This is a genomic window from Nonomuraea rubra, from assembly GCF_014207985.1.
GTDB classification, from domain to species: domain Bacteria; phylum Actinomycetota; class Actinomycetes; order Streptosporangiales; family Streptosporangiaceae; genus Nonomuraea; species Nonomuraea rubra.
This window is the reverse complement of sequence record NZ_JACHMI010000001.1, coordinates 4900258-4957197: the sequence shown is the minus strand read 5'-3', so window position 1 is coordinate 4957197 and position 56940 is coordinate 4900258. Positions and strand designations below refer to the sequence as shown.

The following is a 56940-nucleotide window of genomic DNA, read 5'->3' as shown; positions in this document are numbered from 1 at the left end:
GACGTGGTTGAGCACCATGGTCCTGGACGTGCCCGACGACACGAAGTCGGCGACGAACCGGGCGTCCGTCGCGTCGAGGTGCGTGTTGCCCGGCACGATGAGGTTCGCCCGCAGCACGTGGCGGTGGCCCGCCCTGGCCCGGACGATGATCCGCCCCTGCTCGTCGCGTCCGGCCAGCCCGGCGATGCCGTTGGCGGCGTCGTCCAGCGCGTGGCGCAGGGCGACGACGGTGCCGTCCTCACCGGCCGGGTAGGGATTGACCGGCCCCGCCGCCCGCCTCGTGACGGCGGCGGCCTCCCTGGTGATCCCCCCGCCCAGCAGGGCGGCGCCCGCGGCGATCCCGAGCCTGACGGCGTCTCGACGACCACATTCCACGACGATGTCTCCGATCCCCTTGACGGGTGCGCGGAACTCCCCGAGCGGCATGCGGAACCCGCGGCCGAAGGCGCGCCGTAATCTCGCCACCCCGTAATTCGAACGAACGGCCGCCGGACCGAATTCGGATTACAGCACACGTGCGATCGCCGGTCAAGGCACCGCCGGCGGGGCCTTTTTCTCCGCCTGACTTACGAGTACGATCTCCCGGGATCCGCGATGCCGGTCTTCGGATTCGATGGGATGGCGCACATGTTCCGCTCGTTCATTGCCTCGTTGACGGCCGCCGCAGTCGCCGCTCTCACGCCCCTGCCCAGCATGCCCGCGCTGGGCGCTGCTGAGCGCACCGTGGCGCGGGAACCGACCGCCAATCCCGCACCCGGCTACTATCGCATCCGCAATTACGGGAGCAACAAATACCTCGCCATCGGCGCGAGCAGCACCGCGAACGGCGCGCACGCCATTCAATGGGAATACACCGGCAGCGAGGGCCAGCTCTGGTACCTCGACTCGGACCGCAAAATCATCAACGCGAACAGCCGTAAGTGCCTGGCGATCGGGAACGGCAGCACGGAGAACGGCGCGCACGCCATCCAATGGGACTGCCTCGATTCCGATTCCCAGCGCTGGGACATCGGCGAGGCCGGCCACATCCGTAACGTCGGCACCGGGAAATACCTGGCGATCGGCGCGAGCAGCACAGAGAACGGCGCCCACGCCATCCAGTGGGACTACACCGGCAGCGCCGGGCAGCGCTGGGTCTGAGAACCACCGTCCCGGACGGCCGGGCTCTGACCATCAGCCCGTCTGGCCGCTCATCGGCATGAGCGGTATGCCCCCTCAGCGGCACGGGCGGTATGCCCGCGTGACGCGAGATATGATCCAACCGCCGCGTGGCGCGGGCCGGCGAACGGGTAGGTCCCGGAGAAGAGGCGGCGGAGGACATGAACCGGGCACCAGGCATGGTGGATGTGGCACGCGAAGCGGGCGTGTCGCACGTCACCGTGTCCCGCGTGCTCAACAACCACCCCTCCGTACGGCCGGAGACGCGGGCCCGCGTCGAGGCCGCCATCGAGAAGCTCGGCTACCGCCGCAACAGCGTCGCCCGCGCGCTCAAGAGCCGCAGGTCCTCGACGATCGGCGTGGTGCTCGCCGGCACCGAGCTGTACGAGCTGCCCCGCATCCTGCGTGGCGTGCAGACCGCGGCGCAGCGGGCCGGATACTGGGTCAACCTGGCGAGCTGGCAGGGCGGCACCACCGTCGACCTGACCGAGACGCTGCAGCGGCTGACCGACCAGGCGGTCGAGGCCGTCGCCGTCATCGCCGACCGGCCCATGGCCGTGGACGCCCTGACCGGCGTCGTCACCGGCGTGCCGATGACCGTGATCATGTCGGGCAACGTGCCCAACCCGGACCTCGGCTTCGTCGAGCTGGACCAGGAGCTCGGCGCGCGGCTGGCCGTGCGGCACCTGACCGGGCTGGGTCATCGGCACATCGTCCACCTGACCGGGTCCCTGCGGACGTTCGACGCGCGGGCCCGGGTGGAGGGCTGGCGGGCCGGGATGAGGGAGACGCCCGGGGCGCGCGGCGAGCTGCTCGAAGGCGACTTCACCGGCAACAGCGGCTACCGGCTCGCCCACTACCTGGTCACGCGTGAGGGCCACGAGCGGCCGACCGCGATCTTCGCCGGGAACGACCAGATGGCCATGGGCGTGCTGGCGGCCTTCGCCGAGCTCGGTGTGAAGGTGCCGGGTGACGTCTCGCTCGTCGGGTTCGACGACATCGCCGGGGCGGCGTACCTGGTGCCCGCGCTCACCACGGTGCGGCAGGACTTCGTGACGCTGGGGGCGCGCTCGATCGAGCAGTTGCTGCGGATGATGCAGGGCGAGCCGGCCTCCTCCGAGCGGATCGCGCCCGAGCTGATCGTACGGCGCAGCACCGCCCCACCCCGGCCATCCGCCTGAGCCCGCACCGCCCCGCCCCGGGCCATCCGCCTGAGCCCGCACCGCCCCGCCCCGGGCCATCCGCCTGAGCCCGCACCGGAGCGCACCTGCCGCGCGCCTGAGCCCGGCACCCGCCCAGCGCCCCGCCCGCTAGCCCGGCTGGTAGTCGAACCAGCGCACGATCGCCCGGCCGGTGCCGGTCCGGCCGTTGCCGGTGGCGTAGAGGCCGAGGTGGACCCCGACGAATCCGCCCGCGCGCTCGGTGCTGAAGAAGGCCCGCTCGACGGTGCCGAGGTCGGTCCAGCCGCCGGTGCCCGGGTGCCGGGCGCGGAAGGTGTAGCCGGCCTCGTCCGCCTCGACGGCCAGCTGTACCTCCCCCGGCGGGAGCGGGACGGCGGCCAGGCGGGTGCTCGTGCCCGCCTCCCTGACGGTCAGCACCGCCTGCGGCGTTCCCGCCCCGTCCACGGTGAGGGCGAGGGTGGCGTGCTGGTCCTGGCTCTGGAAGACGGCCAGGCCGGCCTCCTCGGACGGGTGCGCCGCCGCGAAGCCGATCTCGGCCCTGGCCTGGAAGCGGACGTGCTGCTGGCGCCGTCCGACGAAGGCGGGGACGCCGGTGGAGCCGAGCGGCTCGGGCGCCACGGTGATCTCCAGGCCGCCGGCGGCGGGTTCGACGAGGCCGGTGACCGGTCCGCGCAGGCTGTTCCACTCCAGCCCGAGCGGCGTCCCGGCGAAGCGGGTGCGGACCGCGGGTACGGCCTCCTCGGGCCGGGCGGAGGCGAGGCGGGGCAGGCGTTCCGTCAGGCGGACGCCGCCGGTCTCCGGGGCGAAGACCGGCCCGTGGGCGGTCCAGTCGACGGGCACGAGGAAGACCTCGCGGCCCAGCGTGTGGGTGCCCTCGATGGGGCGCACGCCGAGGGTCACCGCCCAGGTCTCGCCGTCGGGGGTGTCCACCAGGTCGACGTGGCCGACGTTGTGCACGGGCTCGTCCGGGCCGCGGTGCCGGTGGGTGAGCAGCGGGCTGCGCGGGTCGGTGACGTAGGGGCCGGTCACGGCATCCGAACGGGCGGCGGTGACGCTGTGGTTGCGTTCGGTGCCGCCCTCGGCGGCGATCAGGTGGTAGACGCCGTCGCGCTTGTACAGGTGCGGCGCCTCCACCCAGGCCCCGCGTACGGCACCGTGCCAGAGCACGTGGGTGGGGCCGACGAGCCGCAGCCGGTCCAGGTCGAGCTCGCGCATCCACAACTCGCCGGGGCCGCCGTCGCCGGGGGCGTCGCGGCAGGCGGTGAACCAGCAGCGGCCGTCGTCGTCGAAGAACAGCGACGGATCGATGCCCTCGGCCTCCAGCGGTACGGGGTCCGACCACGGCCCGGCGGGGTCGGTGGCGGTGACGACGAAGGTGAGGCTGCCCCGCCGGTCCACCGCCAGGGTGGAGACCACGTAGAAGGTGCCGTCGTGGTGGCGGATGGTCGGCGCCCACACGCCGTCGGAGACGTCCAGCCCGTGCAGCGGGAGCTGTCCCGGCCGGTTCAGCACGTGCGTGAGCTGCCGCCAGCGCACCAGGTCACGGCTGTGGAACAGGGGTAGGCCGGGATAGTACGCGAACGACGAGGTGACCAGGTAGAAGTCCGCGCCGACCCGGCAGATCGACGGGTCCGGATGGCAGCCGGGCAGGACGGGGTTGCGGAAGGTGGGCACGGGGGCAGGCTCCGGGAGGCTTGTTACAAGAGGGGGCTTGACAGCATGACAACGTTAACATCAGGTTAGATCCCAACGCACGAACCCGGCGTCCCGCCGCGGAACGCACCACCTTGCCGAGGAGCCCGTCCATGACCGCACCGACTCCCACCCAGCCCCGACCGGGGGGACACCGCCGCCGCACGCTGCTGGGCGCCGCCCTGGCGATCGCCCTGTCGGCGTCGCTGGCCGCCTGCTCCTCCGGCGACACCCCGTCGGAGAACGCGAGCGCGAGCGGGCCTGTCACGCTGGAGTTCTGGACCTGGAGCCTGAAGGGCAGCGACCCGGCGGCCAAGGCGATCGCCGACAAGTACCACCAGCTCAACCCGAACGTCACCGTCAAGCTGTCGGAGGTCGGCGGCACCACGGAGACCGCCTCCAAGCTGCTGGCGGCCGACCAGGCCGGCGACACCCCGGACGTGGTGCAGATCGAGTACCGCGGCCTGCCCGCCCTGGTGGTGGCCGGAGCCGTCAAGGACATCACCGCCGACGTGGCCGGCGCCAAGGCGAACGTCGAGCCCAACATCTGGGCCCAGACCACCTTCGGCGGCCAGGTCTACGGCGTGCCCCAGGACATCGGCCCGATGGTCCTCACCTACCGCAAGGACCTGTTCGACAAGTTCGGCGTCAAGGTCCCGGCCACCTGGGACGAGTACGCCGAGGCCGCCGCGCAGATCCGGAAGAAGGACCCCGAGGCCTACATCGCCAGCTTCGCCGCCAACCAGCTCGAGTTCTTCGCCGCGCACGCCGCGCAGGCGGGCGCGCAGTGGTGGAGCACCGACGGCAACGCCTGGAAGGTCGGCATCGACGGCGAGGCCTCGCTGAAGACCGCCGACTTCTGGCAGGACCTGGTGGAGCGGGACCTGGTCAAGGTCGAGCCGCTGCTCACGCCCGAGTGGAACGCCCAGGTCAACAACGGCAAGATCCTGAGCTGGGCGGCCGCGGCGTGGGCGCCGAGCGTGATCTACTCGGTGGCGCCGGACACCGCCGGCAAGTGGGAGTCCGCGCCGCTGCCGCAGTGGACGAAGGGCCAGGCCGCCGTGCCGTTCCTGGGGGGTTCCGCGTACCTGGTGCCGGCCAAGTCGCAGCACGCCCAGGAGGCCGCGAAGTTCGCCGCCTGGCTGGGCGCCTCCGAGGAGGGCTCCAAGCTGCTGCTCGGCCTCGACCTCTTCCCCGGCGGCAACGCCGGGCGGCAGGCGACCCTGACGCACGAGCCGCCGAAGCTGATGCCGCAGCAGAAGGACTTCTACCAGGTCACCGACCAGGTGATCAAGAACACCACGATCCCGGTGACGTGGGGCCCGAACGTGAACGTGGCGCAGACCGCCTTCGGTGACGTGCTCAACAAGGCCGCGCTCGACAAGACCTCCTTCCGCGCGGTCTACCAGGCCACGCAGCAGGCCGTCGTCGCCGACCTGCAGAAGTCCGGCTACACCGTCACCAAGTAGCCCGATCCCACTCTGGACGCCATCATGCCCGCCACCTCCGCCGGCCGTCGCCCGCGCCTGCGCGCCGCCGCCACCCCGTGGTTGTTCGCCACGCCCGCGATCGTGTTCTTCGTCCTGTTCCTGGTCATCCCGATCGGCTACGCCGTCTACCTGAGCTTCCGCGGCTTCCGCGTCGAGGGCGGCGGCGCGTTCGGGCGGCGGACGCAGGCGTTCGTCGGCCTCGAGAACTACCTCGCCGCGCTCACGGACCCCGAGTTCGTGGCCGGGCTCGGCCGGGTGCTGCTGTACGGGGTGATCGCCATCCCCAGCGTGCTCGGCCTGGCCCTGCTGTTCGCGCTGCTGCTCGACACCCCGAGGGTGCGGGCGCGCGGCTTCTCCCGGACGGCGATCTTCCTGCCGTACGCGGTGCCGGGCGTGATCGCCAGCCTGCTGTGGGGGTTCCTGTACCTGCCCAGCACCAGCCCCGTCTCCTACCTCGCCAGGCAGCTGGACGCCGGCCCGCTGGACTTCTTCGGCTTTCCCGCCCTGTACTTCTCGCTGGCCAACATCGCGCTGTGGTCCGGCGTCGGCTTCAACATGATCATCATCTTCACGTCGCTGCGCGCCATCCCCACCTCCATCTACGAGGCGGCCCGCATCGACGGGGCGAGCGAGCTGCAGATCGCCTGGCGCATCAAGATCCCGCTGGTGGCGCCCGCGCTCGTGCTCACCGGCCTGTTCTCGGTGATCGGCACCCTGCAGCTCTACAGCGAACCGGCCACGTTGCGGCCGATGACGACCACCATCAGCTCCACCTGGGTGCCGCTGATGAAGATCTACCAAGAGGCATTCGTGAACGACAACCTCGGCGGGGCCGCGGCCGCCTCCGTCGTGCTCGCGGCCGGCATCCTCGTCCTGTCACTCCTGCTGCTGCGCTTCTTCCAGCGCCGTACGTTCGGGGACAACGCATGACCGCCGTCACCTCCACCGGAGACCGCCAGTTCCGCCGCCGCCGCCGCCGTCCGCGCGCCGGGCGCCGGCCGCGGCTGCCGCTCGTGGTGCTGCTGCTCGGCGCGCTGTACTGCCTGACCCCCGTGGTCTGGGTGGTGATCGCCGCCTCCAAGTCGCCGCGCGAGCTGTTCACCACCTTCTCGTTCGCGCCCGGCAGCGGCCTGCTGGACAACCTGGCGAACCTGAGCGCCTACGGCGACGGCCAGTTCTGGCGGTGGGGGCTCAACTCGCTGCTCTACGCCGGCCTCGGCGCGGTGCTGTCCACGCTGGTGTCGGCCATGGCCGGGTACGCCCTGGCCAAGTTCCGCTTCCGCGGGCGCGAGGTGCTGTTCTCGGTGATCCTGGCCGGGGTGCTCGTGCCGGGCATCGTGCTGGCCGTCCCGCAGTACCTGCTGCTGGCGAGCGTCGGCCTGGCGGGGACCCACTGGTCGGTGCTGCTGCCGGTGATCATCAACCCGTTCGGCATCTTCCTGTGCCGGGTGTTCGCCAACGCCGCGGTGCCGGAGAGCACCCTGGAGGCGGCCCGCCTGGACGGGGCCGGTGAGCTGCGCATCTTCTGCACCATCGTGCTGCCCATGATGGTGCAGGGGCTGGTGACGGTGTTCCTGCTGCAGTTCGTCGGCATCTGGAACAACTTCCTGCTGCCCTTCATCATGCTCTCCGACCAGGAGAAGTATCCGATCACCCTGGGCCTGTACACGTTCCTGTCCAAGGGCGCGGGAGACAGCGACCTCTACCCGCTGGTGATCATGGGCTCGGCCGTGTCGGTCATCCCGCTGATCGCGCTCGTGCTGGTGCTGCAGCGGTTCTGGCGCGCCGACCTGCTGGCCGGCGGGCTGAAGGGATGAGCGGCCGATGAAGTTCACCGACGGGCTCTGGCAGCTCCGCCCCGGCGTCACCGCGCTGTACGCGGCCGAGGCGTACGACATCCAGGCCGAGCAGAACGCGGTCACCGTCACCGCGCCCACCACCGTCATCCACCGCCGGGGCGACACGCTCAACCGGCCGGTGCTCTCGCTGCGGCTGGACTCCCCGCTGGAGAACGTGATCCGCGTCCGGATCGACCACCACGTCAGCGACGGGCGCGGCTTCGACCTCGACGGCGCCGAGCCCGGCCACGGCCTGGTCAAGGCCGGCGAGAACGGCGCGACGCTCACCAGCGGCGCGCTCGGCGCGACCATCGCGCCGGGCGCCCCCTGGGACCTGACGTTCCACGCGGACGGCCGCCCGCTCACCTCCAGCGGCCACAAGTCCATCGGCTGCTTCCGCCTCGCCGCGGACGCGCAGACCGACCCGGGCCCGGTCGGCAAGCCCAGGACCGGCCCGTCGGCCCACCTCGCGCAGCAGCTCTCGCTGGGCGTCGGCGAGGTGGTCTACGGGCTCGGCGAGCGGTTCGGCCCGCTGGTCAAGAACGGCCAGACGGTGGAGATCTGGAACGCCGACGGCGGCACCTCCTCCGAGCAGGCCTACAAGAACGTGCCGTTCTACCTCACCAACCGGGGTTACGGCGTCTTCGTCAACCATCCGGGGCACGTGTCGTTCGAGGTGGGGTCGGAGGCTGTGCAGCGCGTCCAGTTCTCCGTCGAGGGCGAGAGCCTGGAGTACCTCGTGATCCACGGGCCGGACCCCAAGCGGATCCTGGAACGTTACACCGCGCTCACCGGCCGCCCCGCCCGGCTGCCCGCCTGGTCGTACGGCCTGTGGCTGTCCACCTCGTTCACCACCGACTACGACGAGCGGACGGTGACCTCGTTCATCGACGGCATGGCCGGACGCGACCTGCCGCTGTCGGTCTTCCACTTCGACTGCTTCTGGATGCGCGAGTTCAACTGGTGCGACTTCCAGTGGGATCCGCGCGTCTTCCCCGACCCCGAGGGCATGCTCGCCCGCCTGCACGCCAGGGACCTGCGCGTCTGCGTGTGGATCAACCCGTACATCGCCCAGCGCTCGCCGCTGTTCGCCGAGGCCGCCGCGCAGGGCTTCCTGCTGAGGCGGCCCGACGGGCCGGTCTGGCAGTGGGACCTGTGGCAGGCCGGCATGGGCCTGGTCGACTTCACCCACCCGGGCGCGCGGCGGTGGTTCCAGTCGAAGCTGCGCGGGCTGCTGGACCAGGGCGTGGACGCGTTCAAGACGGATTTCGGCGAGCGGATCCCGCTCGACGTCGCCTACTTCGACGGCTCCGCGCCCGAGCGGATGCACAACCTCTACACGCAGCTCTACAACGAGGCCGTGTTCGAGGTGCTGGAGGAGCGGCGCGGCAGGGGCGAGGCGGTGCTGTTCGCCCGGTCGGCGACGGCCGGCGGCCAGCGCATGCCGGTGCACTGGGGCGGTGACACGGGATCGACGTACGAGTCCATGGCGGAGACCCTGCGCGGCGGCCTGTCGCTGGCGTTCTCCGGCTTCTCGTTCTGGAGCCACGACATCGGCGGCTTCGAGGGCACCCCGGATCCCGGCGTGTTCAAGCGCTGGGTGGCCTTCGGGCTGATGTCCTCCCACTCCCGGCTGCACGGCTCGTCGTCCTACCGCGTTCCGTGGGCCTTCGACGAGGAGGCCGTCGAGGTGACCCGGCTGTTCACCAGGCTCAAGCTGCGCCTGATGCCGTACCTGTTCCAGGCGGGCGTCCAGGCGCACGAGACGGGGACGCCGGTGATGCGGCCGATGGCGATGGAGTTCCCCGGCGACCGTAACGCCGCCCACCTCGACACCCAGTACATGCTCGGCCCCGACCTGCTCGTCGCGCCCGTGTTCACCGCCGACGGCACCGTGGAGTTCTACCTGCCGGACGGCACGTGGACGAACTACCTGACGGGCGAGCGCGTGGAGGGCGGGCGCTGGTGCACGGAGAGGCACCCGTTCACCTCGATGCCGATCTACGTGCGCGAGGGCGCCGTGCTGCCCGTCGGCGCCAGGGACGACCGGCCGGACTACGACTACCTCGACGGCCTGACCTTGCGCGTCTACCCGGGCCCGGACGGCGAGACCACCGTCACCGTGACCGACCAGGCCACCGGCGCGCCGGCGCGGTTCACGGTCACCCGGTCCGGCGGCAAGGTCACGGTCTCCTCGTCCCGCGCCACAGGGTGGACCTACGACTGCGTATGAGGCTTTCGCCCTATATGATCACCTATCGTCACCGATATCCCCCTTAGCCTGCCGGGCACCGAACGATCACGGAGCTGCATGGACCCCGCCACGCGACGGCGCCGGCAGGCGCTGTTCCTGTTCTTCCTCCTCCCGGGAATCGCGATGTCGTCGTGGGTGACCCGCACCCCGGACCTCCGTGACCGCCTGGAGGCGTCCACCGCCCAGATGGGCCTGATCCTGTTCGGCCTGTCGCTCGGCTCCATGATCGGGGTCCTGTGCTCGGGACGGCTCGTCTCGCGGTTCGGGACCAGGCCCGTCATGGGCGTGGGCACCGCGCTGATCGTCGCCGGCCTGGCCGTCATCAGCGCCGGCAGCCTCCTGTCGTCCGCTCCCCTGGTGATGGCGGGCCTGTTCGCGTTCGGCGCGGGCATGGGCGGGGGCGAGGTCGCGATCAACGTGGACGCCGCCGACGTCGAGCGCATCACCGGCAGGACGACCATGCCCATCCTGCACGGCTGCTTCAGCCTGGGCACGGTCGTCGGCTCCGGCGCGGGCATCGCGGCCACCGCCGCCCGCCTGCCCGTGCACTGGCACCTGGCCGCCGTCACGCTGATGGCGGCCGCGCTGCTCCTGTACGCCATCCGCGCCATCCCGGCGGGCACCGGCGCCGGCTCCCCGGAGGAGGCAGGCTCCGGCCGGCCGCGGCAGCAGCTCTGGAAGGACACCCAGCTCGTCCTGATCGGCGCGATCGTCCTGGCGATGGCGCTGGCCGAGGGAGCCGCCAACGACTGGCTGCCGCTGCTCATGGTGGACGGGCACGGCGTGGACGCCACCGCCGGATCCCTCGTCTACACCGGCTTCGCCGCCGCCATGACCATCGGCCGCTTCGGCGGCGCCTACTTCCTCGACCGCTTCGGCCGCACCGCCGTCGTGCGCGCCAGCGCGGTGTCCGGAGCGATCGGGCTGCTCCTGGTGATCTTCTCGGACAGCGCCGTGCTGGCCGGCGCCGCCGTCCTGTTCTGGGGGCTCGGCGCCTCGCTGGGCTTCCCCGTCGCGCTGTCGGCCGCGGGCGAGACCGGGCCGGACGAGACCGCCCGCGTCAGCCTGGTGGCCACCATCGGCTACGTCGCCTTCCTCGTCGGGCCGCCCGGCCTCGGCTTCCTCGGCGACCACTGGGGCCTGCGCACCGCCATGCTCGTGGTGCTCGCCTTCATGATCTCCGCCGCCTTCCTCGCCCCCGCCGTCGACACCCGCGACCGCGTCGCCGCGATGCGGGATCAGCGCAGGTAGACGTCGGGCTGCGGCGGGCTGCCCATCCCGGCGTCGCGCCCGCCCGCAGCGGCGCCGGCCAGGTCCGGATCAGGGTAGCCCCGGCGGGAACTTGCTGGAGATCCACTGGATGGGATCACAATGGGCCATGGCCGACTTCACCCCGCTGCTGCCCGGTGACCCGGAGAGACTGGGCGGACTCGAACTCCTCGGCAGGCTCGGCGAAGGCGGGCAGGGCGTCGTCTACCTCGCCAGGACCCCCATGGACGTGCGCGTGGCCGTCAAGTGGCTGCTGCCGTCCGGGGAGGAGGGCTTCGAGCGGTTCCTGCGGGAGGCGGAGGCCGCCCAGCGGGTGGCGCCGTTCTGCACGGCGGCCGTGCTGAGCACGGGCGTCGAGCAGGGCAGGCCGTACATCGTCAGCGAGTACGCCGAGGGCCGCACGCTGGAGCGGATCGTCAGGGAGGACGGCCCGCTCGGGGGCGGCGACCTGGAACGGCTGGCCATCGGCACCGCCACCGCGCTCGCCGCGGTGCACGAGGCCGGCGTGGTGCACCGGGACTTCAAGCCCGGCAACGTCATCATGGGCGCCACCGGCCCGCGCGTGATCGACTTCGGCATCGCCCGCACGCTCGGCCCGGCCACCCTGACCAGCAGCACGCGGATCGGGACGCCCGCGTACATGGCTCCCGAGCAGGTCATGGGCCGTGGGGTGGGGCCCGCGGCCGACATGTTCGCCTGGGCGGGGACGATGGTCTTCGCGTCCTGCGGGCGGGTGCCGTTCGGCGGCGACGGCCCGCACACCGTGATGAGCCGGGTGCTCAACGCGCGGCCCGACCTGGGCTCGCTCGACGGGCTGCTGGGCGACCTGGTGCTGCGGTGCCTGGCCAAGGATCCGCGCAGCCGGCCGGCGGCCACGGAGGTGATCGCCTGCCTGCTGCGGAATCCGGAGCCGGGCACCGACCCGCTCGCGGCGGGCGCCAGGCAGGCCGCCGCCGGCGGCGCACCGGCCACCGGTCGTTCCAGGCCGCCACTCGCCGCGATCCTCGCCGCCGCGGGGGCCCTGATCGTCACGGCCGTCCTGGTGACGGCGCTGGCCCTGCCCGACCGGCCACGCCCACCGGCGCCCTCTGCGGCGGTGGCCACCACGCCGCCCGTCACGCCGCCCGTCACGCCGGCCGTCACGCCGGCCGAGCGAACGCTGCCCGGCGGCGCGATCACCCTGTACGAGCGCCCGTCCGAGCCGATCACCCTGACGGCGTACGAGGTCTACGACAAGAAGCGGGACGAGGACGTGGACTACGCCAGGCAGTCGCTGCGCGGCCCGTTCGAGACGTATCCCGGCAACCTGGAGTCGCTGGTCTCCCCCGACGGCCGCTTCCTCGCGGGCAGGCCGGACGACTACACCTCCGACGGCTACGACTCGCTCCTCATCACCGACAGGAGCGACGGCTCCAGCTTCCGGATCAAGACCGTGCGCAAGCCGCTGGACACCAGCCTCCGCGCCTGGTCCAAGGACAGCTCTAAGATCCTCCTCAACCTCGACAGGAAGACCGAGGACGAGCAGGGCGAGGACGTCTGGACCACCCTGGGCTTCGCCATCGTCGACGTGTCCCGGCGCGAGGCCGACGTGGTGCACGTGGCCGACGACTCCATCCGCGGCGGCAACTTCGGCTGGGACGGCGCCGAGCAGGGCGTGGTCGCCGTCTACGGGAAGAACGAGGGGCTGCGCTTCTTCGACGCCGACGGCAAGCGGGTGCGGGACGTCCCGGACGTCGGGTCGCCGGCGTCCGGCACCGTCGACCTCTTCTCCCCCTCGGGCAGGACGTTCGTGACGGACTGCCCGGGCGGCGACGACCACTGCCTGTGGGACGCGGCCACCGGCGAGCAGGTACGCAGGTTCTCCTCCGACTGCGACAAGGTGCTCGGCTGGTACGACGAGTCGCACCTGTACTGCTGGGAGAACGACAACGGCGGCCAGGATGAGATCCGCGTCGTGGCGTTCGACGGCAGGCTCACGCACAAGCTGCTGGAGGCCGCGGACGAGCTCGAGGTCTCGCCCTACTTCACGGTCACGCCCACGACCTCCTGAGACCCTGCCGTACGGGCCCGGTCAGCTCCGCTTCAGCACGCCGACCAGGCTGGTGAGGCTGTCCTGGCCGTGGCCGGCGCTGACGCCCCTGCGGAAGATCTCCAGGGCGGCGGCGGGCAGCGAGTCGTCGACGCCGGACGCCCGCGTGGTGCGCAGGACGTGCTCCAGGCTGGCCACGCCCATGGAGATCCGGTCGACGTCCCCCTCGTGGTGGCCGGCGGCGATGCGCGGCGCGTAGAACTCCAGGAAGTAGCGCAGGTCCATGGTCTTCACCGCCCGCGGCAGGAAGTCCGCCGCCGAGATGCCGTTGGCCTCCGCCACCGCCTGGCCGTGCAGGTAGCCGAGCAGCGCCGTCCAGAACATGTCGATCCCGATCTGGTAGTACAGCGCCGCCAGCCCGTGGTCCGCGCCGAGGTAGTCGATCCCGGTCAGCACCTCCAGGGCGGCCCGGTGCGCCTCGACGGCGTCCTCGGGGCCGCTGTAGTACGTCATGGCGTCCGGCGTGCCGATGGCCGGCGGCGGCACCTGGACGCCGCCGGTGATCTGCACGGCCCCGCGCCCGGCCAGCCACGCGGCCGCCCGGCGTGCCCTGTCGGGGGTGTCGGAGGTGAGGTTGGCCAGGGTGCGCCCGGCCAGCGCGGACTCGGGCGCCTGCGCGAGGATGGCGTCCATCGCGTCGTAGTCGGTCAGGCTCAGCACCACCAGCTCGTTCGCGGTGAGCGCCGCCTCCACCGACTCCGCCCGCCGCGCGCCCCGCGCCACCAGCTCGTCCGCCCTGGCGGGCGTGCGGTTCCACACGGTCACGTCGTACCCGTCGCGGAGGTAGGCGCCTGCCATGGCGCTGCCCATGGGGCCCAGCCCGATCACGGTCACCGACTTCATCAAGGTTCTCCCTACTAGAATGAACGCTCTATCTAGAAAGCAGACCGTAGCACAGCACTAGAACGAATGCTCTATCCAGTAGGATGCCCGTCATGAACGAGATCGGCACCCGCGAGCGGATCGTCCGGACGACCTCGCTGCTGATGCAGCGCCAGGGGTACGAGGCGACGGGCCTCAAGCAGATCTCCCAGGAGGCCAGGGCCACCCTGGGCTCGGTCTACCACTTCTTCCCCGGCGGAAAGCGGGAGCTCGCGGTCGAGGCGGTCCACCACGGCGGCGCGGAGTTCGCCGAGTTCCTGGCCGCGGCCTTCGACCGGGAGGACGACCCGGCCGCGGCGATCCTCGCCTGCACCCGCGACCTGGCGCGGGATCTGCGCGAATCCGGCTGGCTGGACGGCTGCCCGGTCACCACCACGGCGCTGGAGAGCGCCGGCCGGGTGCCGGAGCTCCAGCAGGCCGCCGAGGAGGCCTACGAGCGGTGGCGCTCGCTGGTCCGCGACAAGCTCACGCGCTCCGGCTTCGCCGCGGACGTGGCGCACGACCTCGCCCACACCGTGATCAACCTGCTGGAGGGGGCGGAGTTGTCGGCGCAGGTGTCGCAGAGCGAGGCGCCGCTGGAGATCGCGGGCGGTCATCTCGCCCGGCTCATCGACTCCTATCGATGAGCCCATCGACTCCTATCGGTGAGCCCTGAGCACCTCGGTGAGGGCCGAGATGCTGTGGTCACCGTGACCCGCCTCGGCCGCCCGCCGCACCAGGTCGTGCAGCGGGGCGAGCCAGGCCGTGTCGACGCCCGTCTCCCCGGTCAGCTCCAGGTCGTGGGCCGCGCCGGCGAGGAAGAGGTTCACGGAGGAGGCGGCGTCGGTGTAGTCACCGGCGTCGATCTCCCGGGCGTAGACCGGCAGCAGGGACTTGATCATGTCCAGCCACTTGCCGGCGAACCGCACCATCGAGCCGACCTCCAGCCCGCGCGCCTGGACGGCGGCGGCGCCCTGGAAGAATCCGGCCAGGGCGGGCAGCAGCATGGCGCCCACCGCCATCTCGTACAGGGCCGCGAGGTCGCTCTCGCCGCCGAGGTGGACGGTGTCGCCGCCCAGCACCTTCAGCGTCGCCTCGAACTCCTCGAAGACGGACCTGTCGCCGCTGTAGTAGAGCAGCGTGTCCGGCGCGCCCACGGCCGAGGGCACGTTCTTGACCGCTCCGGCCAGGAACCGGGCGCCGAGGCCGCCGGCCCATGCGGCCGTCTCGCGGGCTCCGGCCGGGGAACCGCTGTTGAGGGTGACCAGGGCCCGTCCGCGTAGCCGCGCGGCGGCCGGCTCCAGGGCCAGCCGGGTGTCGTCGAACGTGGTCAGGCAGGTGACGATCAGCGGGCCGGCCGCCACCGCGTCCTCGACGGCCGGCGCATGCCTGGCGCCCATGGCGACGAGGGGCGCGGCCCTGCTCGCGGTCCTGTTCCAGACGGTGGTCGGGTGGCCGGCCTCGGCGAAGGCGGCCGCCAGTGCCGTGCCCATCGAGCCCAGGCCGATCACGGTGACAGGTGTCATCTGCGTACTCCAGTCGGAGAAGTAGGGGGAGAGATGGATCCATGCTGGCCGGAGCACATGCATGACCTCAAGTACCTACTATTTCCCCGGGTACCGACCAGAATGTAAGTATGAAACGGACGTTCACGTGTGGGCTCGACGCCGCCATCGCCGTCATGGGAGGCAAGTGGAAGGGGCTGATCCTCTTCGCGCTGCAGGACGGCCCCCTGCGTTTCGGCGAGCTACGGCGCGCGGTCCCCGGCATCAGCGAGCGGGTGCTGATCTCTCAACTGCGCGAGATGGAGACCACCGGGCTGCTGCACCGCGAGGTGTACCACCAGGTCCCGCCGAAGGTGGAGTACTCGCTCACCGCCTTCGGCCGTTCGCTCAACGCGGCGATGGCGCCGCTGGGCGAGTGGGGCGAGGAGCACCTCGAACGCATCGAGGGCCTGCCCTGGGACGAGGTCAGGTGACAGGCGCGGCTCAGCGCGCCTCCTGGATGCGGACCAGGTTGCCCGCGGGGTCGCGGAAGGCGCAGTCGCGCACCCCGTACGGCTGGTCCGTCGGCTCCTGCACGACCTCCGCGCCGGCGGCCAGGACCTGCTGGTAGGTGCTCTGGAGGTCCGGCGTGGCCAGCATGATCCAGCCGAAGGTGCCCTTGGCCATCATCTCGGCGATGACGCGGCGCTCGTCGTCGGTGACGCCGGGATCGGCGGCGGGCGGCGCCAGCAGGATGGACGTGCCGGGCTGGCCGGCGGGGCCGACCGTGATCCAGCGCATCTTCCCGCGGCCGACGTCGCTGCGGACCTCGAAGCCGAGGGCGTCGCGGTAGAAGGCCAGGGAGGCGTCCGGGTCGTCGTGCGGAAGGGACGTGGTGTGAATGGTGATGTCCATGACGTCACGTTAGCCGGGGGGCCGCGACCTGCGCCGCCCGGCGCCTGATCGGCCTCGTCACCTGCTTGGCGACGCAGGACGGCAGGCCCGCGGTCGCCCGGGCGGCCTCACGCCGGTAGACGGTGGGCGGCACGCCGACCAGCTCGGTGAAGCGGGTGCTGAAGGTGCCCAGCGACGAGCAGCCGACCGCGAAGCAGACCTCGGTGACGGTGAGGTCGGCCCGGCGCAGCAGCGCCATCGCGCGTTCGATGCGGCGCGTCATCAGATACGCGTACGGCGACTCGCCGTACGCGCGCCGGAACTCGCGGCTGAGGTGGCCGGCCGACAGGTGCACGCCGCGGGCCAGCGCCTCGACGTCCAGCGGCCGGGCGTACTCCCGGTCGATCCGGTCCCGTACGCGCCGCAGCCGCGCGAGGTCGTTCAGGTGCTGCGCCGCCGCCAGGGCGCGGCTCCACGAGGGGTGGCACATGGGCTCTCCTTCCGGCCAGGTTCGCCAACCGTACGTCCGGGCGCGTGACCTGCGCTTCTCGATTCCTGATCAGCCGGGAGGGGCCGCCGGGCGGGAAGTGGGGGAAGCTCGACCCATGGACGACCCCCCAGTCGATCGTGTCGGCGCGCAGCTGCATTTCACCGAGGGCACGGTGGCCTACGCCGGGCACTTCCTGCACGAGCGGCGGCACCCGGTGCACACGCACAGCTTCATCGAGGTGGTCATGGTGACCGGCGGCGAGGGCGTGCACGTCTCGCTGGCCGGGCGCCGGCCCCTGGCCGTCGGCGACGTCATCCTGCTGCGGCCGGGCGTCTGGCACGGCTACGAGGACTGCCGGCGGCTCGACGTGTACAACTGCTGCTTCTCCAGCGAGCTGCTGCGGCACGAGCTGGCGTGGGCGCGCGAGGATCCGCTGCTCGACCACCTGCTGTGGATCGGGCCCTACTCGCTGCAGCGCCGCGGGATGCTGACGGCCCGGCTGGGCGCGGCGGCCGTCGCCGAGTGCGCCGAGCCCCTGGACGCGCTGGACCGGTTGCGGTTCCGGCCGCCCGGCCCGTACCGGAGCGAGATCATCGGGCGGCTCATCCAGTTCCTCGCCTGCCTGGCCAGGCTCGTGGACGGCGGCGGGACGGGCCCGGCCGCCGGGCACCGCCATCCGATGGTGGTGCGCGCCATGCGGCTGCTGGAGGCGGAGCCGACGCGGCCGTGGACGCTCGCCGAGCTGGCCGAGCGGCTGCACCTGAGCCGCGGCTACCTGGTGCGCCGGTTCAAGGCGGAGACGGGGCTGCCGCCGATGGCGTACCTGTCGAGGTTCCGCGTCGAGCGGGCGGCGGTCCTGCTGCTGCACAGCGACCAGTCGATCACGCGGATCGCCGAGGCGGTCGGCTGGCCGGACGCCAACCACTTCGCCCGGCGTTTCCGGGCGCACTACGGGATGAGCGCGTCGGCGTACCGGGCGAAGTTCAGCCGCACCGCGGTGCGGCTGAACTCGCTGATCGCGGAGGAGGCCGGCTGAGGTCAGCGCAGCACGAAGCGGTCCCGGAGGGTGGTGTCGAACGACGTGCCGACGCTGACGTGGTAGGCGCCCCTGGCGGTGGCCCACCTGCCGGTGGCGGCGTTCCAGTACTGCAGCAGGTGCAGGTCCTCGAGGTCGGCCGCGCTGACGTCGAGCCGCACGGTACGCGACTCGCCCGGCCGCAGGGTGACCTTCTGCCAGCCCAGCAGCCGCTTGGACGGCTCCTCCGCGGCGGCCGGCAGCTCGACGTAGGCCTGCGCCGTCTCGGTGCCGGTCCGGCGGCCGGTGTTCGTGAGGCGGAAGCTCACCCGCAGCCCGCCTCTCGCGGCCGTCACGTCCAGCCTGTCGTAGGCGAAGGTGGTGTAGGTGAGGCCGTGCCCGAACGGGAACAGCGGCTCGATGCCCTGGGCCGCGTACCAGCGGTAGCCGACCTGGAGGCCCTCGTCGTAGGCGACCTGCCGCGGCTCGGTGTTGCCAGGCGGGCGCACCACCGAGCCGTCGGAGAACGTGCCGGGGTAGCGCCGGGGGTCGCCGGCCGTCGGCAGGTCCGACTCGGAGCGGGGGAAGGTGTGCGGCAGCTTGCCGGACGGCGCGGTGTCGCCCCACAGCAGCCTGGCGATCGCCGGGCCCATCTCCTCGCCCGCGTACCAGACCTCCAGCACGCCCTTCACCGCGTCCAGCCACGGCATGAGCACGGGACCGCCGGTCTGCAGCACGACGACGGTGTCGGGGTTGGCCGCCGCGACGGCCGAGACGAGGGCGTCGCCGCCGCCGTCCAGGGAGAGGTCCGGCCGGTCGGCGAACTCGCCCTCGCGGTAGTGGCCGAACACGACGGCCACGTCGGCGGCGGCCGCGGTGGCCGCCGCGGCGGTGAGGTCGGCGCCGTCGGCGTAGGTGACGGTGGCGCCGGCGGCCTGGGCGCGGGCGGTGATGGCGTCGAGCGGGGCCTTGGCGGTGCAGGGGATGCCGGGCGCGGTGTGCAGGCAGACGCTGGAGGCGTCGATGTCGCCGGTGGCCGGGGTGTTGGCCGCCGTCGGGCCGATGACGGCGATCGTCCTGGCCGACCGGGTGAGCGGCAGGACGCCGGCGTTCTTCAGCAGGACGGATCCCCGCTCGGCCAGCTCGCGGGCCAGCGCCTGGCTCTGCGGGGTCGAGACGTCGGCGTCGGGCGCGCCGAGCCGCGGCACGTCGAACAGCCCGGAGGCGAGGTGGGCGCGCACGATCCGGTACGCGGCCTCGTCCACGTCGGCCTCGCTGAGGCGGCCCTGCGCGATCTGCTCCTTGATCGCCATCGGCGTCCAGTAGCGCCAGGCGTTGAGCTCCTGGTCCAGGCCGGCCCTGAGCGACGGCGGGTCCTCCGTGAGGTAGTGGCGGGCGCCGAAGTCGGTCACCACCCAGCCGTCGAAGCCGATCTCCCGCTTGAGTATGCGCCCGAGTAACTGGTGGGAGCCGCACGCCCAGTCGTGGTTGACCTGGTTGAAGGAGCACATGACGGAGCCGACGTCGCCGCGGTCGATGGCGATCTCGTACGGCAGGGTGTAGATCTCCCGCAGCGTGCGGCCGTCCACGTTGGAGGAGCTGTTGTTCCTGTCGGTCTCCTGCTCGTTGGCGACGAAGTGCTTGAGCTGGGCCTGCACCGGCTCGGCGGGGTTGGCGCCGACGCCCTTGCTGTACGCGCCGGCCATCAGCCCGGACAGCACGGGGTCCTCGCCCAGGTACTCCGACGTGCGCCCGCTGCGCGGGTCGCGGCCCGACGCGATGCCGGGGCCGAGCAGCACGTTGCGCTGCTTGCGCCAGGCCTCGTGCGCGATCGCGGCGCCCTTGTCGTACGCCAGCGCCCGGTCCCAGGACGACGACAGCGACACGTTCGCCGGGAAGACGGTCACCCCCGCGCCCGCGCCCGCGATCGCGGAGGGTGCGTCGGTGTACTGGATCGCAGGCGTGCACGGCACCTGCGGCGGCAGGGTGAAGGTGACGGGGACGAACTCGCCGGGCGGCAGCTCGCGCGGCGCGGCGGTGGTGAACGTGGTGCGCGCCGGGTCGTTGGCCGAGTGCTCGTCGAGCCAGCGTAGTTTCTGGTCCAGGGTGGAGGCGGCGAGCAGCGCGCGGGCCCGCCGCTCCGGTGACTTGGTCCGGTCCATCCAGGGCACGCCCGCGCAGTCGTCGCGGACGGCCGCCGCGCCGGTGCCCGTGGTGGTCAGTTGGACTCCCGGTGCCAGGACCGCCAGCACGGCCACGACCAGGGCGGCACGCGGTAAACGAGGTGCTTTCACGGGGCGCCTTCCAGGCTGTGAGGGGTTTCGGCCAAGCCACATCCTGCGTCGCCACCCGGCGCCCGGCTAGGCCGCGGTGCCCCGGCGCTAGCACGAAATGCACCCCTCCCCGAGGACGGCTAGGGTGCCGGCGGAGGCGCGGTGGAGCGGCGGGCCACGAGGGTCGGCGTGACGGAGAACCGCACCGCGGCGGTACGGCCGGCGATGCGTTCCAGCAGCAGCCGGCCGGCGGTCTTGCCCATGAGGGCGCCGTCCTGGTCGATGCTGGTGAGCGCGACGTGCGCGAGGCCGGTCATGCGGGCGTTGTCGTAGCCGGCCACCGAGATGTCGCCGGGCACGGTCAGGCCGGCCTCGTGGATGGCGGCGAGGGCGCCGAAGGCGGCCTGGTCGGCGCCGGCGAAGACGGCGGTGGGGCGCGGCTCGCGGGCCAGCAGCTCGCGGGTGCCCTCGTAACCCCCCTCCTCGGTGTAGGAGGTGGCGGCGACGGCGATGTGCCCGGCCAGGCCGTGCTCGGTCATCACCCGCTCGTAGGTGGTGGCCCTGATCGTGTGCAGCAGGGTGCCGGTGCGGCCGCCGAGGGAGTCCTTCTGGGTGATGTGCGCGATGCGGCGGTGGCCGAGGCCGATGAGGTGCTCGACCACCAGCTCGGCGCCGACCTCGTCGTCGTCGAGCACGCAGTCGTACAGGCCGGAGCGGTCGTGGCGGCCGAGCACCACGAGCGGGGTGCCCTTGGCCAGCTTCTCCAGCTGTGTCCTGGTGCAGACCGGGGCGACCCAGAGCACGCCGTCCACCTGCCGGTCCACCAGCGCGTCGCTCGCCCGCAGCTCGTCGGCGGGGTCGCGGCCGCCGCTCTGGACCATGATGGCCTGGTAGCCGCTGGCGGAGATCTCCTCGGTCAGGCCGTCGATGAGGTCGGCGAAGAACGGGTTGCGGATGTGCGGCAGCAGCACCCCGATGGTGAAGGTGCGCCCGCGCATGGCCCGGGCCGCGTGGTGCGGGCGGTAGCCGAGCTCGTCGATGGCGGCCTGCACCTTGGTCCGCATCGCCTCGCTGACGCCGTAGGCGTTGCGCAGCACCTTCGACACCGCGGTGGTGGACACCTGGGCGTGCCTGGCCACGTCCGTGATCGTCACCCTGCGCTGCCGGTCTCGTGTGACCATGTGCCGCCTCTCCTCGTCCCGACGTCGCCAGATTGTACGGATCCGCCGCCCCGAACGCGATGGGTAACGTTACCCAGCCAACCGGTCGGCGCTTCCATCAGCACTCCTCCCGGCGCGAGTAACGATGGGAGACCGTTACCCATCGAACCTCTTGACGCTCGGCCAGGTTACGCCTACGTTAACTCGCATCGGGGGGCGCTTAAAACGTTTCAACGAACCCGGAGGGGCGTTGTGAAGACCTCGCACCGCATGACCGGAGCGGCCCTGGCCGTTCTCGCGATGGCGGCTCTGACCTCGTGCGGCTCCAGCTCCGAGCCCGCGGCCGACGGCACCACCACACTGAAGTTCCTCGTCGACAACAGCCAGGCCACGGTGGACACCGCCAAGGCGCTCGCGGACGCCTTCATGCAGGCCAACCCGACCATCAAGATAGAGACGGAGACGCGGCCGGGTGGCAGCGAGGGCGACAACATCGTCAAGACCCGGCTCTCGACGGGCGACATGTCGGATGTGTTCTGGTACAACTCCGGGTCGCTGCTCCAGGCGCTCAACCCGTCCCAGACCATGGTGGATCTGACCGGCGATCCGGTGCTGCAGCACGTGCAGAAGGACTTCCTGCCCGTGGTGAGCCAGGACGGCAAGGTGTACGGCGTGCCCGCCGGCACGGCCATGGGCGGCGGCATCCTGTACAACCGCAAGGTCTACGAGCAGCTCAAGCTGGAGGTGCCGAAGACCTGGGCCGACTTCATGGCCAACAACGACAAGATCAAGGCGGCCGGGATCGCGCCGGTGATCGGCACGTTCAAGGACACCTGGACCTCGCAGCTGTTCGTCCTCGGCGACTACTACAACGTGCAGGCCGCGGTGCCGAGCTTCGCGCAGGACTACACGGCCAACAAGTCCAAGTTCGCCGCCACCCCCGCGGCGAGGGCCGGGTTCGACCACCTGGCCGAGGTGCACGCCAAGGGTTACATGCAGGAGGGCTTCGGCTCGGCCACCAACGACCAGGGCATGAAGATGCTGGTCGAGGGCAAGGGCGCGCACTACCCGATGCTGAGCGCCCAGCTCCCGCCGCTCGTGGCCACCATGCCGCAGGCCGCCACCGACGTGGGCTTCTTCGGCATCCCCGGCACCGACGCGGCCAAGAACGGCGCCACGATCTGGGAGCCGGCCGGCATCTACATCCCCAAGACGTCGGAGAACGTGGACGCGGCGAAGAAGTTCCTGGCCTTCATCGCCTCGCCGGCGGGGGCCGAGGCCACCAACAAGGCCGTCCAGCCGGCCGGGCCGTTCCGGATCACCGGGGCCAAGCTGCCCGAGGACGCCATCCAGGTGGCCAAGGACCTTCAGGTGTACGTGGACGAGGGCCGCACCGCGCCGGCGCTGGAGTTCGTCTCCCCGGTCAAGGGCCCGTCGCTGGAGCAGATCACGGTCGCCGTCGGCTCCGGGCTGACGCCGCCCGCCGAGGGCGCCGCCCAGTACGACAAGGACGTGGAGAAGCAGGCCAAGCAGCTGGGGCTGGCAGGGTGGTGACCAAGCAGGACGCCGGGCCCCGCACGGGGCCCGGCCCGGCACCCGGGCCGGGCCACGCCCGCGCCTCCCGCCGCAGGCGCGACTCGGCCTACCCGTACGCGCTGTACCTGCCGGCCGCCGTCGTGTTCGTGGTCATCTTCCTGGTGCCGACGGCGATGGCGTTCTACTTCGCGCTGACCCGCTGGACCCTGTTCGACAGCACCTTCGTCGGCCTGGACAACTTCCGCGACTTCCTCGCCGAGCAGAACCTGCGCATCGGCTTCCAGAACACCATCATCTACGCGGTCGTCACCAGCGGCCTGAAGGTCGTGCTCGGGCTGCTGCTCGGCGTGCTGCTCACCTCCCGGTTGCGGCTGCGCGGCTTCCTGCGCTCGGTGGTGTTCTTCCCGACGCTGGTCTCCACCGTCGCGGTCGGCATCACCTTCGCCATGCTGCTCAAGCCGCAGACCGGCCTGGTCAACCAGGCACTCGCGCTGGTCGGCGTCGACGGGCGCGACTGGCTCGGCGACGCGACCACCGCGCTGCTGTCGGTGGCGCTGGTGGACGTGTGGAAGGGCGTCGGCCTGGCCACCGTCATCTACATCGCCGGGATCATGTCGATCCCGCGGGAGTACTACCAGGCGGTGGCCGTGGACGGGGGCGGCGCCTGGCACCGCTTCCGGCACGTGACACTCCCCCTGAGCTGGCCCGCCACCTACTCCGTCATCATCCTGTCGTTCATCGGCGGCCTGCGCTCGTTCGACCTCATCTGGACGATGACCCGCGGCGGCCCCGGCTTCACCAGCGACACCATCGCCTCGATCATCTACAAGCAGTACCAGGCCGGCTTCTTCGGCCTGTCCACCGCCGGGAACGTGATCCTCTTCCTCGTCGTCACGGTCATCGCCGTGCCGCTCAACTACTACCTGGGCAAGAGGCAGGTGGCCGCATGAGAGCAGTCCGCAGGCTCGGCGCGGAAGCCGTCGTGCTGGTGCTGGCCACCGTGATCTTCCTGGTGCCGTTCGCGCTCATGCTGCTGACCGCGGTCAAGGACCAGACGCAGGCCACCGACCTGGACTTCGCCTGGCCGACGAGCTGGCCGGTCGTGGAGAACTTCCTGGCCGTGATCGAGGCCCGCGACTACGTGCTGCTGCGCGCCTACGTCAACAGCACCATCATCACCGTCGCCTCGGTCACCCTGCTGGTCGTCTTCGGCGCCATGGCCGCGTTCGTGCTGCAACGCCGGCCCGGCAAGGTCGCCAAGCTGGCCGACTTCCTGGTGCTGTCCGGGCTGATCATCCCGCCCGCGGTGGTGCCGACCATCTGGCTGCTGCAGGCCATCGGCCTGTTCAAGACGCTGCCCGGGATGATCCTGGCCGAGGTGGCCTTCCACCTGTCGTTCGCGATGCTGCTGTTCCGCGCGTTCATCGCGGCGATCCCGCGCGAGCTGGACGAGGCCGCCCAGATCGACGGATGCAGCGGCTTCCGGCTGTTCTTCCGGGTCATCTTCCCGCTGCTGCGGCCGGTCACCATCACGGTCATCCTGGTCAGCTCGGTGAACATCTTCAACGACTTCGTCAACCCGCTCTACCTGCTGCCAGGCGACGAGAACGCCACCGTGCAGGTGACCCTCTACAACTTCCAGAGCCAGTACAACACACAGTGGAACCTGCTTTTCATGGACATCGTGCTGATCACGATCCCGCCGCTGCTGCTGTTCGTCTTCTTCAACCGCAAGATCGTCGCCGGCATGACCGCCGGCGCCATCAAGGGCTAAGGAGCGCCTTGCTCAACATCACCGCGCCTGCTTTCGAACACCACTCCGAGCCGCTCGGCATCGGCGAGAGCGGGCCCCGCCTGTCCTGGACCGTCACCACCGACACCCCCGGCTGGACGCAGGCCGGCTACGAGATCGAGCTCGGCGACGGCACCGCCACCGGCCGCGTCGAGTCCGCCGAGTCGGTTCTGGTGCCCTGGCCGGGCACGCCGCTGGGCTCGCGCGAGCGGCGTGGTGCCCGGGTGCGGGTGCACGGCGCCGACGGCTCGGCCAGCGACTGGAGCCCCTGGTCGTACGTGGAGGCCGGGCTGCTGGAGCCCGCCGACTGGCAGGCCTCGGCCGCCGCGCCGCCGCAGGAGCTGCTGGGCGGGCCCGACGGGCCCGCGCTGCTGCTGCGCCGCGACTTCACGGTCAGGGCGCCCCTCGCCCGCGCCCGCCTCTACATCACCGCGTACGGCCTGTACGAGGCCGAGCTGAACGGCCAGGTGGTCGGCGACGACGTGCTGGCCCCCGGCTGGACCAGCTACGGCCACCGCCTGCGCTACCGCACCCACGACGTCACCGAGCTGCTCCGCGAGGGCGCCAACACGATCGGCGCGAGCCTCGCCGACGGCTGGTGGCGCGGCCGCATCGGCTTCCTCGGCGGCAAGACGAACCTCTACGGCGACCGCACCGCCCTCATCGCCCAGCTCGAGCTCACCTACGCCGACGGCACCACGGACGTCGTGGCCACCGACGGGTCCTGGCGCTGCGCCTCCGGCCCGGTCACCGCCGCCAGCCTGTACGACGGGGAGACCTGCGACGCCCGCCTGGAGCCGGCCGGCTGGTCGCGGCCCGGCTTCGACGACTCCGCCTGGCTGCCCGCCGACGCGCTCGCCCACGACCCCGCGCTCCTGGTCGCCCCGACCGGCCCGCCCGTGCGGCGTACGCAGACGCTGGCCCCGGTCGACGTGCTGACCGGCCCCGCCGGCGAGACCATCCTCGACTTCGGCCAGAACATCGCCGGCCGCCTGCGCATCCGCGTCCAGGGCCCGGCCGGGCACACGGTCTCGATGCGGCACGCCGAGGTCCTGGAGAACGGCGCCCTCGCGCTGCGCCCGCTGCGCGCCGCCGCCGCGCTCGACCGGTACACCCTGCGCGGCGACGCCGAGCCGGAGGCCTACGAGCCGCGCTTCACCACGCACGGCTTCCGGTACGCCCAGCTCGACGACTGGCCGGGAGAGCTCCGGCCGGAGGACGTCGTGGCGGTCGTCTGCCACACCGACATGCGCCCCATCGGCACGTTCGACTGCTCCGACCCGCTGCTGAACCGGCTGCACGACAACGTCCGCTGGAGCATGCGCGGCAACTACGTCGACCTGCCCACCGACTGCCCGCAACGCGACGAACGCCTCGGCTGGACCGGCGACATCCAGGTCTTCGCGCCCACCGCCGCCTTCCTCTACGACTGCGCGGGCCCGCTGGCCTCGTGGCTGGCCGACCTCGCCGCCGAGCAGGCCGAGCACGGCACCGTGCCGCACTACGTGCCGTGGGTGCCCCTGGCGTTCGGCGTCTCCCCCACCGCCGCCTGGGGCGACGCCGCCGTGCTCGTCCCCTGGACGTTGTACCAGCGCACCGGTGACCTGGGCCTGCTGGAGCGCCAGTACCCCAGCATGAGCGCGTGGGTCGACCAGGTCGCGTCCCTCACCAGGGATCACCTGTGGGACGAGGGCTTCCAGTTCGGCGACTGGCTCGACCCGGCCGCTCCCCCGGACCAGCCCGGCAAGGCCCGCACCGACCACGCGCTCGTGGCCACCGCCTACCACGCCTGGTCCGCGCGGGTCGTGGCGGACACCGCGGACCTGCTCGGCCACGCCGCGGACGCGGCCCGCTACGCCGGTCTGGCCGCTCAGGTGCGCGCCGCGTTCCAGCGCGAGTTCGTCACCCCGTCGGGACGGCTGGCCTGCGACACGCAGACCGCCTACGCCCTGGCCCTCACCCTCGACCTGCTCGACGACCCCGGGCAACGCCGGCGCGCCGGGCGCAGGCTGGTGCAGCTCGTCGCCGCCGACGACCACCGCATCGGCACCGGCTTCGTCGGCACCCCGCTCATCTGCGACGCCCTCTGCTCCATCGGCGCCCACGACACCGCCTACGAGCTGCTGCTGCAACGCGCGTGCCCGTCCTGGCTCTACCCCGTCACCATGGGCGCCACCACCATCTGGGAACGCTGGGACAGCCTCCTGCCCGACGGCACCGTCAATCCCGGCGAGATGACCTCCTTCAACCACTACGCCCTCGGCGCCATCGCCGACTGGATGCACCGCACGATCGCCGGCCTCGCCCCCGCCGCCCCCGGCTACCGCCGCCTGCGCATCGCCCCCCGCCCCGGCGGCGGCCTCACCCACGCCTCCGCCTCCCTCGACACCCCCTACGGGCCGGCCTCGGTCTCCTGGAGCAGGAAGGACGGTGCCCTGACCGTCACCGCGACCGTCCCCCCCGGCACGACCGCGGAGGTGGACCTGCCGGGGGCCGGCCCGCAGGAGGTGGGGGCCGGCACCCACACGTTCGTCGTCTGAACCCGAAGCCCCGTCATCGGGCCGGCAGGGCTCCCTGCCGGCCCGGGACCTAGACCAGGCGCGAGCCGGCGGGCCCCACCAGCGTGGTGAGGAACCGGTCCAGGTCTTCGGTGTCGGTGCCGGTCCAGGCGATGTACCCGTCGGGGCGGACGAGGGTCAGGGTGTCGGCGGGGGTGGCGGGTTCGACCTGGAGGACCTGGTCGTGGCGGTGGGTGAGGGGGGTGTGGCCGATCAGGACGAAGCGGCGTTCGCGCAGGGCCTGGTACAGGCGGGCGCCGCCGGTCAGGGGGAGGTCGGCGGCGCGGGTGCCGGTACGGTCGGGGGCGCCGTGCGGGGCGGGGTAGTGGTAGCCGATGCCGCTGAGCTGGCCGGTGATCTTCTCGCGGAGGGCCGGGATGGACAGGGCGCCGCGGGCGGCCATGCCGCGCAGGGCCCGCCCGGCGGCCGATTCGATCATGGCGGCGCGGATGAGGGCGCCGCTGCTGCGCAGCACCGACCGGCCGATGGGGTGCCGTTCGTCGTGGTAGCTGTCCAGCAGCGCATCCGGGGCGCCGCGCAGCGCGGCGGCGAGTTTCCAGCTCAGGTTGGCCGCGTCCTGCAGGCCGGTGTTCATGCCCTGCCCGCCGGCCGGGGAGTGCACGTGCGCGGCGTCGCCGGCCAGGAACACCCGGCCGATGCGGTAGTGCGGCACCTGCCGCTCGTCGCTGTGGAAGCGTGACAGCCAGCGCGGCCGGCTCATGCCGTAGTCGTCGCCCAGCGCCCGCCGGGTCACCTCGCGCACCTCCTCCAGGCCGAGCGGCGCGTCGTCGGCGACCACGTGGCGGCGGTCCCAGGCGAAGACGCGGTAGTAGCCGTCGCCGAACGGCGCGATGAACGCGAACGCGTCGCCGACTCCGTTGACGGTCAGCAGCCCGGCCGGTGGCCGGGCCACCTGCACATCCGCCAGCATGATCGACTTCAGCACCGCTTTGCCGGGGAACGGCTGGCCCAGCGCCTGCCGCACCGCACTGCGGTACCCGTCACAGCCCGCCACGTACGATGCCCGGAACTGCCCGGCCGTCGTGGACACCGTGACCCCGCCGTCGTCCTGGGCCAGGCCGCGCACCCCGGCGTCGTAGACGATCTCCACACCGGCGGCCACCGCCCGCTCCAGCAGCAGCCGTTCCACGTTGTACTGCGGCGTGATCAGCAGGAACGGAAACCGGCTCGGCAGCTCCCCCAGATCGACCTCGACCCGCTCGAACAGCCGCACCGTGCGCAGCGCCGCGCCCATCGGCACCAGCCGGTCGGCCAGCCCCCGCGCGTCCAGCTGCTCCAGCGTGCGCGCGTGCACCCCGAACGCCCGCGACAGGTTCGACACCGTGCCGTCCCGGCGCTCCAGCACCGTGACCGCCACCCCCGACTCCGCCAGATCCCCGGCCAGCAGCAGCCCGGTCGGCCCCGCCCCGACCACGATCACCTCGGACATGTTCTGTGCTCCTTAGTAATAGGCACGCATGAGCTCGGTCGCCCAGGCCGGCTGGACCGTCTCGCCCTGCGGGCCGAACTCGGCCATGTACGGCTTGACGTCCAGGACCGGGCTGCCGTCGATGGCGTCCAGCCCGCGTACGCGCAGGTCGAGCCCCTCCACGGCGAGCAGCCGGCAGCGCGAGACGCCCAGCCGGTTCGGGCGGTTCTTGCCGCGCTGGGCGAAGATGCCGACCTCCGGCCACTCCGGGTTCCCCCTGGGGCGGCGGGCGGCGGTGTGCACGTCGGACGGATCCACGCGATGGAACTGGAACAGCACCTCCAGGTGGGAGAACGCGTCCAGCCCGGCGACGCTGCCGGGCCCGAAGCGGGTGCCGTCGAGGCGGATCAGCGCCTCCTCGGTGTTCCAGTCGTCGTCGAACGCCTCGGCCCGGCCGCCGACGACCGTTCCCACGGCCTCGACGATGATCGGCTCCATGGTGATCCTTCCGTGTGTCCCTGTCCTGCGGTTCCCGACAGTAGGGCGTGGCGGGTCCGGGTGAATCAGTCACGGTGACTGAACCTCGTGGGGCTCCGGCAGGCGGGTTAGGTAGGGTCGGCCCATCATGATCGGGCGAAATGCGGAGATCGCCGTGCTCAGCCGGATGATCGCCGAGTCACGGGGCGGCCAGGGCAACGCCGTCGCGCTGTACGGGGTGGCGGGGATCGGCAAGTCGGCGCTGCTGGAGGAGGCCGCGAGCCGGGCGGGGGAACACGCGCTCGTCCTGCGCGCCACCGGCGTCGAGGCCGAGTCCGAGCTGCCGTACGCCGCGCTGCATCTCCTGCTGCGCCCGGCCCGCCACCTGATCGACCGGCTGCCCGCCGGGCAGCGGGCGGCGCTGCGCGGCGCGTTCGGCGAGGGGCACGAAGGCGTTCCCGACCGGTTCCTCGTCGGGCTCGCCGTGCTGACCCTCCTCGCCGACCTCGCCGAGGAGCGGCCGCTGCTGTGCCTGATCGACGACGTGCACTGGCTGGACCGGGCGTCCCTGGACGCGCTGACGTTCGCCGCCCGCCGCCTGGCGGCCGAACGCATCACCATGGTCTTCGCCGGTCGTGACGGGGCCGAGCCTGCGATCAACGGTATTCCGGACCTGCGGATCTCCGGCCTGGCCAGGAGCGACTGCGAACAGTTACTCGCCGGGCTCACCCCCGAGGTCCGGGACCGGGTGATCGAGGAGGCCGAGGGCAACCCGCTGGCGCTGCTGCACTTCGCCGGGATCCTGACGCCCGAGCAGCGGGCCGGGCACCTGGCGCCGCTCCCCCTGCAACCGCCGGAGCCGTCCATGGCGGGGCGGCTGGAGCAGTCGCTGCGCGCCACCGTCCGGCGGCTGCCCGAGCGCGCCCGGCTGCTGCTCCTGGTCGCCGCCGCCGACGGGTCCGGCAGCCTGCGGCTCGTGCTGGGGGCCGCGCAGGCGTTCGGCGCGGGGCCCGAGGACCTGGAGCCGGCCGAGCACGCCGCGCTCATCGACGTCTCCGGCGACCGGCTGCGCTTCCGGCACCCGCTCGTCAAGGCCGCCGCCTACCACGAGGCGCCGCTCGCCCGGCGTACGGCCGCCCACCGGGCGCTGGCCGGCGTCCTCGACGGCGAGGAGCACGCCGACCGGCGGGCCTGGCACCTGTCGGCGGCCACCCTCGAACCCGACGAGCAGACCTCCGCCATCCTCGCCTCGGCCGGCGACCGGGCGGCGGGGCGCGGCAGCAACGCCTCGGCCGCCACCGCGTACGAGCGGGCGGCGCAGCTCACCGTGGACCGGGAACGGCGCGCCCGATGGCTGGCCGCCGCCGCGGAGTCGGCGCTGGGCGCCGGGCAGCTCCCCCGCGCCGCGGCCGCCGCCGACCGGGGGCGCCGCCTGGCCGCCGATCCGCTGCTGCTGGCGCGGCTGGCCAGCGTGCGGGCCGCGGTCGAGGCCGAGCAGGGGGATCCGGCTCCGGCCGCGCACCTGCTCATCGCCGCCGCCGAGGGCATCGTACGGGTCGCGCCCGCCGAGGCCGCGTCGCTGCTCGCCACGGCGGCGGGCGAGGCCTGGTTCGCGGGCGACCGCGGCGCGCTCCGGCGGGCCGCCGGCCTCCTGGAGTCGCTCGCCGCCGACGTGGGGGTGCGGCTGGCGGGGGTGGTCGCGGCCGTCCGCGGCATGGAACGCGTCGCCGCCGGCGACCCCGCCACCGGCCTCCCCCTCCTCCGCACCGCCCTCCCCCTGGACCTGCACGCCGGCGAAGCCTCCGTCGCCGTCACAGACGCGCGCCACCCGGCCGCCATCGCCGTCACAGACGCGGGCCGCCCAGCCGCCGACCTGCCTCTCCTGCGCGCCCTCCCCCAAGACCCGTCCACCCGCGAGACCGCCGCCACCGCGACAGACGTGCACCTGCCCACCGGCGAGGCCGCCGTCGGCATCACCGACGCGGGCCTGCCCGTCCGCGAGGCCGCCATCGCGGCGGCGGACGTGGGCTCGGCCGCCGGCGAAGCCGACGGCCCAGCAACGGGCGCGGGCCTGTCCGCGAGTGGCGTGCTCGCGGCGGTGGAAGGTCGGGAGGTTCCGGTGGTGGGGGGTGTGCGGCCGGTGGTGAGCGGGGGTGGGAGCGAGCGGGTCGCGGGGACCTTTGCGGTGTTCGGCGCGCTCATGACCGGCGACGACGACGCCGCCTGCGAGCTGGCCGCCGCCCGGGTGGCCGCGTGCCGCAGCCGCGGTCTCGTCGGCGCGTTGCCGCACGCCCTGCAGTTGCTCACCCAGGCACAGATCCTGAGCGGCCGGCACACGGAGGCGGCCGCGTCGGGCGCGGAGGCCTGGCAGATCGCCCGCGACACCGGCCAGGAGGGACGGCTGCGCCACCTGCACGGCATCCTCGCCCGCCTGGCCGCCATCCGCGGCGAGGACGACGAGTGCCGTCGCCTGGCCCACCAGGCCGAGGGCTCCGCCCGCGAGCGCAACGGATCCGGCTGGGGCGGATGCGCGCTGACCCTCCTCGACCTGGTACGAGCCCGTTACGACACCGCGGCCGAACGCATGGCGGGCATCCTCGACGGCCCCCTCGGCCACACGGTGATCGTCACCTTCGCCATCGCCGACTACGTCGAGGCCTGTGCCCGCCTCGACGAGCCTGACCGGGCCACCGCCGCGTTCGCCAGGTTCGACGCGTGGGCCGAGGCCAGCGGCCGGCCCTGGGCGGCGGCGGTCGCCCACCGCTGCCGCGCGCTGCTCGCGCCGCGCCAGCGGGCCGAGGCGCACTTCGAGGCCGCCCTCGCGCCGGCTCCCCTGGCCGGGCGCCCCTTCGAGCAGGCGCGCACCCGCCTCCTCTACGGCGAATGGCTGCGGCGCGCCCGCCGCCGCGCCGACGCGGGGACGCAGCTGCGCGCCGCGTTGCACGCCTTCACCGAGCTGGGCGCCGAGCCCTGGGCGGAGCGGGCCCGTACCGAACTGGCCGCGACCGGTGTCCACGCGGCCGAGCCGGGCCCGCCCGCCGCGAGCGCGGCGCTCAGCACGCTGACCTCCCAGGAGCTCCAGGTGGTCCGGCTGGCCGCCACGGGCGCCACGAACCGGCAGATCGGCGCCCAGCTCTTCCTCAGCCCGAGGACCGTGGGTTTCCACCTGTACAAGGCCTATCCCAAGCTGGGCATCTCCTCACGGGCCGAGCTGGCGGGCCTCGATCTGGGCCCGCCATGACGGCGCCTCGTGCCGCACCGGGCGTGCTCAGGCGACCTTGGACGAGCTCGCGGTCCAGGTGTTGCAGGCGCCCGGCTTGCCCGACTTGTACCCCTGTGCCAGCCAGTAGAGCCGGTTCGCGGTCTTGCCCTGGAACCTGTTCTTCCAGAACTCGGGCACCTTGACGACGGGCTTCCAGTCCTTGACCTGACGTCCCACGCTCTTGGCGGACACGCCCACGAAGCAGTCGATCTGCAGGTAGTAGCGGCGGTTCTGCTCGTTCATGACCGGCTCGGAAGCGCCGTTCTCCAGCGCCCACCACGCCTCGCCGATCCCGGTCTGCCCGGTCACCACGCCGCCCCACGTCCTGGTGATGGACGTGAACACGGCGACGTCGTTCTTGGCCTTGATCCAGTCGCCGGCCACGCGGACGCGCAGCTGCGTGGCGCAGATCTCGGAGAAGGAGCCGCCGACCTCCATGCCGGTGGAGCACGACTCCCGGTCGTCGGCGTCCTTGAACACCACCTTCACCGGGACGAAGCCCTTGATGGCCGGCTTCCATGCCTTGTTCAGGCAGCCGACGAGCGTGGTGATGTACTTCTTGGTGGAGGCGCTGGTCGTGCCCTTGTTCAGCTTGCAGGCGACCTTGGGCAGCTTGGCCGCCTTGTAGAGGGCGTTGTGGGTCAGCTCGGGAGCGCCCTTGACCGGCTCGGCGAGCGCGGGGGCGGACAGCAGGGCCAGGCCCAGGGCCGCCCCGGCCGATAAACGGATGATCATAAGGCGGAATACTAGAGGGTGCGGGCGGCGTGCCAGGTCTCAGCACTCGCCGTCGGCGAGCACCCAGTGGTCCGGGCCGGTCTGCCGCAGGCCGTGGGTGATGAACGTGTTCCACAGCCCCATCGGGTCGTTCGAGCCGTTGGCGTAGGTGTAGCCGTTGGACTGGTGGGCACGTCCGGCGGTGGTGTGGGCGTAGTTGCTGGCGCGCACGCAGGTGCCCGGCACGGTGGGAGTCACCGTGGGGGTCGGGGTTGGCGTGGGGGTGGGCGGGGCGCCGCCGTCCAGGCCGAAGAAGCGGGCGTCGTGGTAGGCCGAGCAGATCGTGTCTAGGAAGTAGGCGGCCGTGGCGCCGCACTGGTCGGCCGCGCTGCCCGGGTCCACCGGCAGGCCGTGGCCCATGCCGGCGATCTCGTACAGCCGCACGTCGTCGTCGCCGTACACCGTCAGGGTGGTGCCGCCGGTGAGGGAGCGGGTGGCCGTCGGGGTCTGGGACACGCCGCGCACGTCGGTCCACTGGTCGCGCAGCTGGTCGCCGTTCGCGGGAACGACGGTGTAGTCGGACTGGCCCTGCCAGATCGCCACCCGCGGGTACGGGCCCGCGTGGCCGGGGTGGGCGCCGCGTACCAGGTCGCCCCACTGCCGCGGGGTCCGGCTGGTGGGGCCGTACTGGCAGCTCGACGCCTGGGTCAGGCTGGTGGCGCACCGGTAGGCCAGGCCCGCGCCGATCGACCCGGCCGCGAACACGTCCGGATACGTGGCCAGCATGACCGCCGCCATGGCCCCGCCCGCCGAGAGCCCGCTGACGTGGACGCGCGCGGGGTCGGAGCCGAAGGCGGCCACGGCGTGGGCGACCATGTTGCGGATCGAGGCCGCCTCGCCCTGGCCCCGCGTGGTGTCGCCGGTCTGGAACCAGTTGAAGCAGCTGGCGGAGTTGTTCGCGCTGCCGGTCTGCGCCAGCACCAGGGCGAAGCCCCACTGGTCGGCGTACTTGCGCCAGCCGGAGGAGGCGAAGTAGCCGGCGGCGTTCTGGGTGCAGCCGTGCAGCAGGACGACCAGCGGCCGGCCGCTCGCCAGCCCGTCGGGGCGGTAGGCGTACATGGTGAGGTTGCCGGGGTTCGTCCCGAACGAGGCGACCTGGGACAGCGAGGCCGCCCGCGCCGGCGTCCACGGCAGGAGGGCGAGCAGCAGGAGGGCGAGGGTGCGGCTGAGGAGAGTGGTGGCCATGGCGGACTCCTTGCTTCTGGCACGACTCCGCGGGGGGTGTTGCAGCGCACGCTAGATGCCGGGAGGGGCTCGGGACATGGTGACGAGCCACACTCTTGCCCGGCCGGCCATGGGCCGGTGGCGTCACGAGGTGAGGAGCCGTTGCAGGGGCCGCCGCTCTTGCAGGATGAGGCTCGTCCCCTCGCGCGCGGCCGGCCCCGCCGGGAGCTGCCGTTCCCGGCGCTCACGGACGCGCTCCAGGACGGGGTGCGCATGGAAAGGCGACGATCGGGTAGCCCGCGCGCATGTCCGTTTCGGAGGGATGTCCGGGCTGGGTGCTGGCGGGCCGCTACCGGCTGCAGAACGAGCTCGGCCGGGGCGGCATGGGGAGGGTCTGGCGCGGCCACGACGAGCTGCTCGATCGTCCGGTCGCCGTCAAGGAGGTCACCCTGGACGAGCGGCCGAAGCCCGAGCGTGAGAGCCTGCTGGGCCGCACGATGAGCGAGGCCCGCCTGGCCGCCCGGCTGTCCCATCCGCACATCGCCACCGTCTACGACGTGGTGGTGGCCGACGGACGGCCCTGGATCGTGCTGCAGCTGGTACGCGCCCCGACGCTGGCCGACGTACTGGCCGCAGGCGGGCCCCTGCCACCCGCGGACGTGGCCGGGATCGGCCTCCAGGTACTGGACGCGCTGCGGGCCGCGCACTCCGCCGGAATCGTGCACCGGGACGTCAAGCCCGCCAACATCCTCCTGGACTCCGGCGGGCGGCACGCCGTCCTGACCGACTTCGGGCTGGCCACCGACCTGGAGCGGCCGGTCGCCGTGGGGCTCACCCAGACGGGCATCGTGGTCGGCACGCCCGCCTACATCGCTCCCGAACGTGCTCGCGGCGCGACGGCCGGGCCGGAGAGCGATCTGTGGTCGCTGGGCGTCACGCTGTACACGGCGGTCGAGGGCCGCTGCCCGTTCGAACAGCGCAGCGCCCTGGGCACGATCAGCGCCGTCCTCACCGCCGATCCCGCCCCCTTCGAGCACGCCGGCCCGCTGGCGCCCCTCCTCACCGGGCTGCTGGCCAAGGATCCTGCCGATCGCGTCGGTATCGACGACGCCCGCCGGCACCTGCACCGCATCACCACCCCGCCCGCCTGCCCCGCCCTGCATGCCCCGACGACCGCGACGGCCCCGCCCTCGACGCCCCCGCCCGCGACGCCCCTGGCACCACCGCTGTCCCCGCCCTCCGGCCCTTCTCTCCCGGAAGGCCGCCGCGGCCGGGGCTGGGGCGGGTACGCGCGGCCGGCCGCGGCGGTGAGCGTTCTGATCGCCAGTGTGCTGACGGCCACGTCCTGGCCGGGTGGGCGCGCCACCGAACCGCCTCCCGCCGACAAACCCGCCGTATCAGCCACATTCGCCCCCGCGACGCGCACCGCGATCCTGGAGGCGCAACCCGTGGCCATCAAGCGCGGCGCCCCGCCCACCCGGCACCGCGCCGATCGGCCCACCCCCACCGCCGCACCGGACTCCCTGCCACCCGGCCAGGCGAAGAAGATCACCGGAAAGAACGGCAACGCAGAACACGGCCACAGGCTCCGTTCACCCGGCAAGGGCGGCGGCAAGGGGCACAAATGATCAGGCGAACGCACCTCCGGCGGTGAGGCAAAGCCCCCAGGTCAGGCCCGGGCGAGCGCTGCCGCCAGCTCGGCGTTGCGCCGGGCGAACTCCGCCCATCCGGGCGGCGTGACCACGCCCGCGGCAACGGCCGCCGACCGGCCGCACACGCAGGCCGCCGACCGATCGCACACGCAGGCCGCCGACCGGCCGCACGCGCAGGCCGCCGACCGATCGCATGCGCAGGCTGCCGGTCGGTCGCACTCGCGCTGCCGCCACCCGTTCAGGTGCCCGCCGCGGATGGTGAACGTGACCGCGAACCCGTCCGCCCACCCGCACACCTCGTGATCGCCGCCACCCTCCACGGTGACCCGCTGCACGCTCGTCACCCAGTCCAGCGCGGCCAGCTCCTCCTGGATCCGGCCGGCCAGCTCGAAGTTGAGCGCCGTCGCCGCCTGGTCGCGCGCCACGGTCAGTGCCTCGCGTGCCGCTCCGGCGTTCGTCCCGTCGAGGGTGGCGATGACGGCCGCGGCCAGCCGTTCCCTGGAGGACGGGCCGACGCCGCGGCGGGCCGCCAGGTCGCGTTCGCTCCCGGTGAGCCGTTCACGCGTGTACGCCAGCGGGAACGCCCGGTGCAGCCCCGAGACCGCCTGCCGGGTCCGCGCCCAGCCGAGGTAGGGCCCGAAGCCCACGAGCCCGTCGAACCGGGCGGCGTGGCTCGTCCGCAGCCCGGCGGTGCGCGGGCGCGGGTCGACCACGATGTACATCGGCGACTCCGTGCCGCCCGGCGTACGGTTCCACCTGGGCATGGCGGCTTCCAGCAGGTTCCGCTCCAGCCAGGCGGCCTCGTGCACCGAGCCGCACGCCACGGCCTCGACGCGGGCGATCCTGCGTACCATGCCGCGCAGGTGCGGGCGGTCGCCCAGGTCCCCCCAGTAGGACCGCACGCGGCTCCGGAGGTCGGTGGCGCGCCCGACGTAGAGGACGTGTCCGCGCCGGTCGCGGAACCGGTAGACGCCGGGCTCCCGGGGCAGCCGCGCCGCCGCGCGAACGGCCTGGGATTCATCTGACGCCCGGGCATGAATCGGTAAGCCGTCTACCTGCATCCCATCCTCCCAGGAAACTCCCAGTTAACTCTTATACGCTGCCGATCCCCTGATGTGCAATTATGTCGCAGTGGTTCCTGCCACCTGCATTTATGGAAAAGGAAGCACGGGGGTGAAAGGGCAAGAAATTCGCGCATGGGAGTCGTACAAATTGGTTTCAAGCGAAGGGCCCGACTCCTGCGCGAGGCACTTCGCCCACCGCGGCAACTCATCACCTCGCAGACGGCCGGCGGCGGGATCGCCGACGGGCTCAAGGCCCGGCGCCCTCCGAAGCGCACGCAGATCGTCGACTACGCCTTCCCCACCGTGCCGCGCCTGGTGCGTTCGCCCGTCTTCGTGATCGCCTCCGTACGCTCCGGCTCGACGCTGCTGCGCATGCTGCTCAACAGCCATTCCCGGATCCGCGCACCGCACGAGCTGCACCTGCGCACCATCGGGGTGGAGCTCAGCCCCGGCTACTCCGAGACGTCCATGGAGGAGCTCGGGCTGGACCGGGTGGAGCTGGAGCACGTCGTGTGGGACCGCATCCTGCACCTGGAACTGCTGCGCAGCGGCAAGGACGTCATCGCCGACAAGACGCCCGGCAACGTCTTCATCTGGAAGCGGCTGCACTACGTCTGGCCGGAGGCCAAGTTCGTCTTCCTGCTGCGCCACCCCGAGGGGGTGATCTCCTCGCTGCAGAACCGCAAGGACAACACCACCACCCGGGACGCCCTGGAGGCGACCGCGCTGAAGTACTTCAAGCCCCTGGAGGAGGCCCGCCGCACCCTGAACGGCCTGACCCTCCGGTACGAGGACCTGACCGCCGACCCGGAGCGGGCCACCCACGAAGTCTGCGCGTTCCTGGGCGTGGAGTGGGAGCCGGGGATGCTCGACTACGGCAGGCACTACCAGGGCCAGTTCGTCCCGAACCTGGGTGACCGCAGCGACAACATCAAGTCCGGCCAGGTCCAGGCCGCCCGCACCTTCGACGGCACCGCCGGCCTGCCGCCCGGGCTCGCCAAGTACGCCACCGCCTGGGGCTACACCTGAGCCAGGCGGGATGGGCCCGGGCTTCGTAGAATCGGATCACGCCTCGGGAAACGGAGTCGCATGGGCACGTCCGGCCGACGACGCGTGACGATCGCCGACGTGGCAAGCCACGCGCAGGTCTCCGTCACGGCGGTGTCCAAGGTGATCAACAACGCCTACGGCGTCAGCCCGGCCATGAGGAACAAGGTCAGAACGGCCATCGACGAACTCGGCTACCGCCCCCAGGCGGTGGCCCGGGGCATGCGCGGCCGCACCTTCACCATCGGCCTGGTCCTCCCGCACATCAGGAACCCGTTCTTCGCCGACATCCTGGACGGCCTGACCACCCACCTGGACACCACCGACTACCAGGCCTTCATGATCCAAGGCGGCGCCACCCGCCCCGTCGAACACCGGGCGGTCGACGCCCTGCTCTCCCGCCAGGTCGACGGCCTCATCATGGTCGCGCCCCTCGCGTCCAAGAACCGCCTGGAACACATCGCCCAGGACAAGCCGCTCGTGGTCCTCGCCCGGCACGAACGCTCCCCCCACTACGACTCCGTTCTCGCCGACGACGAGGCGGGCGCCGAACTCGCCGTCGCCCACCTCCTCCAGCTCGGCCACCGCCGCATCGCGCACATCACCCACCAGGACGACAGCCTCGCCCGCCCCGCCGACCTGCTGCACACCATCCGCGCCGCCACCTACCAGCGCCTCATGCGCGAACACGGCCTCGCCGGCCACATCGCCATCGCCACCAGCTACTACAACGAACAAGGCGGCTACGACGGCGCCCGCGAGCTCCTCGCCCGCACCCCTCGCCCCACCGCCATCTTCGCCGGCGCCGACCAGGCCGCCCTCGGTGCCCTGGCCGCCGCCCACGACGCCGGCCTGACCGTCCCCGGCGGCCTCTCCGTCGCCGGCTACGACAACACCCACCTGGCCGCCCTCCCCAACATCGCCCTGACCAGCATCGACCAGGACGGCCACGAAATGGGCCGCGCCGCCGGCAAGCTCCTGCTCGAACGGATCGAGGGCCGCCGGACCCCCGTGCGCTTCACCGTCACCCCCACCCTCATCGTCCGCGCCTCCACCGCCGCGCCGCCGGCTCCATAGTCCGTACGGGACCCCGGCCTCGACGTGGGCGGCCGGCCCGCCTTGAGGTTGCTCCGCGAACGGCACGATCAGTTCGCCGCCGTGGCGTGGGCGACGATGGCGGCGGCGATCTCGTCCAGGGCCAGGACCTGGCTGACCTGGTGGGTGTCGATGGCGGCCGAGGGCATCGAGAAGAACTTGGAGGTGGCCTGGTCCTGGGCGAGCACGGTGCCGCCGCAGTGGCCGACGGCGCGTACTCCGGCCTGGCCGTCATGGCCCATCCCGGTCAGGATGACGGCCAGCGCGCGCGGGCCGCAGGTGACCGCCAGGGTGGCCAGCAGCAGATCGGCCGACGGACGGGAGGGCGGGAGCGGGCCCACCTCGATCAGCCCGATCCGGGCCTCGGAGGTGACCAGCAGGTGCCATCCCGGCGGGATGACCAGGGCCTGGCCGGGCCGCAGTGCCTCTTGGTCGGCGGCGTGCCGCACGGGCAGCTCGGCGTGCCGTGCCAGGATGGCCAGCAGCCGCCCGCGGGGGTTCGCCGGGTCCTGATGCAGGGCGACCAGCACGGCCGCGGGCAAGGTGGCGGGCAGCCGCGCCAGTACCCGGGACAGGGCGTGCACCCCGCCGGCCGAGGCGATCAGCGCCACCACCGGGAAGGACACGGCGAAGCCGCCCCCACCCGCACCGCCCTGGACACCCCGATCCGGGAGGGGACCGGCCGGGCCGTGGTCTGAACCGGTCACCTCACCACTTCACCACAGCGACGACCGTCACCGAAACGCCGGGCCTCGCGCCGCGAGGGAAACCACCCACCCCGGCGCGGGCCGCCACGCGGCTCCCGCCCGGAACGCGGCCGCCCCCGCGCAGGGCGGGCGGCTCGTCCGGGCCGCCGCGCGGCTCCCTGCGGGGAGTGGCCCCCCGGCTGGTGCGGATGGTGGGCGTGCCGCGTGCGTGCTCACGATCGCCGGTGCCGGCGCCGCGCAGGGCGTGCGCTCGGTGGTTCAGTCCTCGGCGGTCAACGGTCGTGCGTGCCGGACCCTGACGCGAACGTGGCTGCCGAGCGGGGGAAGCTCGCCGGCGAGCACGTCGCCGGGGTGCAGGCAGGTCAGCCGCCCGGCGGAGGTGTCGACGTCGGCACGGGTGGCGATGCCGAGCGCGACGACCCGGCGCAGGGTCCCGGTCACCACCGGTACCTCTCCGGCCCGGCGGTCGGGACCGCCCGCAATGTCGCGGGCGTCGGGGAGGTCGGGCGGGGCGAGGAGGAGCTGGGTGTGCTCGGGGCGGGCGGCGAGGGTGTGGGGCCGTCCGGTGAGGGCCGGCGGCAGGAGGTTGGTGTAGCCGAGCAGCCGGGCCGTGCCGGCGTCACTCGGGTGATCCAGCACCTCGGCGGTCGGGCCGTGCCGGCGGATCCGGCCGCCGATCAGCAGCGCCGTGTCCTCGGCCAGGGCCAGGGCCTCCTGCCGGTCGTGGGTGACCAGGAGCGTCGCGGTGGGCTGCCCGCTCAGCGCGGCGCGCAGGTCGGCGAGCAGGTCGGCGCGGGTCGTGGCGTCCAGCCCGCTGAACGGCTCGTCGAGCAGCAGCACCCGGGGCCCGACGGCGAGCGCGCGGGTGATGCTGACCCGCTGGGCCTCGCCGATGGACAGGCTGCGGGCGTCCCGATCGGCGAGGGCCGCCAGGCCGAGCGCCTCGATCCACGGCCACGCCCGGGCCCGGGCCTCGCGGCGGCCGACGCCACGGAAACGCAGCCCGCTGATCACGTTGTCGGCCACCGTGCCGCGGCGCAGGATCGGCCGTTGCAGCACGGCGGCGATCGCCTCGCGCAGCTGCGGCGGCGTCGCGGGGCAGCCGTCGAGCAGGATCTGCCCGCTGACCCGGTGGCTGCTGAGCAGGCCCAGCGCACGCAGCAGGGTGGACTTGCCCGCGCCGTTGGGACCGAGCACGGCCAGCGTACGTCCCGAGGCGACGTGCAGCTCCGGCACGCTGAGCAGCTCCCGTCCACCGGCCCGCACGCGCAGGTCCCGGCAACCGATCCCGCCCATCCCGGCGCACCGCGCCCCAGTCCCTGCGCTCGGGCCGACCGCCGCGCGATCCGTCCCGGCCCCAGCGTTCGGGCCGGTCACCGTGGCACGGTCCGTCGCTGTTGCAGCAGTGTCAGCGCCAGGTTCACGCCGAACGCGATCATCAGCAGGATCAGCCCGAACGCGATGGCGAGCGAGAACTGCCCCCGGCTGGTAGCCAGAACCGCCGCGGTGGTGAGCACCCGGGTCTGCCCGGCCAGGTTGCCGCCCACCATCTGCGCGGCCCCCACCTCGCTCACCACCGCCCCGAACGCCGCCATCGCCGCAGCCAGCAACGGCAGCCTGGCCTCGTTCAGCAGCGCCGCGAACGCCCGGGTCGCCGTCGCTCCCAGACCCTGCATCTGCACCCGGAAGTCGGGATCGACCTGCTGCAGCGCGGCCGTGACCAGCGCGACCACGATCGGGGTGGCGATCGCGGCCTGGGCGACGACCATGGCGGCCGGCGTGTAGAGCAGCCCGAGCCCGCCCAGCGGCCCGCTGCGCCACAACAGCACGGTGACGAACAGCCCGACCACGACCGGCGGCATGCCCATCCCGGTGTTGGCCGCCGCCAGGACGACCCGCCGGCCGGGGAAGCGCGCCAGCGCCAGGGCCGCGCCCAGCGGCAGCCCCACAAGCAGCGCGATCGCGGTCGCGGTCAGCGACACGCGCAAGGTCAGCATCATGATCGACCAGCTGTCCTGGTCGCCGGAGACCAGCAGGCCGATCGCGTCCGCCAGCCCGTCGAACAGCACGTCCATCTCGTCACTCCCCGGGCGGGCTCACTGGCATCTCGTCACTCCCTGGCCGGCTCACTGGCCCAGTGCCGCCTCGTCGGCGCCCGCGTCCGGGGTGAACAGCGGCCGCCCGTACTTCGCCCGCCCGAACTCGCCGATGAGCCGCTGCGCGGCCGGGGCGACGATCCAGTCGGCGAACGCCCTCGCCCCGTCGGCCCGCACCCGCTCGCCTGCCTTCGTGGTCAGCTCGATGACGTGGTAGACGTTCAGCAGCCCCGGGTCGCCCTCGCCGAGCACCTCCAGCTCCAGGCTGCCGCGCTGGGTGAGGAACGTGGCCCGGTCCGACAACGTGTACGCGGCCTTCTCGCTGGCGACCCGCAGCGTCTCGCCCATGCCCTGCCCGGTGGACTGGTACCACGTTCCGCCCGGTTCCACCGCGGCGCCGGACCACAGGTCCTGCTCCCTGGCGTGGGTTCCCGACTCGTCCCCCCGGGAGACGAACGTCGCCCGCGCCGCCTCGATCCTCTTCATCGCCTCCGCGCTCTTCGCGCCCCTGATCCGGGCCGGATCGGCCGGCGGGCCGAGCAGCACGAAGTCGTTGTGCATCACCAGCCGCCGCTGTCCGGCGCTGCCCTCGGCCACGAACTTCTCCTCCGCCGCGGGGGAATGCACCAGCAGTACGTCGGCCTCCCCGCGCCGGCCCAGCTCGATGGCCTGCCCGCTGCCGACCGCCAGGGTCTTGACCTGCCAGCCGCTGTCGCGGGTGAAGGCCGGGAGCAGCTCGTCGAGCAGCCCGCTGTCCTGGGTGCTGGTCGTGGTGGCGAGGATCAGTGACCTGTCCGCCGGCGGGCTCGCCTCGGGCCCGCCGGTCGAGGGGGTGCTCCCGCACCCGGCCAGTAACACCGTCACGACCCACGCGCAAACGACCAAGAGCCTGCTTCTCACCAGTTCTGGCCCCATCTGTGCTACTACAGAGCAAGGCAAGTGTAGGAGTCACGCGGGCACGACGGCCAGAGCAGCCGGCCTGGCCGGTCGGAGAGAGGCGCGGATCAGCTCGCCGCCGCGGAGGAGCCGTCGCCCCGCCACGGCCGCAGGTACGTGCTGAGGGGCAGGTCCAGCCGCAGCCGGAGCCGGCTGTGGCCGTCAGGATGGTCGAGGCTGACCTCGTCGCACAGGCGGTGGATCAGCCACAGGCTCAGCTGCCCGGCGTCGGCGGGGGGCGAGGGCAGGCGCTCGACGGTGGCGAGGTGTTCGGGGCGCAACCGGCCCGCGCTGTCGCAGATCTCCACGACGATGCTGGTGGGGCTGGTGTAGGCGGTCACGGTGCCGCCGCCCGCGCCGTGGTCGAGGACGTTGGTGACGGCCTCGTTGACCGCGAGCACCAGATGGTCCACCCGGGTGCCGGGCAGTTTCGTGTGGCGGGCGTAGACCCTGATGAGGTCCCGGATGAGCGCCAGGTCGTAGGTGATGGGGCAGTGCAGGCGGAAGGGTGCTTGCATGGCTACCTCACCCCTGGGGCGGAAGGGGGGTGGCGTAAAGCGTACGAGTGCGGGCAGAGGGTGAGACGACCGAGTAAGCGAACAGAGCCGGGCACACCCATGGTGCCCACCGGCGGCTCGGCCGCGACGGACGCGGCGTGCCGGCCGGTGCCTGGCGAGAAAGGCCGATCGCCCGACATCTGCTCTCCTCCTTGCCCGATGTGCCGCCGCTGAGCGCTCGCGCGGCGTGCCGGGCGCTCAAGCTTCCGGCGATCTTCTCGCGGTGCCCTCGTACGTTGTGTGCGCCCATGTCCTGCCATGCCCGGACATGGGGCATGGCTCGGCTCTGCCCTGAGAGAGCCCCTCGTGGCGTGGAGTGCGATGAGCGACAGAACCGGCGGCGCTGCTGACGTGCTGCCCATGGTGCACCCCTTCGGCCTGCGCGTGCGCGGCGACATCGACCGTGCCAGCCGGCCTCTGCTGGCCCGCGCGCTGGCCTGGGCGGTGCGCATGAGCAAGGCCGACATCCACCTTGATCTGTCCGAGCTTACCTTCATCGATGCCGCCGGCCTGCAGCTCGTCGTCCGGACGGCCGCCGGTCTGCCGCCGCCGCGCGCGCTGGTCCTCATGAACGCGCCGGCCACCGTTCTGGAGCTGCTGACCCTGCTCAGCTGGCAGCTCGACCCGGAGCGGCGGCTGCGCCCGGAAGGGGGCGCGGCCGATCCGCAGGGACCCGATCCGGCACCGGCCCCACCGCGCTGACCCGCGTTCACCTGGGACCACCACCCGAGCCTGCCCAGGTCGTGGCCTCGGCCAGGCTGCGGTACGGCGGGAACAGGTGGACGAGCTGGGTGATGGTCAGCAGCCGCGCCAGGGTGCCCCGCACACCGATCAGCCGCAGTCCCCCGCCACGCTCCTCGGCCTGGCGCTGGCTGCTGATGAGCGTCCACAACCCGCCGGAATCGCAGAACGTCAGCCCCGCCACGTCCACCACGATCTTCGGCGTGCCCGCCTGGAGCAACCCGGTGAAGGTCTCGGCCAGCGGCTGCTGCGTCGTACGGTCGACCTCTCCGTCCAGCCGCACCACGTGACAGCCCTGCACGTGCTGGACGTCGATGAAGAGGTCCGTCATGGCGCCGGCCGTCCCCACGCTCGCGCCGCCCCGCCCGCACCCGCCGGCCCGGGCGGCGATATCCGACAACATCCCCGCGCTACCCGTGCCCGGCATCGTTCTTCCTGAGGGGCGCCCGGGTAAGCAAGGTATGGCGGTGAGGCCAGTCCGGAGGCGCGGCTACCCTTCCTGCGTGCTCGCGGGCCGCTGGCACGAGCTGGACTGCAAGCCCGTGCAGCTCCGCTCGCCCGAGATCAGCAGCACGATGCCGATCATGAGCACCGCGCAGGTCAGCATCACGAGCATGCACCAGACCTGCAGCAGCGAGCGGTTCCCCGTCAGGGTCGGCAGCGGCTCCGTCTCGGAGTCCAGCGCGCCGGAGAGCATGGCGTCGAGCTCGGGCTCCTCCCGGACGAGGCGGCGTTCCAGCTCCCTCAGCGCCCGGCGCTCCTCCCGCGAAAGTCCCATGTGCCACGCCCCCGATCGTCCCGCGGCCCACCCGCCCCCGTCACGTCATGCGGGGCCGGTGGTGCGGCAGGCGTCCATTTCATCCAGCCGGATCGGGCGTGCCAAGAAAACCTTGCACACTGCAACAAACCTGTGATGCGACGGCCACGTGCGGCCTGTCAGGTGGCGCCGGTCAGGCCCTTGCTCCGGTCGTGCAGCGTGAGCGTGGCCGCCTTCTCCGCCGGCGCGCCGGGCCTGCTGACGTAACGGAGGATCTTGAAGTCGGCGGTCAGGTCGGCCGGGGTGACCCGGAGCATGAGGTAGCCGCGATGGCGGAGGTGCAGCTTCAGGTGCGGGTTGGCCGCGAGCAGCGGGTCCGCGGCCGGGTCGAGGTCCTGGCCGTCGCCGCCGCTGGTGATGGAGGTGACGGCGAATTCGGCGCCGACAGGGCGGGAGGCCGGATCGTCGTAGTCGAGGACGAGGTTCCCCGCCCAGTGGGCGTGCACGTCGCCGGTGAGCACGGCGACGTTGCGGGCCTTGGCCTGGACCCAGCCCTCGGTGACGCGCAGGCGGGCGGCGGTGTAGCCGTCCCAGGCGTCCTGCCGGACCAGCCGGTCGAGGCCCGGGTCCCGGTCGCGCTGGCCGAAGAAGACCTGCTGGCCGATGAGGTCCCAGCGCGACCCGGACCTGCGCAGGCCGTCCAGGAGCCACTGTTCCTGGTCCAGGCCGAGCATCGTGCGGCTCGGCCCCGCCGGGAGCGAGCAGCTGCGGTAGCCGGCGCCGCACAGGTGCGGGTCGCGGTACTGCCGGGTGTCGAGCACGTGCAGGGCGGCGAGGCCGCCCCAGCGCAGGCGCCGGTAGAGCTGGACGGCCGTGCCGCCGGGGCGGGCCGGCGACCGTAGCGGCATGTGCTCGTAGTAGGCGCGGAAGGCGACGCGGCGGCGCTCGGCGGGGATGAGGCTGGTCCAGTTGTTGACCACCTCGTGGTCGTCCAGGACCGCCACCCACGGCGCGGCGGCGTGGGCGGCGCGCAGGTCGGGGTCGGTCTTGTACAGGGCGTGCCTGCGCCGGTAGTCCGCCAGGGTCACGGCCTCCGCGCCCTGGTGGTCGCGGACGTTGCCGGCCGGCGTGAGCTCCTGGTCGCTGCCCTGCTCGTAGATGTAGTCACCCAGGTTGAGTACGAGATCGGGCCGCTCGGACGCGATCGCGGCGTAGGCCGTGAAGTAGCCGTGCTGGTAGTTGGCGCAGGAGCAGACGGCCAGGCGCAACGGGCGCCCCATCGTGCCCGGAGCGGGCGTGGTCAGCGCCCGCCCGGTCGGCGACACGTGCGCGCCCGCCTTGAAGCGGTACCAGTACGGCCTGCCCGGCCGCAGCCCCGCGACCTCGACGTGGACGGTGTGCGCCCACTCCCTGACCGCCTCCTGGGTGCCGCGGCGGACGACGTTCTTGCCCGCGGCGTCGGTGGACACCTGCCAGTGCACCGGCACGGGCGCCTCCGGCATGCCGCCGAGCCCGTCCTCCGCCAGCGGCACCGGGGCCAGGCGGGTCCACAGCACGAACCCGCCCGGGTCCGGGTCGCCGCTGGCGACGCCCAGGGTGAACGGCTCGCCGAAGGGCGCCGACGGCACCAGGGACGGCAGGCCCGAGGAGAGCCCCGCCGCCAGGAATGATCTCCTGCTCAACACAGCAGCATGATCGCCGCGACCGGCCTCTGTCAGGACGAGGACACGCCAGCCCCTGGGAAAGAACAGACCCGGGCACTTCAGGCCCCATGGTCAGCCCCTCCCCGTGCGCCCCCCGCTAGACTGGACGAACCAATCCAGTGCGAGCACATCGAGAAGGCGGCCACGTGACAGGCAGACGTACGCGCGGGCCGGGCGTGCACCACGAGCAGCGCCGCAACGAGATCGCCGACGCCGTGCTCGCCATCGTCGCGGAGCGCGGCCTGGCCGCCGTGTCGCTGACCACCGTCGCCGGCCGGGCCGGCATCTCACCGGGCCGCGTGCAGCACTACTTCCCCGCCAAGCACCAGCTCATCGAGGCCGCCTTCGAGCGCGGCAACGAGCTGTCCAGCGTACGCATCCGGCAGAAGACCGGCTCCGACCTCGGCGCCGCCGATCCCCGCCTGGTGCTCACCACCGTGCTCACCGAGCTCATCCCGTACGACGCCGCCACCGAAGCCCACATGCGCGTGCGCCAGTCCTTTCACGCCCTCGGCTTCGCCGAGGAGAGCATCGCGGCCCGGCTGCGCGCCCTGTACGCAGAGTTCCACCGCGAGATGGCGCAGCTCATCGGCAAGGACCAGGAGGCCGGACGCATCCGCGGCGGCGTGCGGCCGGACGGCACGGCCCTGACCCTGGTGGCCCTGGCGGAGGGGCTGGCCGCCTACGTCCTGACCGGCGTCGTCACCGCGCAGGTGGCACGTGACCGGCTGCTCGACGAGATCGCCGGGCTCTACGGGCGATCAGAAGGGTGATCAGACGGGCGATCGGAAGGGCGATCAGACGGGTGCGCCGTTCAGGGTCTCGACCTCGCCCGTGTCCAGGGAGTAGTACGCGCCGACCACGGCCAGGGTGCCCTTGGCCACCAGCGGGGCGAGGTCCTGGTTGCCGCGCAGGGCATCCGCCGTCAGCTTGACCTGCGCTCTGGCCATCGTGTCGGCGGGGTCGGCGTGCCGTTCCGCCGCCGCCTGCTCGTATGCGGGGCGCAGGGCCTCCGTGATCGCCTGAAGGTTGCCCGGCAGCGGCCGGTCGGCCCGCAGGGCCTGGTACGCGGCGGAGACCGCGCCGCACCGCTGGTGGCCGAGCACCACGATCAACGGGGTTCCGCTGGTCATCGGCCCGTACTCGACGGAGCCGGTGATCACGGGCCCCAGGGTCGCCCCGCCGCTGCGCATGACGAACAGATCGCCCAGGCCGGTGTCGAACACGAGCTCCGGCGGCACCCGGGAGTCGATGCAGGACAGCACCGCCCCGTAGGGTTGCTGGCCGGCGGCCAGCAGTTGCCGGCGGGTGGGGTCGCGGTCCGGGTGCCGGAGCGCGTTGCTCACCCAGCGGCCGTTGCCCGCCATCAGCCGTTCGTAGGCGGCCTCCGGCGTCCGGGGGGCCGCGGAGGACGGCTCCGCGGGGCGCGGCGAGGCCGCCGGATCGGCCGGTGAGCAGCCGGCCAGGCAGGCCGCCGTCAGGGTCGCCGCGGCGGTGAGCAGCGTGCGCCGCTCCGAGTCGTCCGCCACGCGTGGGCCGCCGCCATGGTGCCGCATCTCTTCACCGCGATTCTTCGCTACCCGGAGTGTTGACGAAGACACGGTATGTGTTCAGTCACGGGCGCACAAGGAGGGAGGCTCCGCGGGCACGCGGAGGGCGATCACGGCGATGTCGTCCAGCCCGCTCGTCGGCAGCCCGCTGACCACCGAGTCGCAGAACCTGTCCACCGGCTCGCCGGCGACCGACTCGGCCAGGCGGCGCAGCCGTTCCAGGCCTTCGTCGAGATGCTCGCCGGGCCGCTCGACCAGACCGTCGGTGTAGAGCAGGAGGGTGCTGCCCGGCGGCAGCGGCTCCGCCTGCGAGACGCGCGGCCCGGCCTGGGGGACGCCGAGCAACGGGCTGACGCCTTCCACGAGGAACCGGGCCCGGCCCTCGGGCGAGACGAGCAGCGGCGGCGGGTGCCCCGCCGAGGCGTACCAGAGCCGGTGACCGCCGTCGTCGCACTCCTCCACCCGCGCGTACACGCAGGTGGCGGTGACGTCGCCCGACAGCGACTCCATCGCGACGTTCAACCGGGTCAGGATCTCGCCGGGCGGTTCGCGGCGGTCCATGGCCAGCGCGCGCAGCATGTTCCGCAGCTGGCTCATCGCGACGGCGGCGCTCAGGTCGTGGCCGGACACGTCCCCGATCACCAGCGCGGGGACGCCGTCGGGCAGGACGAAGGAGTCGTACCAGTCGCCGCCGACCTCCGCCGCGGACGGGCTGGCCCGGTAGCGGGCGACGATCCGCAGATCGGGCAGGCACGGCGGCTCGGCGAGCAGGCTGTACTGCAGGGCGAGCGCGATCTGCTGCGCGCGCTGGAAGCGGATGGCCCTGCTCAGGGCGTCGTGGGCGTGATCGAACATGCGGCTCAGCAAGGTGAAGGCGTCCCGGCCGATCGCCGGGCGGTCGCCGCACGTCACCGCGCAGACCACCGCGGGCACCCCGCCGTCGACCACGACCGGGAGGATCAGGGCGCTGTTGGCGTCGTTCAGCCTCAGCCACGGCAGCGTGCCCTCGGGGGCGGCCTGCGGCGGGGGCGAGCCGGCGGGGAACGTCATCAGCAGGGGCCGCCGGCGCCGTACGGCCTGCACGAAGGCGTTGCCCGCGGGCAGCTGCTCCTCGCTGTAGGGAGGCAGCCGCTTCAGCCCCGGACGCGCGGCGGTGGCCAGCCGCTCGATGACGAACGGGGCGCCGCCGTGCCGCTCGTCGGTCAGATCGGTGACGAGGTAGACGCCGCAGCCGTCGGCCAGCTCCGGCACGATCACGTCGGCCAGCGCGCCGAGCATCTCCTCCAGGCTCCGGAGCTGCGCGGTGGCGTTGGCGGCGCGGTCGAGCAGGCGCTGGCGCCGCTGGTCCTGCCACTGCTGCTCGATGTCGGTGGAGGTGCCCACCCACTCCACCACCTGGCCGTTCTCGGAGATCGGCACCGCGCGGAGCTGGAAGTGGCGGTAGCCGCCGTCGCAGGTGCGCAGCCGGTAGACGTGCTCCCACATCTCGACGGCCTGGCCGACCGCGTGCGACCAGGACATGATCGTGCCGGCGCGGTCGTCGGGGTGGACCGTCCGCAGCCAGCGTTGCCCGCGGTAGTCCGCCCACCGCTGTCCGGTCATCCGCTCCCAGCTCGGGCTCGGCTCGGACACGTACCCGTCCCTGCTGGTCACCCAGAAGATGTCCGCGGTCAGGCGCACCAGGCTCTCGTAGCGCCGCAGGATGCGGCGGCGTTGCTCGGCGACGGCCGTCACGCGGCGCTCGGTGACGGTCTGCTCGGTCACGTCTATCAGCATCACGAGCACGCCGTGCTCGCCGGGGCCGAAGACGACCCGCGACAGGCTGAAGGTGAAGAACCGCTCCGGCGGCGCCGGGTCGCCGGGAAGCGCCCCCACCTGCTGGGCGGTCCTGATGACGGGCTCGCCCGTGGTGTAGACGTGGTCCATGCTGGCGCGGTAGTGCGGCAGCACGAAGGTGGCGAACGCCTCCTCGACGGGCATCCCGCGCCGAGGGCCGCTGACCTGCGACCGGTACACGGCGTTGCTGTAGAGCAGCCGGTGATCCGGCCCCCGCGTCACCGCCATCCCCACCGGCGCCGGGTCCAGCACCTCGAACGAGAGGTTACCGCCCTCGCTGTCTTCGACCTCCATCGTGACCTCCCCCGACGGTCACAACCTCCCTCAGCCCTACCCACGGACGGCGGGCCCCGAACTCGGCGGGCTCCTGGTGGTGAACGGCCAGAGCGGGCCGCCGGTCAGGACGCGCGCCGTACGTCGAGGACCGCCTTCCCGGCGACGCGGCGGGAGAGCAGGGCCTCGGCGGCTTCCCGCGCCCGGTCCCACGGCCCGCGCAGGCCGACCCGCACGTCCAGCTCGCCATCGGCCAGCAGCCCGACGAGGTGGGCGAGGTCGGCGCCGAACGGTGCGGTCACGTTGAAGTTCTCGATCCGGCCGCGCGCCGACCGGGTGCCCGCCAGCTCGAAGTCGATGACCGTGGCCTCGCGGGCGGCCCGTCCGATGGCCATCACCACGCCGTCGTCCTCCAGCCGGTAGAACGCCTGCGCGAGCTGCGGCCCGCCCACGTTGTCCAGCACGCCGTACACCCGGCCTCGCAGGTTCTCCGGACCGATGACGATCTCGGCGGCGCCCAGCTCGGGCAGTCCCGCCGCGCGGGCGGGGCTGCCGGCGGAGGCGATCACGTGCGCTCCCGCGCGGGCGGCGAGCTGCACGGCGAACCGGCCGACGCCTCCGGACGCGCCGGTGACCAGGACCCTGCGGCCGGCCACCGGGCCGAGCCGCCGGACGGCCTGCAGCGCCGTGACCCCGGCGACCGGCAGCGCGGCTGCCTGCCCCAGGTCGACGGTGCCGGGCACGACCGCCAGCTCGGCGGTGTCCACGGCGCGCAGCTCCGCCCAGGCTCCCGACCAGCCGAAGGTGACCACGCGGGTGCCGGCGGCGGGGCCTGAGCCGTCGGCGGCGGGCTGGACGACCACCCCGGCGGCGTCCCAGCCGGGGACGTGTCCCGGCCGGGCGTCCGGGCTCCTGAAGGCGATCTCCCCGAAGTTGAGCGAGAACGCCGACACCTGGACCAGCGCCTGGGAGGGCGCGGGCACCGGGTCGGGCACGGTCTCGAAGGAGAGGTCCGGGGTGAAGGTCAGGGCTCGCATCGTTGCTCCTCCATCAGTGGGTGACGGGGACCACCCTGGCGCGACGCGCGCACGATCCGCTGGGGGTCGGCGCAGGGCCCCCTCCTCCCGGAGGGCCGGGGTTCAGCGCGAGAGCGCCGCGCGGATGGCGGCGGCGATCCGGTCGACGTCGCCGCGCTCCGCGGGCGGCAGGGGCGCGCCGACCGACTCCCTGAGCGCGGCGGCCTCCTCCAGCAGCGCCGCCGCCTCCTCGTAGGCGCCCTCGGCCGCCGCGACCCCGGCCAGCCCCTCCCTGGCCAGGGCGATGGCGCGCGGATCGCCGACCTCGCGGGCCGCGGCCAGCCCCTCCAGGTGCAGGGACCTGGCCGCGGCGGTGTCGCCGCGCTGTTCGGCGATGAAGCCCAGCTCGGCCAGCAGCAGCGTCACCCCGTAGAAGGGCAGGCCGTAGTCGGCCCGCAGGCGGCGGTTCCAGGCCAGCGACTGCTGGAAGAGCCGCTCGGCCGCGTCGAGGTCGCCGGCGCGGCGGGCGACGAGGCCGAGCCCGACGCGGGCGAACTCCTCGGCGAAGCTGCTGGACTGCTCGGCCGCCAGGCGCCTGCCGCGCTCGTGCAGCTCCCTGGATCCGTCCAGGTCCCCGGTCAGCAGGGCGAGCCGGCCGAGGCTGGACAGCCGGTACGACGCGTCGGTCCACAACCTCAGGTCCTCGGCGAGGCGCAGGCCCTCCCTGTGCAGGCGGGCGGCCCGCTCGTAGTCGCCGGTGATCTCGCCGAGGTAGCCGAGCATGTCGGAGGCCTGCAGCCGTCCCCAGCCGTCGCCCAGCTCCTCGAAGATCGTCAGGCTCTCGGTGCCGGACCGCTCGGCGAGGGCGTGGTCGCCCTGGAACATCGCCTGCTTGGCGCGGCTCGCCAGCGCCGCCGCCTCGCCCCACCGGTCGCCGGCGGCGCGGAACCCGGCCAGCGCCTCGGTCAGGAGGCCCCCGGCGGTGGCGGCGTCCCCGAAGCTCAGGTGGGCGAGCGCGAGGAACCAGCGTGACCGGGCGTCGTGGGCGTCCAGCGCCCGCGCCGCGGTACGGCTGCGCCGCAGCAGGTCGGTGCCGTCGCCGGTGAGCATGGCGAACCCGGTCTCCCACGCCGCCGTCCTGGCGCACTCCGCGCCGGGCAGCGACAGCGCCGCCGCGAGGGACGCGCGGCCTTCACGGTGCCTGCCGCGCAGGTACCAGTACCAGGCCAGGGCGCCGGCCAGGCGCAGGGCGAGCGCGGGGTCGGTGGTGTGCTCCAGCGTGGCCCGCAGGTTGGCCGCCTCGCTGTCCAGCCGTTCCAGCCACTGGCGCTGTCCGGGGCCGTGCAGGTGGGGCGCGGCCCGTTCGGCCAGTTCGGTGTAGTAGACGTCGCGGCGCTGGAAGACCGGGTCGGCGCCGTCGAGCCGTTCGAGACAGTAGGCGGCGATCGACTCCAGCAGCCGGTAGCGGATGCCGCCGGCGGACTCGACCATCGACCTGGTCACGAGCTGGTCCAGCAGGCCGGCCACGTCCGCCCCGGGGTCCAGCCCGGGGCCCGCGCACACCGCCTCGGCCGCCTCCAGCGTGCAGCCTCCCGGGTGGACGGCCAGCCTGAGCAGGATCAGCCGCTGCTGCTCGGTGAGCTGCTCCCAGCTCCAGTCGATCACCGCGCGCAGGGTCTGCTGGCGGGCGGGGCGGCCCCGTCCCGAGACGGTCAGCAGGTGGAAGCGGTCGTCCAGCCGGTCGGCCACGCCGCGCACGCCCAGCGTGCGCACCCGGGCGGCGGCGAGCTCCAGCGCCAGCGGCAGCCCGTCCAGCCTCCGGCAGATCGCCGCCACCGAGGGCGCACTGTCCTCGTCGAGCACGAACCCGGGCGCGGCGGCCGCGGCGCGGGCCACGAACAGCTGTACGGAGGCGGCCCGCGCCGGGTCCGATCCGGGCACCGGGAGCGCGAGCGGTGGCACCGCGTACAGGGTCTCCCCCGGGATCGCCAGCGACTCCTGGCTGGTGGCCAGCACGCGCAGGCCGGGGGCGGCTCGCAGGAGCAGGTCCACCAGCTCGGCGACCGGTTCGACGACGTGCTCGCAGTTGTCCAGGACGAGCAGCAGCCGCCGGCCGCGCAGGGCGTCGGCGAGCCGGTGGGGCAGGGCGGCCGGGCGCACGCCGGGGCGCGAGCCCGTCGCCGTGTCGTCGCGTACGTCCAGCTCGGCGGCCACGATCCCGGCCACGGTCGCCGTCTCGCCCGAGGCACCCGCCAGCTCGACCAGGCACACCCCGTCGGGATGGGCGCCGGCGGCGAGGCCGGCGACCGCGAGGGCGAGCCTGGTCTTGCCGACCCCGCCGGGACCGGTCAGCGTGACCAGCCTGCCCGCGCCGAGCAGGGCGCCGACCTCGGCCACGGCCTGCTCGCGGCCGATCAGCTCGGTGAGGGGAGCGGGCAGGTTCGTCCGCGGGCGCGGGGGCGCGAGCGAGGGGTCCTGGCGCAGCATCGCCTGGTGGAGGCCGGCCAGCTCGGGGCCGGGGTCGAGGCCCAGCTCGTCGGCCAGCCGGTGCCGCAGGTCGTCGTACCCGGCCAGGGCCTCCGCCTGCCGTCCGGACCGGTAGAGCGCGCGCAGGTGGGCGGCGCGCAGGCGTTCGCGCAGGGGGTGCGCGGCCACCAGCTCGCCCAGCTCGTCGGCCATCAGGCTGTGCTCGCCCAGCTCCAGCCGCACCTCCGCCTGCTCCTCCAGCGCGGTCAGGCGCTGCTCCTCCAGCCGGGTGGCCGCGAGGCGGGCGAACTCCTCGTCGGCGAAGTCGGCGTAGGCCGGGCCGCGCCACAGCGCCAGGGCGTCCGACAGCAGCCCGGCCCTCGCCCGCGGATCGGTGGCGGCGCGGGCCTGGGCGAGCAGCGCGGCGAAGCGGGCGGCGTCCACGTCGGCGGCACGCAGGACGTAGCCCGCCGCCTGGAAGGCCACCAGCTCGCGGCCTCCCGGCTCCGCCTGCTCCAGGGCGCGGCGCAGCTGGGACACCTTGGTCTGCAGCGTGTTGACGGGGTTGCCGGGTGGTTCGTCCCCCCACAGGTCCTCGGCCAGGCGGTCGGCAGGCACCGGACGGCCCTCGTGGGCCAGCAGGTCGGCCAGCAGCGCGCGGACCTTCACCTCGGGGACCCGCACGAGCCTCCCGTCGTCGGTCCACACGGAAAGAGGGCCAAGTACACCGAATCGCACCAGGTCACCGTACCCGCAGCGAACCCCCAGCGGATCATGCGCGCCCCCGTCCACAGTGAGTCGCGAAGCAGTCGGCACGACGAACGAGGAGCACCACCATGACCGTGAACCGCGAGATCCACCTGGCCGCCCGTCCCGCCGGGGAGCCGGGCGCGGAGAACTTCGCGCTGGTCACCACCGCGCTGCCCGACCTGGCGGAGGGCCAGGTCCTGGTGCGCAACACCTGGATGTCGGTCGACCCCTACATGCGGGAGCGCATGCACGACGCCGAGTCCTACCTGCCGCCGTTCCAGCTCGGCGCGCCGCTGGGCGGCTCGGCGATCGGCGAGGTCGTGGCCTCGCGGGCGGACGGCGTCCCGGTGGGCGCGACCGTCGTGCACTTCCTGGGCTGGCGCGAGTACGCCGTGGTGGACGCCGCGGCCGCGACCGTCGCGGACCTCACCCTGGCTCCCGCCGAGGCGTGGCTGGGCGTGCTGGGCACCACCGGGCTGACCGCCTACGCGGCCCTGACGCACGTGGCGCCCGTACGGGAGGGCGACGTGGTCTTCGTCTCGGCGGCGGCCGGAGCGGTGGGCACGATCGCCGGGCAGCTCGCCCGCAAGCTCGGCGCCTCCCGCGTGATCGGCTCCGCGGGCGGGCCGCTGAAGGCGGAGAAGCTCGTGCGGGACTTCGGCTACGACGCCGCGATCGACTACCGTGCCGGATCGCTCGCCGGGCAGCTCGCCGAGGCCGCCCCCGACGGCATCGACGTCTACGTCGACCACGTCGGCGGCGACCACCTGGTGGCGGCCATCGACGCGCTGCGCCACGGCGGCAGGATCGCGATGGTGGGTGCGATCAGCTCCTACAACGCCACCGAGCCGGTCCCCGGCCCGGGCAATCTGTTCGCCCTGGCCGCCAAGGACGCGACCCTGCGCGGCATGCTGGTCAACTCCTACTTCCACCTCTTCCCCGAGTGGATCGGCAAGGCGGCCGGCTGGCTGGCGGACGGGTCGCTGCACACCGAGGTGACCGTGGCCGAGGGCATCGAGCGGGCTCCCGCCGCGTTCCTGGACATGATGCGCGGCGGCAACGTCGGGAAGATGCTGGTCAGGCTCTGATCCCCTTGGCGAGGGAAACTATACCGGTCAGCCGGTATAGTTTCCTCATGCCACGACCCAGCTCGAAGGAACGGCTGCTCGACGCCGCCGCCGAGGTCCTGCTGTCCGAAGGGGCGGAAGCCCTGACCCTGGAAGCGGTGGCCCGGCGGGCAGGCGTGTCGAAGGGCGGCCTGTTCTACCACTTCCCCACCAAGCAGGCCCTGGTCGCCGCCATGGTCGACCGGCTGACCGGAGCCTTCGACCGAGCCCTGGCCGAGACGGGCGGCGAGCCGGGCGACTACCTGCGCGCCTACCTGAACGCGACGATCCCCGAGCACCACACCACGGCCAGGACCCCGGCCGACCGCGCGACCGCCGCCCTGCTGGCCGCCGTGCTGGTGGACCCGGCGGGGCTGGCGCCGCTGCGGGACAGGTACGCCGCCTGGCAGGCCAGGCTGACCGACGACGGCATCGACCCGGCCGTGGCGACGGCCGTACGGCTGGCCGTCGACGGCTGGTGGGCGGCCAGGCTCCTCGGCCTCGGCGAGCCGGACCCGGCGCTGCACGAGCAGACCAGGCGCCACCTGATGGAGGAGATCGACCGTGCTGCCCGTCACTAAGGCGTTGATGCTCTTCACGGACCTGGCGCTGGTGATCTACTTCACCGTCACGGGTCTGGGGCTGATCCCGCCCGAGTGGGCGTTCAACGGCTACTCCGATCCGGTGGTGGCCGACTGGAACTGGTCGTTCCTCTGGATCGACCTGGCGGCCAGCGCGACCGGCCTGGCCAGCCTGTACCTCCTGCGCCGGAGCTCGCCGTCGGGGCCGGGGCTGATGCTGGTCTCGCTCGTGCTGACCATGGCCTCCGGCCTGATGGCGATCGCGTTCTGGACGCTGCGCGGCGACTTCTCGCTGCTCTGGTGGCTGCCGAACCTCTACCTCCTGCTCTTCCCGATCCCCGCGATCGTCTGCCTCACCCGGTCACGGCCCGGCGTCCCCGCCTCCTAGCGGGGCGGCGGGCCCGCCCATGATTCAGACTGAGGCTGGGCCGGCGTCCACGGTTCACGGCAGGCACGGCTGCGATCGGGATCGGGAGTGGCACATGGCGGAGTTCCGGCTGTTGGGCCCGGTGGAGCTGGTGACGGCCACCGGCCGGGTGGACGTGGGGCCGCCGCAGCGGCGGAGCGTGCTCGCGGCCCTGCTGGCCGACGCCGGCCGGCCGGTGCCGGTCGAGACGCTGGTCGATCGGGTGTGGGGCGAGCAGCCACCGGACGGCGCGCGAAGAGCGCTGCACTCCCACGTCGCGCGGATCCGGCGGATGCTCGAACGGGCCGGCGACGGGCACGAGGCCGCCCGGCTGGTCCGCCGGTCGGGCGGATACGTGCTGGAGGCCGATCCGGAACGAGTCGATCTGCACCTGTTCCGGAGGCTCGTCGAGCAGGCCCGGGGCTCGGACACCGGACGGTTGCGCCTGCTGCGGGACGCGC

Annotated in this window: 50 protein-coding genes (2 of these 50 cut by a window edge); 25 read left to right on the top strand and 25 right to left on the bottom strand. The window is 73.1% G+C overall.

Going from position 1 to position 56940, the window contains the following annotated elements; all coding sequences use genetic code 11:
* Positions 1-465, bottom strand: partial view of a right-handed parallel beta-helix repeat-containing protein gene (locus HD593_RS64450; RefSeq protein WP_185104115.1) — the beginning only. Its footprint begins 810 nt before the window's first position; the window shows 465 of its 1275 coding nt (coding positions 1-465); it begins with the start codon at positions 463-465; its stop codon lies off the left edge, out of view.
* A 129-nt stretch (positions 466-594) separates the two neighbouring features.
* Between HD593_RS64450 and HD593_RS22545 the strand changes: the two genes are divergently transcribed.
* Both HD593_RS22545 and HD593_RS22540 read left to right on the top strand, forming a co-directional pair.
* Positions 595-1140 carry an RICIN domain-containing protein gene (locus HD593_RS22545; protein ID WP_185104114.1) on the top strand — a complete coding sequence of 182 codons (546 nt, stop codon included), beginning with the start codon at positions 595-597 and terminating at the stop codon, positions 1138-1140.
* Positions 1141-1346: 206 nt separating this feature from the next.
* Positions 1347-2339: a LacI family DNA-binding transcriptional regulator gene (locus HD593_RS22540; RefSeq protein ID WP_221524888.1), complete on the top strand. Its 993-nt coding sequence runs from the start codon at positions 1347-1349 to the stop codon at positions 2337-2339.
* Between the two features lie 129 nt (positions 2340-2468).
* Here the strand turns inward: HD593_RS22540 and HD593_RS64445 are convergent, their stop codons facing one another.
* Positions 2469-4013, bottom strand: a complete 1545-nt coding sequence (locus HD593_RS64445; protein ID WP_185104112.1) for a glycoside hydrolase family 43 protein — start codon at positions 4011-4013, stop codon at positions 2469-2471.
* A 131-nt stretch (positions 4014-4144) separates the two neighbouring features.
* On the opposite strand from HD593_RS64445, the gene HD593_RS22530 reads away from it, so the two are divergent.
* The 6 genes from HD593_RS22530 to HD593_RS22505 all read left to right on the top strand — a co-directional run bounded on the left by HD593_RS22530 (position 4145) and on the right by HD593_RS22505 (position 12932).
* A complete protein-coding gene (locus tag HD593_RS22530) occupies positions 4145-5500 on the top strand; it encodes an ABC transporter substrate-binding protein (RefSeq protein ID WP_185104111.1) in 1356 nt (451 codons plus the stop codon).
* A 24-nt stretch (positions 5501-5524) separates the two neighbouring features.
* A complete protein-coding gene (locus tag HD593_RS22525; protein WP_185104110.1) occupies positions 5525-6451 on the top strand; it encodes a carbohydrate ABC transporter permease in 927 nt (308 codons plus the stop codon).
* Positions 6448-7338, top strand: a complete 891-nt coding sequence (locus HD593_RS22520) for a carbohydrate ABC transporter permease (protein WP_185104109.1) — start codon at positions 6448-6450, stop codon at positions 7336-7338. The genes HD593_RS22525 and HD593_RS22520 overlap by 4 nt, the downstream gene beginning before the upstream one ends.
* 7 nt (positions 7339-7345) lie before the next feature.
* Positions 7346-9592, top strand: coding sequence for an alpha-xylosidase (gene yicI / locus HD593_RS22515; RefSeq protein WP_185104108.1), 2247 nt, complete (start codon positions 7346-7348; stop codon positions 9590-9592).
* Positions 9593-9670: 78 nt separating this feature from the next.
* The gene (locus HD593_RS22510; protein ID WP_185104107.1) at positions 9671-10864 is read left to right on the top strand and encodes an MFS transporter; all 1194 of its coding nucleotides are present in this window, start codon (positions 9671-9673) and stop codon (positions 10862-10864) included.
* Between the two features lie 109 nt (positions 10865-10973).
* Positions 10974-12932, top strand: coding sequence for a serine/threonine-protein kinase (locus tag HD593_RS22505; protein WP_185104106.1), 1959 nt, complete (start codon positions 10974-10976; stop codon positions 12930-12932).
* A 21-nt stretch (positions 12933-12953) separates the two neighbouring features.
* Here the strand turns inward: HD593_RS22505 and HD593_RS22500 are convergent, their stop codons facing one another.
* Positions 12954-13814: an NAD(P)-dependent oxidoreductase gene (locus tag HD593_RS22500; RefSeq protein ID WP_185104105.1), complete on the bottom strand. Its 861-nt coding sequence runs from the start codon at positions 13812-13814 to the stop codon at positions 12954-12956.
* A 92-nt stretch (positions 13815-13906) separates the two neighbouring features.
* Here HD593_RS22500 and HD593_RS22495 point away from each other — a divergent pair, with 92 nt between their 5' ends.
* Positions 13907-14479, top strand: a complete 573-nt coding sequence (locus HD593_RS22495; RefSeq protein WP_246546678.1) for a TetR/AcrR family transcriptional regulator — start codon at positions 13907-13909, stop codon at positions 14477-14479.
* A 12-nt stretch (positions 14480-14491) separates the two neighbouring features.
* On the opposite strand, the gene HD593_RS22490 is transcribed toward HD593_RS22495, so the two are convergent.
* Positions 14492-15358 (bottom strand): NAD(P)-dependent oxidoreductase, encoded by an 867-nt coding sequence (locus HD593_RS22490; protein ID WP_185104103.1) that lies wholly within the window; start codon positions 15356-15358, stop codon positions 14492-14494.
* 110 nt (positions 15359-15468) lie between these two features.
* Here HD593_RS22490 and HD593_RS22485 point away from each other — a divergent pair, with 110 nt between their 5' ends.
* On the top strand, positions 15469-15810 hold the full coding sequence (locus HD593_RS22485) for a winged helix-turn-helix transcriptional regulator (protein ID WP_185104102.1): 342 nt from the start codon (positions 15469-15471) through the stop codon (positions 15808-15810).
* 10 nt (positions 15811-15820) lie between these two features.
* Here the strand turns inward: HD593_RS22485 and HD593_RS22480 are convergent, their stop codons facing one another.
* Positions 15821-16231: a VOC family protein gene (locus HD593_RS22480; RefSeq protein ID WP_185104101.1), complete on the bottom strand. Its 411-nt coding sequence runs from the start codon at positions 16229-16231 to the stop codon at positions 15821-15823.
* Between the two features lie 4 nt (positions 16232-16235).
* A complete protein-coding gene (locus HD593_RS22475; RefSeq protein ID WP_185104100.1) occupies positions 16236-16700 on the bottom strand; it encodes a helix-turn-helix transcriptional regulator in 465 nt (154 codons plus the stop codon).
* A 115-nt stretch (positions 16701-16815) separates the two neighbouring features.
* Between HD593_RS22475 and HD593_RS22470 the strand changes: the two genes are divergently transcribed.
* The gene (locus HD593_RS22470; protein ID WP_185104099.1) at positions 16816-17736 is read left to right on the top strand and encodes an AraC family transcriptional regulator; all 921 of its coding nucleotides are present in this window, start codon (positions 16816-16818) and stop codon (positions 17734-17736) included.
* Positions 17737-17738: 2 nt separating this feature from the next.
* On the opposite strand, the gene HD593_RS22465 is transcribed toward HD593_RS22470, so the two are convergent.
* Both HD593_RS22465 and HD593_RS22460 read right to left on the bottom strand, forming a co-directional pair.
* Positions 17739-20009 (bottom strand): beta-glucosidase, encoded by a 2271-nt coding sequence (locus tag HD593_RS22465; protein ID WP_185104098.1) that lies wholly within the window; start codon positions 20007-20009, stop codon positions 17739-17741.
* 119 nt (positions 20010-20128) lie between these two features.
* On the bottom strand, positions 20129-21169 hold the full coding sequence (locus tag HD593_RS22460; protein WP_185104097.1) for a LacI family DNA-binding transcriptional regulator: 1041 nt from the start codon (positions 21167-21169) through the stop codon (positions 20129-20131).
* A gap of 231 nt (positions 21170-21400) precedes the next feature.
* Between HD593_RS22460 and HD593_RS22455 the strand changes: the two genes are divergently transcribed.
* The 4 genes from HD593_RS22455 to HD593_RS22440 are packed head-to-tail and all read left to right on the top strand — an operon-like array spanning position 21401 to position 27016.
* A complete protein-coding gene (locus HD593_RS22455) occupies positions 21401-22702 on the top strand; it encodes an ABC transporter substrate-binding protein (RefSeq protein ID WP_221524887.1) in 1302 nt (433 codons plus the stop codon).
* Entirely contained in the window at positions 22699-23634 is a 936-nt protein-coding gene (locus HD593_RS22450) for a carbohydrate ABC transporter permease (RefSeq protein WP_221524886.1), read from the top strand. Before HD593_RS22455 ends, HD593_RS22450 begins: the two co-directional genes overlap by 4 nt.
* Complete coding sequence (locus HD593_RS22445; RefSeq protein ID WP_185104096.1) at positions 23631-24458, top strand: carbohydrate ABC transporter permease; 828 nt, start codon at positions 23631-23633, stop codon at positions 24456-24458. The genes HD593_RS22450 and HD593_RS22445 overlap by 4 nt, the downstream gene beginning before the upstream one ends.
* Positions 24459-24466: 8 nt before the next feature.
* Positions 24467-27016: a glycoside hydrolase family 78 protein gene (locus HD593_RS22440; RefSeq protein ID WP_185104095.1), complete on the top strand. Its 2550-nt coding sequence runs from the start codon at positions 24467-24469 to the stop codon at positions 27014-27016.
* A gap of 49 nt (positions 27017-27065) precedes the next feature.
* Here HD593_RS22440 and HD593_RS22435 read toward each other — a convergent pair whose 3' ends face one another.
* Positions 27066-28484, bottom strand: coding sequence for an FAD-dependent monooxygenase (locus tag HD593_RS22435; RefSeq protein WP_185104094.1), 1419 nt, complete (start codon positions 28482-28484; stop codon positions 27066-27068).
* A 12-nt stretch (positions 28485-28496) separates the two neighbouring features.
* Positions 28497-28961, bottom strand: a complete 465-nt coding sequence (locus tag HD593_RS22430) for an SAM-dependent methyltransferase (protein WP_185104093.1) — start codon at positions 28959-28961, stop codon at positions 28497-28499.
* Between the two features lie 127 nt (positions 28962-29088).
* Here HD593_RS22430 and HD593_RS22425 point away from each other — a divergent pair, with 127 nt between their 5' ends.
* The gene (locus HD593_RS22425; protein WP_185104092.1) at positions 29089-32181 is read left to right on the top strand and encodes a helix-turn-helix transcriptional regulator; all 3093 of its coding nucleotides are present in this window, start codon (positions 29089-29091) and stop codon (positions 32179-32181) included.
* A 27-nt stretch (positions 32182-32208) separates the two neighbouring features.
* On the opposite strand, the gene HD593_RS22420 is transcribed toward HD593_RS22425, so the two are convergent.
* Both HD593_RS22420 and HD593_RS22415 read right to left on the bottom strand, forming a co-directional pair.
* The gene (locus HD593_RS22420; RefSeq protein ID WP_185104091.1) at positions 32209-32937 is read right to left on the bottom strand and encodes a hypothetical protein; all 729 of its coding nucleotides are present in this window, start codon (positions 32935-32937) and stop codon (positions 32209-32211) included.
* Positions 32938-32976: 39 nt separating this feature from the next.
* Positions 32977-34161 (bottom strand): extracellular catalytic domain type 1 short-chain-length polyhydroxyalkanoate depolymerase, encoded by a 1185-nt coding sequence (locus HD593_RS22415; RefSeq protein WP_185104090.1) that lies wholly within the window; start codon positions 34159-34161, stop codon positions 32977-32979.
* A 284-nt stretch (positions 34162-34445) separates the two neighbouring features.
* Between HD593_RS22415 and HD593_RS22410 the strand changes: the two genes are divergently transcribed.
* A complete protein-coding gene (locus HD593_RS22410) occupies positions 34446-35768 on the top strand; it encodes a serine/threonine-protein kinase (protein ID WP_185104089.1) in 1323 nt (440 codons plus the stop codon).
* A 41-nt stretch (positions 35769-35809) separates the two neighbouring features.
* On the opposite strand, the gene HD593_RS22405 is transcribed toward HD593_RS22410, so the two are convergent.
* Positions 35810-36853: an excinuclease ABC subunit UvrC gene (locus tag HD593_RS22405; RefSeq protein WP_185104088.1), complete on the bottom strand. Its 1044-nt coding sequence runs from the start codon at positions 36851-36853 to the stop codon at positions 35810-35812.
* Positions 36854-36988: 135 nt separating this feature from the next.
* Between HD593_RS22405 and HD593_RS22400 the strand changes: the two genes are divergently transcribed.
* Positions 36989-37885: a sulfotransferase family protein gene (locus HD593_RS22400; protein ID WP_185104087.1), complete on the top strand. Its 897-nt coding sequence runs from the start codon at positions 36989-36991 to the stop codon at positions 37883-37885.
* Positions 37886-37984: 99 nt separating this feature from the next.
* Positions 37985-38980, top strand: a complete 996-nt coding sequence (locus tag HD593_RS22395) for a LacI family DNA-binding transcriptional regulator (RefSeq protein WP_312903624.1) — start codon at positions 37985-37987, stop codon at positions 38978-38980.
* A 68-nt stretch (positions 38981-39048) separates the two neighbouring features.
* On the opposite strand, the gene HD593_RS22390 is transcribed toward HD593_RS22395, so the two are convergent.
* From HD593_RS22390 to HD593_RS22370, 5 genes are all read right to left on the bottom strand, one after another.
* On the bottom strand, positions 39049-39705 hold the full coding sequence (locus tag HD593_RS22390; protein WP_185104085.1) for a chemotaxis protein CheB: 657 nt from the start codon (positions 39703-39705) through the stop codon (positions 39049-39051).
* A 258-nt stretch (positions 39706-39963) separates the two neighbouring features.
* On the bottom strand, positions 39964-41001 hold the full coding sequence (locus HD593_RS22385; protein ID WP_185104084.1) for an ABC transporter ATP-binding protein: 1038 nt from the start codon (positions 40999-41001) through the stop codon (positions 39964-39966).
* Positions 41002-41078: 77 nt separating this feature from the next.
* A complete protein-coding gene (locus HD593_RS22380) occupies positions 41079-41780 on the bottom strand; it encodes an ABC transporter permease (RefSeq protein WP_185104083.1) in 702 nt (233 codons plus the stop codon).
* Between the two features lie 51 nt (positions 41781-41831).
* Positions 41832-42665, bottom strand: coding sequence for an ABC transporter substrate-binding protein (locus tag HD593_RS22375; protein ID WP_221524885.1), 834 nt, complete (start codon positions 42663-42665; stop codon positions 41832-41834).
* A 140-nt stretch (positions 42666-42805) separates the two neighbouring features.
* Complete coding sequence (locus HD593_RS22370; protein WP_185104081.1) at positions 42806-43255, bottom strand: ATP-binding protein; 450 nt, start codon at positions 43253-43255, stop codon at positions 42806-42808.
* 360 nt (positions 43256-43615) lie between these two features.
* Between HD593_RS22370 and HD593_RS22365 the strand changes: the two genes are divergently transcribed.
* Positions 43616-43996: an STAS domain-containing protein gene (locus HD593_RS22365; RefSeq protein WP_185104080.1), complete on the top strand. Its 381-nt coding sequence runs from the start codon at positions 43616-43618 to the stop codon at positions 43994-43996.
* 7 nt (positions 43997-44003) lie between these two features.
* Here the strand turns inward: HD593_RS22365 and HD593_RS22360 are convergent, their stop codons facing one another.
* The 3 genes from HD593_RS22360 to HD593_RS22350 form a co-directional block, all read right to left on the bottom strand.
* Entirely contained in the window at positions 44004-44462 is a 459-nt protein-coding gene (locus tag HD593_RS22360) for an STAS domain-containing protein (protein ID WP_185104079.1), read from the bottom strand.
* A 63-nt stretch (positions 44463-44525) separates the two neighbouring features.
* Complete coding sequence (locus HD593_RS22355) at positions 44526-44813, bottom strand: DUF3040 domain-containing protein (protein WP_185104078.1); 288 nt, start codon at positions 44811-44813, stop codon at positions 44526-44528.
* Positions 44814-44971: 158 nt separating this feature from the next.
* Positions 44972-46477 carry an alkaline phosphatase D family protein gene (locus tag HD593_RS22350; protein ID WP_185104077.1) on the bottom strand — a complete coding sequence of 502 codons (1506 nt, stop codon included), beginning with the start codon at positions 46475-46477 and terminating at the stop codon, positions 44972-44974.
* Positions 46478-46641: 164 nt separating this feature from the next.
* Here HD593_RS22350 and HD593_RS22345 point away from each other — a divergent pair, with 164 nt between their 5' ends.
* The gene (locus HD593_RS22345; protein ID WP_312903622.1) at positions 46642-47268 is read left to right on the top strand and encodes a TetR/AcrR family transcriptional regulator; all 627 of its coding nucleotides are present in this window, start codon (positions 46642-46644) and stop codon (positions 47266-47268) included.
* A 24-nt stretch (positions 47269-47292) separates the two neighbouring features.
* Here HD593_RS22345 and HD593_RS22340 read toward each other — a convergent pair whose 3' ends face one another.
* The 4 genes from HD593_RS22340 to HD593_RS22325 all read right to left on the bottom strand — a co-directional run bounded on the left by HD593_RS22340 (position 47293) and on the right by HD593_RS22325 (position 54344).
* On the bottom strand, positions 47293-48024 hold the full coding sequence (locus HD593_RS22340) for a carbonic anhydrase (protein ID WP_221524884.1): 732 nt from the start codon (positions 48022-48024) through the stop codon (positions 47293-47295).
* An 81-nt stretch (positions 48025-48105) separates the two neighbouring features.
* Complete coding sequence (locus HD593_RS22335; protein ID WP_185104075.1) at positions 48106-50175, bottom strand: SpoIIE family protein phosphatase; 2070 nt, start codon at positions 50173-50175, stop codon at positions 48106-48108.
* Positions 50176-50279: 104 nt separating this feature from the next.
* Entirely contained in the window at positions 50280-51191 is a 912-nt protein-coding gene (locus HD593_RS22330) for a zinc-binding dehydrogenase (RefSeq protein WP_185104074.1), read from the bottom strand.
* 102 nt (positions 51192-51293) lie between these two features.
* The gene (locus tag HD593_RS22325; protein ID WP_312903620.1) at positions 51294-54344 is read right to left on the bottom strand and encodes an AfsR/SARP family transcriptional regulator; all 3051 of its coding nucleotides are present in this window, start codon (positions 54342-54344) and stop codon (positions 51294-51296) included.
* 128 nt (positions 54345-54472) lie between these two features.
* Here HD593_RS22325 and HD593_RS22320 point away from each other — a divergent pair, with 128 nt between their 5' ends.
* From HD593_RS22320 to HD593_RS22305, 4 genes are all read left to right on the top strand, one after another.
* Positions 54473-55474: an NADP-dependent oxidoreductase gene (locus HD593_RS22320; RefSeq protein ID WP_185104072.1), complete on the top strand. Its 1002-nt coding sequence runs from the start codon at positions 54473-54475 to the stop codon at positions 55472-55474.
* Between the two features lie 47 nt (positions 55475-55521).
* Positions 55522-56073, top strand: a complete 552-nt coding sequence (locus tag HD593_RS22315) for a TetR/AcrR family transcriptional regulator (RefSeq protein WP_185104071.1) — start codon at positions 55522-55524, stop codon at positions 56071-56073.
* A complete protein-coding gene (locus tag HD593_RS22310) occupies positions 56057-56461 on the top strand; it encodes a DUF5360 family protein (protein WP_221524883.1) in 405 nt (134 codons plus the stop codon). Before HD593_RS22315 ends, HD593_RS22310 begins: the two co-directional genes overlap by 17 nt.
* A gap of 94 nt (positions 56462-56555) precedes the next feature.
* Positions 56556-56940, top strand: the 5' portion of a protein-coding gene (locus HD593_RS22305; protein ID WP_185104070.1) for an AfsR/SARP family transcriptional regulator. It continues 2849 nt past the right edge of the window; 385 of the gene's 3234 nt are visible here — the first part of the coding sequence; its start codon is at positions 56556-56558; the stop codon falls past the right edge of the window.

Excerpts from the sequence above, each read along its gene's own strand:
- HD593_RS22545 (WP_185104114.1), top strand. The coding sequence starts at position 595 with ATGCCGGTCTTCGGATTCGATGGGATGGCGCACATGTTCCGCTCGTTC.
- HD593_RS22530 (WP_185104111.1), top strand. The coding sequence starts at position 4,145 with ATGACCGCACCGACTCCCACCCAGCCCCGACCGGGGGGACACCGCCGC.
- HD593_RS22525 (WP_185104110.1), top strand. The coding sequence starts at position 5,525 with ATGCCCGCCACCTCCGCCGGCCGTCGCCCGCGCCTGCGCGCCGCCGCC.
- HD593_RS22520 (WP_185104109.1), top strand. The coding sequence starts at position 6,448 with ATGACCGCCGTCACCTCCACCGGAGACCGCCAGTTCCGCCGCCGCCGC.
- yicI (WP_185104108.1), top strand. The coding sequence starts at position 7,346 with ATGAAGTTCACCGACGGGCTCTGGCAGCTCCGCCCCGGCGTCACCGCG.
- HD593_RS22510 (WP_185104107.1), top strand. The coding sequence starts at position 9,671 with ATGGACCCCGCCACGCGACGGCGCCGGCAGGCGCTGTTCCTGTTCTTC.
- HD593_RS22505 (WP_185104106.1), top strand. The coding sequence starts at position 10,974 with ATGGGATCACAATGGGCCATGGCCGACTTCACCCCGCTGCTGCCCGGT.
- HD593_RS22500 (WP_185104105.1), bottom strand. The coding sequence starts at position 13,814 with ATGAAGTCGGTGACCGTGATCGGGCTGGGCCCCATGGGCAGCGCCATG.
- HD593_RS22495 (WP_246546678.1), top strand. The coding sequence starts at position 13,907 with ATGAACGAGATCGGCACCCGCGAGCGGATCGTCCGGACGACCTCGCTG.
- HD593_RS22490 (WP_185104103.1), bottom strand. The coding sequence starts at position 15,358 with ATGACACCTGTCACCGTGATCGGCCTGGGCTCGATGGGCACGGCACTG.
- HD593_RS22485 (WP_185104102.1), top strand. The coding sequence starts at position 15,469 with ATGAAACGGACGTTCACGTGTGGGCTCGACGCCGCCATCGCCGTCATG.
- HD593_RS22480 (WP_185104101.1), bottom strand. The coding sequence starts at position 16,231 with ATGGACATCACCATTCACACCACGTCCCTTCCGCACGACGACCCGGAC.
- HD593_RS22475 (WP_185104100.1), bottom strand. The coding sequence starts at position 16,700 with ATGTGCCACCCCTCGTGGAGCCGCGCCCTGGCGGCGGCGCAGCACCTG.
- HD593_RS22470 (WP_185104099.1), top strand. The coding sequence starts at position 16,816 with ATGGACGACCCCCCAGTCGATCGTGTCGGCGCGCAGCTGCATTTCACC.
- HD593_RS22460 (WP_185104097.1), bottom strand. The coding sequence starts at position 21,169 with ATGGTCACACGAGACCGGCAGCGCAGGGTGACGATCACGGACGTGGCC.
- HD593_RS22445 (WP_185104096.1), top strand. The coding sequence starts at position 23,631 with ATGAGAGCAGTCCGCAGGCTCGGCGCGGAAGCCGTCGTGCTGGTGCTG.
- HD593_RS22435 (WP_185104094.1), bottom strand. The coding sequence starts at position 28,484 with ATGTCCGAGGTGATCGTGGTCGGGGCGGGGCCGACCGGGCTGCTGCTG.
- HD593_RS22430 (WP_185104093.1), bottom strand. The coding sequence starts at position 28,961 with ATGGAGCCGATCATCGTCGAGGCCGTGGGAACGGTCGTCGGCGGCCGG.
- HD593_RS22425 (WP_185104092.1), top strand. The coding sequence starts at position 29,089 with ATGATCGGGCGAAATGCGGAGATCGCCGTGCTCAGCCGGATGATCGCC.
- HD593_RS22420 (WP_185104091.1), bottom strand. The coding sequence starts at position 32,937 with ATGATCATCCGTTTATCGGCCGGGGCGGCCCTGGGCCTGGCCCTGCTG.
- HD593_RS22415 (WP_185104090.1), bottom strand. The coding sequence starts at position 34,161 with ATGGCCACCACTCTCCTCAGCCGCACCCTCGCCCTCCTGCTGCTCGCC.
- HD593_RS22410 (WP_185104089.1), top strand. The coding sequence starts at position 34,446 with ATGTCCGTTTCGGAGGGATGTCCGGGCTGGGTGCTGGCGGGCCGCTAC.
- HD593_RS22405 (WP_185104088.1), bottom strand. The coding sequence starts at position 36,853 with ATGCAGGTAGACGGCTTACCGATTCATGCCCGGGCGTCAGATGAATCC.
- HD593_RS22400 (WP_185104087.1), top strand. The coding sequence starts at position 36,989 with ATGGGAGTCGTACAAATTGGTTTCAAGCGAAGGGCCCGACTCCTGCGC.
- HD593_RS22385 (WP_185104084.1), bottom strand. The coding sequence starts at position 41,001 with ATGGGCGGGATCGGTTGCCGGGACCTGCGCGTGCGGGCCGGTGGACGG.
- HD593_RS22380 (WP_185104083.1), bottom strand. The coding sequence starts at position 41,780 with ATGGACGTGCTGTTCGACGGGCTGGCGGACGCGATCGGCCTGCTGGTC.
- HD593_RS22370 (WP_185104081.1), bottom strand. The coding sequence starts at position 43,255 with ATGCAAGCACCCTTCCGCCTGCACTGCCCCATCACCTACGACCTGGCG.
- HD593_RS22365 (WP_185104080.1), top strand. The coding sequence starts at position 43,616 with ATGAGCGACAGAACCGGCGGCGCTGCTGACGTGCTGCCCATGGTGCAC.
- HD593_RS22360 (WP_185104079.1), bottom strand. The coding sequence starts at position 44,462 with ATGCCGGGCACGGGTAGCGCGGGGATGTTGTCGGATATCGCCGCCCGG.
- HD593_RS22355 (WP_185104078.1), bottom strand. The coding sequence starts at position 44,813 with ATGGGACTTTCGCGGGAGGAGCGCCGGGCGCTGAGGGAGCTGGAACGC.
- HD593_RS22335 (WP_185104075.1), bottom strand. The coding sequence starts at position 50,175 with ATGGAGGTCGAAGACAGCGAGGGCGGTAACCTCTCGTTCGAGGTGCTG.
- HD593_RS22330 (WP_185104074.1), bottom strand. The coding sequence starts at position 51,191 with ATGCGAGCCCTGACCTTCACCCCGGACCTCTCCTTCGAGACCGTGCCC.
- HD593_RS22320 (WP_185104072.1), top strand. The coding sequence starts at position 54,473 with ATGACCGTGAACCGCGAGATCCACCTGGCCGCCCGTCCCGCCGGGGAG.
- HD593_RS22315 (WP_185104071.1), top strand. The coding sequence starts at position 55,522 with ATGCCACGACCCAGCTCGAAGGAACGGCTGCTCGACGCCGCCGCCGAG.